This is a genomic window from Arthrobacter sp. 18067 (assembly GCF_902706295.1).
GTDB lineage: Bacteria > Actinomycetota > Actinomycetes > Actinomycetales > Micrococcaceae > Arthrobacter.
In genome coordinates, this window is the sequence record NZ_CACSJJ010000028.1 from 1 (window position 1) to 57671 (window position 57671).

Annotated in this window: 35 protein-coding genes (1 of these 35 running past the window's edge); 21 read left to right on the top strand and 14 right to left on the bottom strand. The window is 64.2% G+C overall.

The window, feature by feature from the left end:
- Window positions 1–350: 350 nt before the first annotated feature.
- On the top strand, window positions 351–1760 hold the full coding sequence (locus GVL04_RS21775) for an MFS transporter (protein ID WP_159708424.1): 1410 nt from the start codon (window positions 351–353) through the stop codon (window positions 1758–1760).
- A 68-nt stretch (window positions 1761–1828) separates the two neighbouring features.
- Here GVL04_RS21775 and GVL04_RS21780 read toward each other — a convergent pair whose 3' ends face one another.
- The 9 genes from GVL04_RS21780 to GVL04_RS21820 all read right to left on the bottom strand — a co-directional run bounded on the left by GVL04_RS21780 (window position 1829) and on the right by GVL04_RS21820 (window position 13719).
- Window positions 1829–3643 (bottom strand): biotin carboxylase N-terminal domain-containing protein, encoded by a 1815-nt coding sequence (locus tag GVL04_RS21780; protein WP_159708426.1) that lies wholly within the window; start codon window positions 3641–3643, stop codon window positions 1829–1831.
- A 118-nt stretch (window positions 3644–3761) separates the two neighbouring features.
- Window positions 3762–4421, bottom strand: a complete 660-nt coding sequence (locus tag GVL04_RS21785; protein WP_159708428.1) for a nucleoside triphosphate pyrophosphatase — start codon at window positions 4419–4421, stop codon at window positions 3762–3764.
- Window positions 4422–4571: 150 nt separating this feature from the next.
- Window positions 4572–7097, bottom strand: coding sequence for an MMPL family transporter (locus GVL04_RS21790; protein WP_159708430.1), 2526 nt, complete (start codon window positions 7095–7097; stop codon window positions 4572–4574).
- Window position 7098: 1 nt separating this feature from the next.
- The gene (locus tag GVL04_RS21795; RefSeq protein ID WP_159708432.1) at window positions 7099–7821 is read right to left on the bottom strand and encodes a TetR family transcriptional regulator; all 723 of its coding nucleotides are present in this window, start codon (window positions 7819–7821) and stop codon (window positions 7099–7101) included.
- A gap of 144 nt (window positions 7822–7965) precedes the next feature.
- Window positions 7966–8424 (bottom strand): YbjQ family protein, encoded by a 459-nt coding sequence (locus tag GVL04_RS21800; RefSeq protein WP_159708434.1) that lies wholly within the window; start codon window positions 8422–8424, stop codon window positions 7966–7968.
- A gap of 92 nt (window positions 8425–8516) precedes the next feature.
- Entirely contained in the window at window positions 8517–9950 is a 1434-nt protein-coding gene (locus GVL04_RS21805; protein ID WP_159708436.1) for a dicarboxylate/amino acid:cation symporter, read from the bottom strand.
- Between the two features lie 194 nt (window positions 9951–10144).
- Window positions 10145–11827 carry a DUF885 domain-containing protein gene (locus tag GVL04_RS21810; RefSeq protein WP_159708438.1) on the bottom strand — a complete coding sequence of 561 codons (1683 nt, stop codon included), beginning with the start codon at window positions 11825–11827 and terminating at the stop codon, window positions 10145–10147.
- Between the two features lie 66 nt (window positions 11828–11893).
- Window positions 11894–12139, bottom strand: a complete 246-nt coding sequence (locus GVL04_RS21815; protein ID WP_159708440.1) for an acyl-CoA carboxylase epsilon subunit — start codon at window positions 12137–12139, stop codon at window positions 11894–11896.
- A complete protein-coding gene (locus tag GVL04_RS21820) occupies window positions 12136–13719 on the bottom strand; it encodes an acyl-CoA carboxylase subunit beta (protein ID WP_105693983.1) in 1584 nt (527 codons plus the stop codon). The genes GVL04_RS21815 and GVL04_RS21820 overlap by 4 nt, the downstream gene beginning before the upstream one ends.
- A 203-nt stretch (window positions 13720–13922) precedes the next feature.
- On the opposite strand from GVL04_RS21820, the gene GVL04_RS21825 reads away from it, so the two are divergent.
- The 19 genes from GVL04_RS21825 to GVL04_RS21915 all read left to right on the top strand — a co-directional run bounded on the left by GVL04_RS21825 (window position 13923) and on the right by GVL04_RS21915 (window position 51774).
- Complete coding sequence (locus GVL04_RS21825) at window positions 13923–14801, top strand: NAD(P)-dependent oxidoreductase (RefSeq protein ID WP_159708442.1); 879 nt, start codon at window positions 13923–13925, stop codon at window positions 14799–14801.
- A 94-nt stretch (window positions 14802–14895) separates the two neighbouring features.
- On the top strand, window positions 14896–15822 hold the full coding sequence (locus tag GVL04_RS21830; RefSeq protein WP_159708444.1) for a biotin--[acetyl-CoA-carboxylase] ligase: 927 nt from the start codon (window positions 14896–14898) through the stop codon (window positions 15820–15822).
- On the top strand, window positions 15815–16408 hold the full coding sequence (locus tag GVL04_RS21835) for a PH domain-containing protein (RefSeq protein ID WP_159708446.1): 594 nt from the start codon (window positions 15815–15817) through the stop codon (window positions 16406–16408). Before GVL04_RS21830 ends, GVL04_RS21835 begins: the two co-directional genes overlap by 8 nt.
- A complete protein-coding gene (locus tag GVL04_RS21840) occupies window positions 16398–17576 on the top strand; it encodes an adenylate/guanylate cyclase domain-containing protein (RefSeq protein WP_159708448.1) in 1179 nt (392 codons plus the stop codon). Before GVL04_RS21835 ends, GVL04_RS21840 begins: the two co-directional genes overlap by 11 nt.
- 338 nt (window positions 17577–17914) lie before the next feature.
- Entirely contained in the window at window positions 17915–24031 is a 6117-nt protein-coding gene (locus tag GVL04_RS21845; RefSeq protein WP_159708450.1) for an Ig-like domain-containing protein, read from the top strand.
- 157 nt (window positions 24032–24188) lie between these two features.
- Window positions 24189–30377 (top strand): Ig-like domain-containing protein, encoded by a 6189-nt coding sequence (locus GVL04_RS21850; RefSeq protein ID WP_159708452.1) that lies wholly within the window; start codon window positions 24189–24191, stop codon window positions 30375–30377.
- A 72-nt stretch (window positions 30378–30449) separates the two neighbouring features.
- A complete protein-coding gene (locus GVL04_RS21855; RefSeq protein WP_159708454.1) occupies window positions 30450–31421 on the top strand; it encodes a MoxR family ATPase in 972 nt (323 codons plus the stop codon).
- A 52-nt stretch (window positions 31422–31473) separates the two neighbouring features.
- Window positions 31474–32877: a DUF58 domain-containing protein gene (locus GVL04_RS21860; protein WP_159708456.1), complete on the top strand. Its 1404-nt coding sequence runs from the start codon at window positions 31474–31476 to the stop codon at window positions 32875–32877.
- The gene (locus GVL04_RS21865; RefSeq protein ID WP_159708458.1) at window positions 32874–35354 is read left to right on the top strand and encodes a transglutaminase family protein; all 2481 of its coding nucleotides are present in this window, start codon (window positions 32874–32876) and stop codon (window positions 35352–35354) included. Before GVL04_RS21860 ends, GVL04_RS21865 begins: the two co-directional genes overlap by 4 nt.
- Window positions 35344–36933: an RDD family protein gene (locus GVL04_RS21870; protein WP_159708460.1), complete on the top strand. Its 1590-nt coding sequence runs from the start codon at window positions 35344–35346 to the stop codon at window positions 36931–36933. The genes GVL04_RS21865 and GVL04_RS21870 overlap by 11 nt, the downstream gene beginning before the upstream one ends.
- The gene (locus tag GVL04_RS21875; protein WP_159708462.1) at window positions 36930–37865 is read left to right on the top strand and encodes a PP2C family serine/threonine-protein phosphatase; all 936 of its coding nucleotides are present in this window, start codon (window positions 36930–36932) and stop codon (window positions 37863–37865) included. The genes GVL04_RS21870 and GVL04_RS21875 overlap by 4 nt, the downstream gene beginning before the upstream one ends.
- A complete protein-coding gene (locus tag GVL04_RS21880) occupies window positions 37852–39786 on the top strand; it encodes an FHA domain-containing protein (RefSeq protein WP_159708464.1) in 1935 nt (644 codons plus the stop codon). The genes GVL04_RS21875 and GVL04_RS21880 overlap by 14 nt, the downstream gene beginning before the upstream one ends.
- Entirely contained in the window at window positions 39783–41501 is a 1719-nt protein-coding gene (locus GVL04_RS21885) for a serine/threonine-protein kinase (protein ID WP_159708466.1), read from the top strand. The genes GVL04_RS21880 and GVL04_RS21885 overlap by 4 nt, the downstream gene beginning before the upstream one ends.
- A 46-nt stretch (window positions 41502–41547) precedes the next feature.
- Window positions 41548–42252 carry a hypothetical protein gene (locus GVL04_RS21890; protein ID WP_159708468.1) on the top strand — a complete coding sequence of 235 codons (705 nt, stop codon included), beginning with the start codon at window positions 41548–41550 and terminating at the stop codon, window positions 42250–42252.
- Window positions 42249–46703 carry an FtsK/SpoIIIE domain-containing protein gene (locus tag GVL04_RS21895; protein ID WP_159708470.1) on the top strand — a complete coding sequence of 1485 codons (4455 nt, stop codon included), beginning with the start codon at window positions 42249–42251 and terminating at the stop codon, window positions 46701–46703. The genes GVL04_RS21890 and GVL04_RS21895 overlap by 4 nt, the downstream gene beginning before the upstream one ends.
- A gap of 88 nt (window positions 46704–46791) precedes the next feature.
- Complete coding sequence (locus GVL04_RS21900) at window positions 46792–47388, top strand: hypothetical protein (protein ID WP_159708472.1); 597 nt, start codon at window positions 46792–46794, stop codon at window positions 47386–47388.
- 42 nt (window positions 47389–47430) lie between these two features.
- On the top strand, window positions 47431–49719 hold the full coding sequence (gene ligA, locus GVL04_RS21905) for an NAD-dependent DNA ligase LigA (RefSeq protein WP_159708474.1): 2289 nt from the start codon (window positions 47431–47433) through the stop codon (window positions 49717–49719).
- Window positions 49716–50540 carry an inositol monophosphatase family protein gene (locus GVL04_RS21910; protein WP_159708476.1) on the top strand — a complete coding sequence of 275 codons (825 nt, stop codon included), beginning with the start codon at window positions 49716–49718 and terminating at the stop codon, window positions 50538–50540. Before ligA ends, GVL04_RS21910 begins: the two co-directional genes overlap by 4 nt.
- Window positions 50541–50565: 25 nt before the next feature.
- A complete protein-coding gene (locus GVL04_RS21915) occupies window positions 50566–51774 on the top strand; it encodes an AAA family ATPase (RefSeq protein WP_159708478.1) in 1209 nt (402 codons plus the stop codon).
- A 19-nt stretch (window positions 51775–51793) separates the two neighbouring features.
- On the opposite strand, the gene GVL04_RS21920 is transcribed toward GVL04_RS21915, so the two are convergent.
- The 5 genes from GVL04_RS21920 to GVL04_RS21940 are packed head-to-tail and all read right to left on the bottom strand — an operon-like array spanning window position 51794 to window position 56942.
- On the bottom strand, window positions 51794–52828 hold the full coding sequence (locus GVL04_RS21920; RefSeq protein WP_159708480.1) for an aldo/keto reductase: 1035 nt from the start codon (window positions 52826–52828) through the stop codon (window positions 51794–51796).
- Window positions 52828–54195, bottom strand: a complete 1368-nt coding sequence (locus tag GVL04_RS21925) for an LLM class flavin-dependent oxidoreductase (protein WP_159708482.1) — start codon at window positions 54193–54195, stop codon at window positions 52828–52830. The genes GVL04_RS21920 and GVL04_RS21925 overlap by 1 nt, the downstream gene beginning before the upstream one ends.
- Window positions 54196–54226: 31 nt before the next feature.
- Window positions 54227–54940, bottom strand: a complete 714-nt coding sequence (locus GVL04_RS21930) for an ABC transporter ATP-binding protein (protein WP_159708484.1) — start codon at window positions 54938–54940, stop codon at window positions 54227–54229.
- Window positions 54916–55830, bottom strand: coding sequence for an ABC transporter permease (locus GVL04_RS21935; RefSeq protein ID WP_159708486.1), 915 nt, complete (start codon window positions 55828–55830; stop codon window positions 54916–54918). Before GVL04_RS21935 ends, GVL04_RS21930 begins: the two co-directional genes overlap by 25 nt.
- Before the next feature lie 2 nt (window positions 55831–55832).
- Entirely contained in the window at window positions 55833–56942 is a 1110-nt protein-coding gene (locus GVL04_RS21940) for an ABC transporter substrate-binding protein (protein ID WP_159708488.1), read from the bottom strand.
- A gap of 460 nt (window positions 56943–57402) precedes the next feature.
- Between GVL04_RS21940 and GVL04_RS21945 the strand changes: the two genes are divergently transcribed.
- On the top strand, window positions 57403–57671 hold the 5' portion of the coding sequence (locus GVL04_RS21945) for a GNAT family N-acetyltransferase (protein ID WP_159708490.1). The gene runs 244 nt beyond the window's last position; only the first 269 of its 513 coding nucleotides appear in the window; its start codon is at window positions 57403–57405; its stop codon lies off the right edge, out of view.

The following is a 57671-nucleotide window of genomic DNA, read 5'->3' on the forward strand; positions in this document are numbered from 1 at the left end:
GCGGTGGCAGTGGACTGGGCGGGGGCCAGTTCTTCTGCGGAGCGGTCAACAGTCACGGAGTGGCTCCTTGGTGGGGGACGTTGTTATTCCAAGGTAGGTTTCGCGCATTTCGTGGACGGGCGCCGTTTGTAAACGTGCTGTGACATTTCCCTATCGGAGGGGTCACCGGCGCGTGAGGCCATGGTGAGGTAATGTGGCCCGGACCACAGGATGAGATTTTCCTGTACGTCCGCATGTTGGACTTTGTTGTCCAGTCAATGGACAGCCGGAACTATTATTGAACTCTCGAATAATCCTTCGCCGGGTAGGCTCCTGGGGCATCGGCCGGCGTGAACGAAAGCTGCTAATACATGTCTTCCACCGCACCATCCAAGGAAGGCGAGTCCACTAAACCAGTGAACTCGCGGGGCAAGGTGATCTTCGCGAGCCTGATCGGCACGACGATCGAGTTCTACGACTTCTATGCCTATGCCACCGCGTCGGTACTCGTCTTCCCGAAGCTCTTCTTCCCCGACGCCACAGACATCAATGCTCTCCTTAGTGCGTTTGCCATCTTCGGTGTTGCCTTCTTCGCGCGTCCCATCGGTGCCGTGGTCTTCGGCCACTTCGGTGACAAGATCGGCCGCAAGGGCACCCTGGTTGCTTCGCTGCTGACCATGGGTATTGCCACGTTCCTCATTGGACTCCTGCCCACGGCATCCATGCCGGGATGGGCAATCCTGGCCCCGATCATGCTGGTCATCCTGCGCTTCTTCCAGGGCCTCGCCTTGGGTGGAGAGTGGTCCGGTGCGGCCTTGCTGGCCACCGAAAATGCTCCCGAGGGCAAGCGGGCCATCTACGGCACCTTCCCGCAGTTGGGTGCTCCCATCGGTTTCATCATCGCCAACGTGATCTTCATCTGGATGAACGTGGCCCTGAGTGCCGAAGAATTCCTGGCCTGGGGTTGGCGTGTTCCGTTCATCCTGAGCGCCGTGCTGGTGATCGTGGGACTGTACGTGCGCCTGAAGCTGGTGGAGAGCGCATCCTTTACCAAGGTGATCGAGCAGGACAAGGTCCAAAAGCTGCCCCTCGCCGCTACGCTCAAGAGCCACTGGCGCCCCGTGGTGGCAGGCACCTTCATCATGTTTGCTACCTACGTGCTCTTCTACATCATGACGACGTTCACGCTGTCCTACGGCACCAAACCCACCTTGGCCGGCGCGCAGGCCGCAGCCGAAAAGGCAGGCAAGCCCATGACCGCGGACCAGATCGCGGCGTTCATCCCGGGTCTGGGCATCACCCGGTCCGACTTCCTGTGGATGCTGATCATCGGCGTCGTCTTCTTCGGCATCTTCACTGTGGTCTCCGGACCGCTCGCCGAGAAGTGGGGCCGCCGCAAGTTCCTCCTGGGTGTCACCGCCGGTATCTTCGTGTTCGGTGCGCTCTGGTTCACCATGTTTGGTCCCGGCCAGGCAGCGGCGATGGTTGGCCTCATTGTGGGCTTCACGCTCATGGGCCTGACCTTCGGTCCCATGGCAGCCATCCTTCCGGAGCTGTTCCCGGCGAACGTCCGCTACACAGGTTCTGCCGTTGCGTACAACCTGTCGTCCATGATCGGAGCGGCCCCCGCATCGTTCGTCGCCATCGCGCTCTGGTCGGCCGCGAACGGCAGCACCTGGCTGGTGGGTGTCTACATGGCCGTCGCCGCGGTGATCACGTTCATTGCCCTCTGGCTGACCCGTGAAACCAAGGACATGGACTACGAAAACAACGTGTCCTAAGTAGCCCAATAACGACGGCGGCTCCGCACCAATGGTGCGGAGCCGCCGTCGTTAAGGGGTACTTTGCGTTAGTCCTCGATGGTGGCGATGACTGCGCCGGCGGCGACGGTCTCACCTGCCTTGGCAGCAAGGCCTCGGACGGTACCTGCCTTGTGGGCGGTGAGGGGCTGTTCCATCTTCATGGCCTCCAGGACTACGATCAGGTCGCCCTCGGCCACAACGTCGCCTTCAGAAGCTGCCACCTTGACGATGGTGCCCTGCATCGGGGAGGTCAGTGCGTTGCCGCCAGCTGCAGCCGCCGTGGCGCCGGCCGAGCGGGAACGCTTCTTGGACTTTCCGCCCTTGGCACCTGAGCCGCTGGAGACTGCGGCGACGCTGCCACCCAGGCCCGACGGCAGGACGACCTCAAGGCGCTTGCCGCCAACCTCGACGACGACGCGCTGGCGCTCACCGGCGTCGGGCGTTTCGGCACCGGCAGCGCTGGCCGACCATGCCGGAATGCTGTTGACGAACTCGGTTTCAATCCAGCGGGTGTGAACCTTGAACGGTCCTTCAGCGGGGGCGAAATCGGGGTCGGTGACCACGGCGAGGTCGAACGGGATGACGGTGGGGATACCCTCAACCACCATCTCTTCCAAGGCGCGGCGTGAACGCTGAAGGGCTTGCTCGCGGGAAGCGCCGGTGACAATCAGCTTGGAGAGCATGGAATCGAAGTTGCCGCTGATGACGTCACCCTGCTCGACGCCGGAGTCGATCCGGATGCCGGGCCCCGTCGGGTTCTTCAAGGTGCTGATGGTGCCCGGAGCTGGCATGAAGTTGCGGCCCGGATCTTCGCCGGTAATGCGGAATTCGAAGGAGTGGCCGCGGACCTCGGGGTCGTCGTAGCCGAGTGCTTCGCCGCGGGCGATCCGGAACTGCTCGCGGACGAGGTCGATGCCCGTGACTTCCTCGGAGACACAGTGCTCCACTTGGAGGCGGGTGTTGACCTCAAGGAAGGAGATGGTGCCGTCCTGGCCCACCAGGAACTCGCACGTTCCAGCGCCGAGGTAGTTGGCTTCCTTCAGGATGGCCTTGGAGGACTCGTAAAGCCTCTTGACCTGCTCTTCGCTCAGGTAGGGAGCCGGGGCTTCCTCAACGAGCTTCTGGTTGCGGCGCTGCAGTGAGCAGTCGCGGGTGGAGACCACCACGACGTTGCCGAACGCGTCGGCAAGGCACTGGGTTTCAACGTGGCGCGGAGCATCGAGGAAGCGTTCGATGAAGCACTCGCCGCGGCCGAAGGCTGCCGTGGCTTCGCGGACCGCGGATTCGAAGAGCTCAGGTATTTCGTCCATGGTACGGGCGACCTTGATGCCGCGTCCGCCACCACCGAATGCTGCCTTGATGGCAACGGGGAGGCCGAATTCTTCGGCAAACTTCAGGATTTCGTCTGCGGATTCCACCGGATCAGCCGTGCCGGGGACCAGGGGAGCGCCTACCTTTTCGGCGATGTGGCGGGCCTGGACCTTGTCGCCCAAGGCTGAGATGGCCTCGGGGGACGGGCCGATCCAGGTGATGCCGGCGTCGATGACCTTGGCCGCGAACTCGGCGTTCTCCGCCAGGAAGCCGTAGCCGGGGTGGATGGCGTCCGCGCCGGACTGCTTGGCGACGTCGATGATCTTGTCCATCACCAGGTACGACTCGGCGGCGGTGTTGCCGCCCAAAGCGTAGGCTTCGTCGGCGAGGCGGACATGGAGGGCATCACGGTCGGGGTCGGCGTAAACGGCTACGGAGGCAATGCCTTCGTCCCGGGCGGCTCGGATGATGCGGACCGCGATTTCGCCGCGGTTGGCAATCAAGACCTTGGTAAGAGGGCTGGAAATGGGCTGCGCCGGGTTAGCTGACAAGTTGTTGACTCCTTCTGTCCTTCAGGGAGCCTAGCGCGATTGTGAGGGTTCCGCCCATATTGATGGGGGATTCCGTGTGTGAGGCGATGTTCCTTTGTAGGGTTGCTACAAATGGCGTCTACTGCTCGTCGTTGTCCCAGAGTTCGGTGATTCCCACGTTCGCGTGGACCAGCAGGTCCCGCAGCGTAGAGATGGAAAGCCCGACGACGGCGTGCGGGTCGCCGTCGACCTTGCGGATGAAGGCCCCACCCAGGCCGTCGATAGTGAAGGAGCCGGCGCAGTGGAGTGGCTCTCCCGTGGCGATGTAGGCGTCGATCTCGCCGGGGCTCATCTTGGCGAAGTGCACCTCGGCGCTGGATACGGCTCCTACCGTTGCGCCGGTGCCCTCGGGGGTCTCGTCCTCGTCGGCGTCGGCAGCTGTATCCCGGCAATCAACCAACCAGTGTCCGGTGTGCAGCACTCCCTGCGAGCCACTCATCCGCAGCATCCGCTCCCGTGCGACCTCCGCCGTGTAGGGCTTGCCATGGGACTCGCCGTCGAACTCGAAGACGGAGTCGCAACCGATGACCAGGGCGCCCTCGGCCTCGGGGAGCGCGGCGACGGCCTCGGCTTTGGCACGGGCAAGGAGCAGCGCGGTGTCGTGCGCGTCCGTCACGCCGTACTTGGCCTGCACCGCGTCCTCGTCCACATCCGAGACCAGGACGTCATGCTGGATCCCGGCTTCCGTGAGCAGCTTGGTGCGGGCGGGGGACTGGGAGGCAAGAATCAATCGGGTCACGCTTCCCAGCCTAATACGACGCTCTCTCACCTCTAGCCTGCTTAAGCCGATCGCTCGCTCACCTCCCACCTCTTAAACCCCAACGCTCTCTCACTTGCGTCAAGCAAGTGAGAGAGCGTTGGGGTGTTCGGGCCATGAGGTGAGAGAAGGTTAGTGGACCAGTTCCTCGGTCCCGGCCTTCTGACGGTCGCTGCGGTTCAGCTTGGCGCCCTCGACATCCACATCCGGCAGGATGCGCGCCAGCCACTTGGGCAGCCACCAGGCCTTCTCGCCCAGAAGGTACATCACGGCGGGAACGATGGTCATGCGGACTACGAAAGCATCAATGAGTACACCGAACGCCATCGCGAAGCCGAGCGGCCGGACCATGGTGAGGTGGCTGAAGATGAAGCCGGAGAAGACGCTGACCATGATGATCGCGGCCGCGGTGACTACTGCTGCGGCGTGGCTGAACCCCGAACGGACGGCATGTTTGGCGGACTCACCGTGCATGAAGGATTCCCTCATGCCGGACGTGATGAACACCTGGTAGTCCATTGCGAGGCCAAACAACACGCCAATCAGGATGATGGGCAGGAAGCTGAGGACAGCGCCCGGGTTGGCGACGTCGAAGATCCCTCCAAGCCAGCCCCATTGGTACACGGCAACCACGGCACCGAAGGCAGCAGCCAGCGAGAGAAGGAAGCCACCCGTGGCGAGCAACGGCACCACGATCGAGCGGAACACCAACAGCAACAGCAGGAGGGAGAGTCCTACGACGATCGCCAGGTAGGGCGGCAATGCGGCGCCCAGTTTGTTGGAGACATCGATGTTGCCTGCGGTTTGGCCAGTCAGGCCGATGGTCACGTCCAGGTCCTCGTGAATTGCGGAGCCCTTGTCGCGGAGGTCGGCTACCACCTGCACGGTGCCGGCGCTGGCGGGCCCTTCCTTCGGGATGACCTGGAAGACAGCAGTGCGGCGATCTTCGCTCAGGGCCACCGGCACGGCGGCGATGACGTTCTCCACGCTGCGGAGCTGGTCGGCCACGTCGAACTGGTTGTTCTTGGCATCGTTTTCGCTGAGGCCCTCGGGGAATTCACCGACGACGACGATCGGTCCGGTGACGCCTTCACCGAAGCTGCTCCGGGTGAGGTCGTAAGCTTTGAAAGCTTGTGAATCCACGGGCTCGGATCCGCCGTCGGGCAGTGCCAGCCGCAGCTGGGAAGCGGGCAACGCCAAGGCGCCCAGCAGGACCACACTGGCAATAAGTGCAACCCAAGGATGGCGCGTCACCATGCCGCCCCAGCCGCCGCTGCTGCGCTTTTCTTCGAGCTCGCGGTCGGCAGCTTCGTGGCCGGGCTCAGCGTTGTGCTTGGCGGCCTTGGCCCACGCACGCTTGGAAATCAGCCTTCGGCCGATCAGCGCCAGGACGGCGGGCGTCAGGGTCAAAGCCACGACGACGGCGACTGCAACCGTCGCTGCTGCGGCAACACCCATCACGGCGAGGAAGGGGAGTCCCGGGACAACGAGTGCTGCCAAAGCGATGATGACGGTGAGACCGGCGAAGAGTACTGCGTTCCCGGAGGTGCCCGTGGCCAACGCCGCAGACTCTTCAGCGTCCATGCCCGCCAGGAGCTGGGTCCGGTGGCGGTTGACGATGAAGAGCGAGTAATCAATGCCGACCGCGAGGCCCAGCATCAGGGCGAGCATGGGGGAAATGGAGCTCATGTCGATCACGCTGGTGAGCGCGAACGTGCCGCCGACGCCAACGGCGACGCCGATGAGGGCCATGAGGAGCGGCAAGCCTGCTGCAATGAGAGTGCCAAGCATCAGGATCAGGACCAGGGCAGCAACGGCGACACCCACGATCTCGGCAATGCCGAAGATCTCCGAGACATCCTCGGTGATTTCCTTGCTGGCGTAGGCGGTGACACCTGCGGACGAGACACCGTGGACGATCTCCTGGACTTGCTCGCGCACCGCCGGGTCAACGGCGTTGATGGAGGTCTTGAACTGGACCTGTGCAATCGCGGCCTTGTTGTCGCTGGACACGAAGCGCATGCCCTCAGAGGCCTCGAGCTGGCGCTTGCCGAGGGCCAGCGCAGCAGCGCCGTCCGCAGCTTCCTTGGTTCCGGCGTCGAGCTTTTCCTGACCCGCGGCAAGCTCGGCGCGCTGGGGAGCCAGTTGTGCTTCAATTTGCGCGGGCGTCATGCCTGCGGCTGCCATCTGCTGCTCAGCGCCGGCGAGCTGCGCTTGACCTGCAGTGAGTTGCGCCCGGGCTGCATCCAGTTGGGCCTGGCCTTGGGAGGCCTTGGTTTCACCGGCAGCGATGTCGCTGGCGGCGTTGTCCAGTTGCGCCTGGGTGGTGAACGGGTTCACCGTTCCCTGCACGTCAGGCATGGCCTCGAGCTTGGTGAGCGCAGCGGCAACTGCGTCCGTCTTGGCTTGGTCAAAACCGGCGTCCCCGGCGTCGAAGACCACGCTGGCCGAGCCACCCGAGGAATCGGGCAGGGCTTCCTTGAGCTTGTCCGCCATCCGCTGCGTTTCAGTGCCCGGAATGGTGAAGTTGTTGGACATGGTGCCGTGGAAAGCTGCGGCCGAGCCGCCCACTGCCACCATGACGGCCAGCCAGATGGAGATGACCAGCCAGCGGCGCCGATACGAGAATTTGCCGAGCCTGTAGAGGAACGAAGCCATGTCAGAACCGATCTGTGGTGGTTGGAACGGAGGGTGAGGCTGTTGCCGGTGTGGAGACAGCGTCCGACGGCGGTGCGAAGCCGGCGCCAAGGAGGCCCATCGCATCGATGAGGTGCTGGCGAAGGACCGCCAGGGATTCCGCGGAGAGGTCTGGCCCGCGTTCGGCGAACCATACGGTCATGGCGGCCTTGCCGCAGGAGATCACTGAACCGGCCAAGGCATGCAGGTACAGCTCGCTGATGCCGGTGCCGAGCCTGCCGCGTGCTGCGTCAATGATTTGCTCTGTGCAGTGTTCCCAGGCTTCCAGCTCGGAGCGGGCGAGCGAACGGTTGTCCTGCGTCAGGCTGAACAACTCGGCCATGGGTGCCACGGACATTGGATCTGCCAGCGCCATGAGGGCTGCCTGCGCGGATTCAAGGATCGACTCGTCGGCAGGGCGCAGCCGGAACTGCTCCAGCGCGTGGTCCATGAAGCCGTCGGCAACGGATGCCAGGGCGGCCTCGAGGCTGGGGAAGTAGTTGAAAAAGGTCCGCCGTGAGACACCCGCGCTGGCGGCGATGTCCTCCACGGTGAAATTGCCGGAACCATTGCTGCGCAACAGGTCCAGGGCTGCGGAGGCGATGGAGCTGCGGGTGGCCGCCTTATTGAGCTCGCGTCGCGAAGGGGCGGGCTCTGCAAGGGTAGGCGACTCCGCAGTGGCTTCCTGGCTACTGGTTTGGGTCACATACTTACACTAAGTGCAAGTTTGCACTCTGCGCAATTTGAGCGTTCCCCGAGTGCGAAGAGTCCCGCCCTCGATCGCTCCGCTCACCGTTGGACGGGAGTGGAGCGGTCAAGGCCGGGACTCGGGCTGGGTGAAACTGTTTGGTTAGAACTGGGTGGGAGGAGCCGGTGGCGTGGGCTGCTGCGGCTGGCCCGGCTGTGCGGGCTGGGCTGGTTGCGCAGGCTGCTGGGCGGCTGTCTTGGTCAGATAAACAGACTGTCCCGTGGCCCCAGGCTCACCCTCACCCAGCGGCAGGACGTACACGGCGGTTCCGTAGGCACAGACCTCCGTCCAGTTGGTGCCCATCTCGGACGTGTCGAAGCGCATGGCGACGATGGCATTGGCCCCACGCTGCTGCGCTTCATTGACCATGCGTGCCATGACTTCCTGGCGGCTTTCGTAGAGTGCCTTGGTCATTTCGGGCAGCTCGCCGCCGCCGAGGGAACGGAAGCCGGCCAGCATTTGCGAGCCGATATCGCGTGAGCGGACCGTGAGGCCCATGACTTCGCCGAAGACGGCGTCGATCCGGTGGCCCGGGATTTCATTGGAAGTGACGATCAACATGGACCGAGCCTATCCAGCTTTGGCCCCTTAAACCGGGAAATCCCCCGGGGAGAACTCCCCGGGGGATTTGCGCCGTGCAAAGCAGGTGGCCGCTAGGCCTTCGAATCGGCCAACTCGCGCTGGTCGGCTTCAGCTGCTGCCTTGTCCGCTGCGTACTCATCGGCGAACACAGCACCGTTGCGGGGTGCGTTGTACAGTGACTCGTCCAGGATGCCCTGACGCTTCGCAACGATTGCGGGGACCAATGCCTGGCCAGCCACGTTGACGGCGGTGCGGCCCATGTCCAGGATGGGGTCGATCGCCAGCAGGAGGCCGACGCCGGCAAGCGGCAGTCCCAGCGTGGACAGGGTCAGCGTCAGCATGACGACGGCGCCGGTAGTACCTGCCGTGGCAGCGGAACCAAGGACGGAGACCAGCACGATGAGCAGGTACTGGCTGAAGTCCAGGTTGATACCGAAGAACTGGGCCACGAAGATTGCTGCGATGGCCGGGTAGATCGCTGCGCAGCCATCCATCTTGGTGGTGGCGCCCAGCGGCACTGCGAAGGAGGCGTAGCCGGAGGGGACGCCAAGGTTTCGCTCAGTGACACGCTGCGTGAGCGGCAGGGTGCCAATGGAAGAGCGGGAAACGAAGGCCAGTTGCACGGCCGGCCACACGCCGGAGAAGTACTGCTTGACGGACAGGCCATGCACGCGGACCAGGATCGGGTAGAGGACGAAGAGCACCAAGGCCAGGCCGATGTAGATGGCGGCAGTGAACTTGCCCAAGGAGCCAATGGTGTCCCAACCGTAGATCGCAACAGCGTTGCCGATCAGGCCGATGGTACCCAGCGGGGCGATGCGGATGATCCACCACAGGACCTTCTGGATGACGGCAAGCGCGGAAGCGTTGAACGTCAGGAATGCTTCGGCTTGCTTGCCCACCTTGAGGGCAGCAATGCCGACGGCGATGGCCACCACCAGGATCTGGAGCACGTTGAAGCTGACGGAGGTGCTGACCGTCGTCGCAGCGCTGGCGCTTTCGGTGACGGTGGAGCTGGCGCCGAGGCCGAGGAAGTTCTTGGGGAACAGGCCGATGAGGAAGGCCCACCAGTCACCGGTCTTGCCGGCGTACTCAGCCTTCTGGGTGATGCCGGTGGCCGCGCCCGGCTGCAGGAGAACGCCCAGGCCAATGCCGATCAGGACCGACACCAGCGAGGTGATGGCGAACCAGAGCAGCGTGTTCCATGCCAGGCGCGCGGCGTTGGACACCTGGCGCAGGTTGGCGATGGAGCTCACCACGGCGGTGAAAATCAAAGGAACGACGGCGGTCTGCAGCAAGGAGACGTAGCTGGAGCCGATGGTCTGGAGAGTTGCGCCAAGGCCGTTGGGGGCCGTCTTGGTGCTGCCAGTGTACTTGGCGATCAAGCCAAGGACGAGGCCGATGATGAGGGCTGCGATGATCTGGACGCCGAAGGAACCAGCCCACTTGGGGAGCCGGAAGCCGGTCTTTCCAGCTGAAGTGGAGGTGTTGTTTGAGGTGCTCACCGGAACACGTTAGGTGTACGGCAAATAACATAGCGAACGGACGTTGAGAAATGTTACGTACCCATGAAGTTATTCCCGCCCAGGATGTGGCGTGCGTCTCGGCGGGCCGGCTTGAGACGGGACATCCTCTGCGTGCTGTTCCTTCGTCGCTTTGACGCACGCTGCGGGATGCCCCGTCTCAGGCCGTTCTCGACTTAGCCCAGCAACGCCCGGCGCAGCACGTCCAAACCTACGGAACCGATGTTCAGCCCCTTGCTGTGGAAGGACTTCAAATCGAAGTCTTCGCGGGATTCGAGCTCCGTGCGGATCTGCTCCCAGAGGCGCTGGCCCACCTTGTAGGACGGGGCCTGGCCCGGCCAGCCGAGGTAGCGGGTGAACTCGAATTGAAGCTGGCCTTCGCTGATGTCGAGGTTGGCTTTGAGGAAGTCGAAGCCCTTCTCGGGAGTCCAGTTGCCGGTGCCCCAGCGTTCGGGGACGGGCAGTTCCAAGTGGACGCCGATGTCGAACACCACGCGTGCCGCCCGCATGCGCTGGCCGTCCAGCATGCCCATGTGGTCGCCGGGATCTTTGAGGTAACCCAGTTCCAGCATGAGCTGCTCAGCGTAGAGAGCCCAGCCTTCGCCATGGCCTGAGACCCAGCAGACGTTGCGGCGCCAGTTGTTCAGGAGTTCGCGCCGATAGGTTGCCGTGCCGACCTGGAGGTGGTGGCCGGGGACGCCTTCGTGGAACACAGTGGTGGTTTCGGACCAGGTGGTGAAGGTGTCCTCGCCGGCCGGTACGGACCACCACATGCGGCCAGGACGGGTGAAGTCGTCCGAGGGCCCGGTGTAGTAGATGCCGCCCTCGTCGGTGGGGGCGATCATGCATTCGAGGGTCTTCATGACGTCGGGGACCTCGAAGTGGACATCTGCGAGTTCTGACACCGCGCGGTCCGAGAGCTCCTGCATCCAGGCCTTGAGCGCGTCGGTGCCCTTGATTTGGCGGGCGGGATCGTTATTGAGAATGCTCTTGGCTTCCTCGATCGATGCGCCGGCCCTGATCTGCCCGGCCACCTTCTCCTGCTCGCCGATGAGCCGTTCGAGTTCCTGGACGCCCCAGGCGTACGTTTCTTCAAGGTCAACTTCGGCGCCGATGAAGGAGCGGGAGGCCAAGGCGTAGCGTTCGCGGCCCACTGCGTCTTTTTCCGGGGCCACGGGCAGCAGCTCGTCCCTCAGGAAGTCGCCCAGTGAACCGTACGCTTGGCGCGCTGCCGCGGTCCCGGCGTCGAGCGTTGATTGAAGGCCCTCAGGCAGCGGCGCGTCATCAATCGTGGCATTGGCTGCCATCTTGGCGAAGAAGCCGTCCTCCGCCGCGTACCGGCCGGTCTGCTCTATGACGATCCGAACCTGTCGGGCGGCGGCTACCTTGCCTTCTTCCTTGGCGGTGCGGAGGGATGCGATGTAGCCCTCGATCGCGCCGGGAACGTTGGCGGCGCGGCCTGCGATGTGCTCCCAGTGTTCAACGGTGTCCGTGGGCATGAGGTCGAAGATGGCACGGATGTCCTGGGCGGGGGAGGCGATGTTGTTCAGGTCGGCGGCGTCCCAGCCGGACTCGTGGATCTCCAGCTCCAGGCCAAGCCGCTCGCGCATGGCGTCCAGAGTGACGGCATCGACGTCATCGGAGGGTTCAAGGCCTGCCAGGGCATCCAATGCCAACCGTGCGGCCTGTGCATGCGCCACGGCGCCGGCAGGCGAGTAGTCCTGGTATTCGGTTTCGTGTCCCGGCAATCCCAGCGTGGTGGCGAAGCTGGGATTGAGTTCGATCAGCTTTTCTGTGTACGCGTCAGCGACGGCATCGATGGCGGACTTCGGGCGTACAGGAGTGTTTGCAGTAGTCACCCACAGAGCCTAGCCGCGACACCGCTTACGTGAAAGGGTTGTTGAACTTTTCTACGCGCGAGGGAACTAACCCCGACTGCGCTTCCACGCACCCGGACCCGGCGTGGGATCCAGACGCAGTTGCTGGCGACGCACCCAGTGCCGAACATTCGGTTTGGACAAGGCTTCTTCCTGCCGGACTCCGAGTGAAACCACGACGGCGGCAAGCGCCGCGAGCTCTTCGGCTGTCGGTTCGCCCTTGACCACCGAGAACATTGGCGCGGCGGTTGCCTGATCCGGTGCCTCGTCGGCGCGGTGCTTTGGCGCGCTCACAGCGGGATGTTTCCGTGCTTCTTGGTGGGCAGGCTCGCGCGCTTGTCCCGGAGGGCGCGGAGGCCGCGGATGATCTGGAGGCGCGTGTCGGACGGAGCGATGACTGCGTCCACGTAGCCCAGCTGGGCTGCCTGGTAGGGGTTGAGGAGTTCTTCCTCGTAGCCCTGGATGATTTCGGCGCGCTTTGCTTCGACGTCGCCGCCCGCTTCTGCAACAGCGGCGAGGTCGCGACGGTAAAGGATGTTGACGGCACCCTGGGCACCCATGACGCCGATCTGGGCGGTCGGCCAGGCGAGGTTCAGGTCTGCGCCCAACTTCTTGGAACCCATCACGATGTACGCACCACCATAGGCCTTGCGGGTGATGACGGTGAGCTTGGGAACGGTTGCTTCGGCGTAGGCGTAGAGGAGCTTGGCGCCGCGGCGGATGATGCCCTGGAACTCCTGGTCCTTGCCCGGAAGGAAGCCGGGGACGTCAACCAAGGTGATGATGGGGACGTTGAAAGCGTCGCAGTGGCGGACAAAGCGCGCAGCCTTCTCGGAAGCCGAGATGTCCAAGGTTCCCGCGAACTGCATGGGCTGGTTTGCCACGATGCCCACGGTGTGTCCTTCGACGCGGCCGTAGCCGATCATGACGTTGGGGGCGTACAGCGACTGCATTTCCAGGAAGTGGGCGTCATCCACAATCTGCTCGATAACCTTGCGCATGTCATACGGCTGGTTGGCGGAATCCGGGATCAGTCCGTCCAGCGCGAGGTCGTCGTCGTTGAGTTCCAGTTCCTGGTCGTGTTCCACGACGGGAGCCTCGGACAGGTTGTTCGACGGAAGGAAGTCCAGGAGTTCGCGGACGAATTCGATTGCGTCGGCTTCGTCGGAAGCAAGGTAGGTGGAGGTGCCGGTGGTGGCGTTATGCTGCCGGGCGCCACCGAGCGTTTCCATGTCCACGTCTTCGCCGGTGACGGTCTTGATGACGTCCGGTCCGGTGATGAACATGTGGGAGGTCTTGTCCACCATGACCACGTAGTCGGTCAGGGCGGGGGAGTAGGCGGCACCACCGGCGCACGGGCCCATGATGAGGGAGATCTGCGGGACTACGCCGGAAGCGTGCACGTTGTTGCGGAAGATGTCCGCGAACATGGCCAGCGAGGCGACACCCTCCTGGATGCGCGCGCCGCCGCCGTCGTTGATGCCGACAACCGGGCAGCCATTGCGCAGGGCGAATTCCTGGACCTTGACGATCTTCTCGCCGTTGACCTGGCTCAGCGAGCCACCGTAGACGCTGAAATCCTGGCTGTAAATGGCGATCAGGCGGCCATCCACGGTTCCGTATCCGGAGACAACTCCATCGCCGAGGGGCTTCTTCTTTTCCATGCCGAAGGCTGTGGAGCGGTGGACGGCCAAGGCGTCGAACTCGACGAACGAGCCCGGATCAACCAGGAGGTCGATGCGTTCGCGGGCGGTGTTCTTACCGCGGGCATGCTGCTTTTCAATCGCTTCCGGGCCGGAAGGCTGTTCTGCACGGGCCTGGCGGTCGCGGAAGTCGGCAATCTTTCCCGCTGTCGTTGTCAGATCGTGGCTCATCAAGTGTCTCCGGCTCTGTAGCTGATTTTCGCTGGCACAGTTCGTTCACGGTTAAGTAGCTTCCGTACAAAGAACAGGCCCCGATGGCCAGTCTAGTGACGCCTTTGCCGCGAACCGCTGTAGAAACCCTACAATTTTCCGCGTCCATGCCAAAGCCATTGCTATGTTACCCGTCAGTAACATAGTTGGGCTAGAGTGTCCCCATGACTTCAAGCAACGACGCTTCCCGCGCACTTTCGCAGGCAGAGACTCCCTACGTGGCTACCGGTTCACTCAAGGGCAGGACCATCCTCATGTCCGGTGGCAGCCGTGGCATCGGATTGGCGATCGCCACCCGCGCAGCCCGTGACGGCGCCAACATCGTGATCATGGCCAAGACCGGCGACCCCCACCCCAAACTGGAGGGAACTGTCTTCACCGCAGCGGAACAGCTGGTCGCCGCCGGCGGACAAGCACTGCCGCTGGTGGGGGACGTCCGCGACGACGACGACGTTGCTGCCGCGGTGGCCGCCGCCGTCGAGCGTTTCGGTGGAATCGACGTCGTCGTTAACAACGCCTCTGCGATCGACCTCTCCCGCACCGACGCCGTAGACATGAAACGCTATGACCTCATGCAGGACATCAACGTCCGTGGCACGTTCCTGCTGTCCAAGCTGGCGCTGCCGGCCTTGCGGGAGTCCGACCACGGGCACATCCTCACCCTGTCCCCGCCCCTCAACCTGGACCCCAAGTGGGCCGGCATGCACCTGGCCTACACCATGGCCAAGTACGGGATGAGCCTGACCACCCTGGGCCTCGCCGAAGAATTGAAGGACGACGGCGTGTCGGTCAACTCGCTCTGGCCGTGCACCCTGATTGATACTGCTGCGATCCGGAATATGCCGGGCGGGCAGCAAATCGTGCAGGCGGCCCGTGGCCCGGAGATCATGGCCGATGCGGCGCACGCAGTGCTCACTGGCACAGGCGCAACCGGGAATTTCTTCACCGACGAGGAAGTCCTTCGGGCGGCTGGCGTATCGGACTTTGCGCCGTACAGCCTCGGCGCAGCCGAGGACCGCCTGGTTCCGGACATCTTCCTCTGAGTCGATTTCCAGGGTGCATTTCTCTGGGCGGATTCCCAGACGCTTTTCGGGACAGAGGCCATCCCGGAGCGCCGCAACTGGATAGGATTCAGCTATGGATGCCGAACAGCCAGTCAGCAGCGAACCACAGGTCCCGTCCCGTTCCCCCTTGGACCGTGAGGCGCTGGATCGTGAGGCGCTGCTTCAGCCGGACTTCCTGTCGGCCACGGGCATCTCCCAATTGAACATTGTCGCGTCCACGGGCTCCACCAACCAGGACCTGGTGCGCGCCGTCACGGTTGAACCCAAAAAGTGGGCCGACCTTGCTGTGTTGACCGCCGAACACCAGACGGCTGCACGCGGACGGTTGGACCGGCATTGGGAATCACCCGAGCGCTCCGCAGTGTCCGTGTCCATGGTCTTGCGTCCCGTAACGGCCGAAGGCATGCCCGTTCCCACGCAGAGCTACTCCTGGCTTTCCCTGCTTGCGGCTGTTGCCCTGCGCGAGGCGTTGCAGGAAACCGCAGGGGTTACAGCTGAGATCAAGTGGCCCAACGACGTCCTGGTCAAGGGGCGCAAGATCGCCGGAATCCTGGCGCAGATGACGCCCCTGGGTGACGGCTCGGTTCCTGCCGTGATCCTCGGCGTGGGTCTCAACGTGACCCTGGCGGAAGATGAGCTGCCGGTTCCAACAGCAACGTCTCTCGTGTTGGAAGGGTCCACGACGACGGACCGCACCGCGCTGCTGAAGAGCTACCTTTCGCGTTTTGCCCGGCTTTACCGCAGCTTCTGCAATTCCGAAGGAGACCCTGCCGCAGGTTTGGCCGGAGGGCCATCGCTGCACAAACGGGTTGAGTCCGCCATGGTGACCTTGGGTCGCGAAGTGCGCGCGCACTTGCCCGGTGATCACGAACTCGTGGGGCATGCCTCGCGCCTCGATGAGCACGGCTCGTTGCTGGTGGTGGACCATGGCGGCAGGGAGCACGTCGTAACGGCCGGGGATGTGGTGCACCTGCGCGCTACCGAAAGCGGTTATGCGTAAAGAGCTGCTTCCGGGGGAGCAGGTCATCACCATCACGCGACAACAGTCCCGTTCCCTCTTCTTTCCCATCCTGGCCTTCGTACTCGCTCCGGCCCTGACCGGCTATGCATGCGCCTGGATTGTGAAGGGCAATGCCCAGCGGGTGGCTCCATTCATTACAGTGGAATGGACTCCTTGGCTGATGGGCATCTGTGTGGTGCTGGCGGCGTGGTTGTTGATTGGCTACAGCCTCAAGCGTGCGTTGCGCTGGCGTTCCATCAGGTACATCCTGACGAGCAGGCGGATACTTGCCAAATTCGGAATGTTTCGACGTCGCGATTGGCAGGTCTCGCTGATGGCGGTCCGCAATGTGGGCGTTCATCAGAGCATGCTCCAACGGGCATTGCACTCCGGGAATATATCCTTGGATACCGGGCACTCCGGGACAGCCGTTTTGGCGGACGTTCCCGAGGTTGGAAAATTCCGGGGCTTCATTCTTGACGCGATGGACGAACTCCCGCAAGGTGAGGTTTTTGAGGGCCAAGTATTGACGGACTATGACCAGTTGCCATGGGAGCTGAGAGAAGGTGGAAGAGATGAGCGTTGAGGATCAGCAGTCCGGCGAGGACTTGGACCAGGAGTTCGACGCCGTCCCCGAACCTTCCGTGGATGAGGATACGGATGCCGGGCCTGCTCCGGTACCGGTGCAGACGGGTCCGCCCACCGGGGTGATGTCCGCCGAACGCCTTGCTATTAAGGCGCTGGAGTCGAAGCTGCTCGGCGGCGAACGCAAGCTCCGCCGTCGTGAAGTCGCGGCCGGCGCAGGCGTATCCATTCTGTCGGCACGAAAAATTTGGCGTGCCCTGGGGTTCCCGAACTTCGGCGACGAAGACGTTGCCTTTACGGAGCGGGACCAGGCAGCGCTGTCCACCATCCTGGACCTCGTCAGGGCAGGGATCCTTACTGAGGAAGCTGCCATCTCTGTCACCCGTTCCATCGGGCAGATGACGGACCGCATGGTGGTCTGGCAGATCGAAGCCCTGGTTGAGGACATGGTGTCCGAGCAGGGGATTCCGGATGCGGTGGCCCGTAAGCAACTCGTGGGTCAGTTGCCCGCCTTGGTGGATTCCCTGGAAGAGATCCTCGTCTACTCCTACCGCCGCCAGCTCAATGCGGGCGTCCAGCGTCTCGCCGTTAGGGCTGAGGCAGGGCTGCAGGCGAGTGAGGAAGGCCGCGAGGGCGACGAGGATGACTCCCCGTTGCCCCTGGCGCGCGCCGTGGGCTTCGCCGACCTCGTCTCCTACACCAGCCTCTCGCGCCGCATGAACGAAAAGACGCTGGCCCAATTGGTGCAGCGCTTTGAGAACAAATGTGCCGAAATCATTTCCGTGGGTGGCGGCCGCCTGGTCAAGACTGTAGGCGACGAAGTCCTTTACATCGCGGAAACGCCTGCGGCCGGGGCTGAGATTTCCCTGGCACTGGCACAAGCTTTCACCGAGGACGAGATCCTTCCGCAGTGCCGCGTTTCCATGGTCTGGGGCCGCATCCTGTCCAGGTTGGGCGACATCTACGGACCCACCGTGAACCTCGCCGCCCGGCTCACCACCTTGGCCCAGCCCGGTACCGTCCTGGTTGATGCCATGACCGCCGCTGCCCTGGGACAGGATGACCGCTTCGTCCTGGTGCCTCAGAAGTCCGAAAACGTGCGTGGCTTCGGCGAGATCCATCCTGTGATGCTGGCTCGCGGCCGCGGTAAAGGCCTGGTGCTGGACTAGGAGCCGGAACCTTCCCGTCCTGCCCGACGCTCTCTCACCTCTGGTCACGTTCTGCCCGACGCTCTCTCACCTCTGGTCACGTTCTGCCCGACGCTCTCTCACTTTCATCAGAAAAGTGAGAGAGCGCCGCTGTTTTGGGGGCGTTTTGTGAGAGGGGATCGAGGGCGGTGAACCGGGGCGCCGAAAGGGGTGTAAGCGCGGGTGCCGTACGGGGACGCCGGCCGCGACTTAGCTAATCGATGGATTAACCCGGTAGGCTGTGCGTTGATTGTGTCGTGTTTCGCCGTGGGGGTCGGCGCCGGCTGCTTCGTACTGCCTGAACTGTGGGGGATTGTGGGATGGCTCTGCCTGATGGGTCCGGCAAACGCCGTGCCGTAAACCGCCGGCGTAAGGTCATCGCAGCAACTGCCTTCACTGCGGCAGCAGCTGTCCTGGTGACTGGCGCCATTCTTTACCCGGGCTTCAAGACCACCGAAGTGGACCTCAACGACGGCGGCGTCTGGGTGGTCAGCAAGACCAAGAATGCTGCCGGGCGCCTCAACTATCCTTCGAAGTCCTTGGATGGCGCCGTAACCCCCGCCAGCACCAACTTCGACATCCTCCAGCAGGCCGGCGACATCTTCATTGATGATTCGGATGGCGGGACCATCAACTCTGTCAGCGCCGCCAACATGCGCCTCGGTGGCGACCAAAAACTTCCCGGCTCCGCAAAAGTGAGCTTCGGAAACAAAGTCCTGGCCGTCACTGACCGGTCCAAGGGCAAGGTCTGGGCCGTTTCGCCCACCTCCATTGGTGGTTTCAGTGACGAATCGGAGCCTTTGTTCGAACAGTCCCCGGGTGTCGCGTCCGTGGTGGGTGTGGATGACACCATCCACACCCTGGACCCAAAAACGGGCACACTGACGGCAACCAAGGTGGACGTCGACGGTAAGGCCGTGGATTCACAGGTCCGGAAAGACGACGCATTGAAGGCCGACGGCGAAGTCCAGTTGGCCGCGGTGGGCGACAAAGCAGTGGTGCTCAATGAAACCAGCGGCGACATCGTGCTGCCCGGCGGCAGCAAGGTGCACCTGGACGATGCCCGGGATGCCAAGCTGCAGCAGAGCGGTCCGGCCGCCGATTTTATTGCCATTGCCACACCGAAGGCACTGCTCCTGCAACCCCTGGACGGCGGGACTGCCAAGACTGTCCAAGCGGACGGCCAAGGCATTCCGGCTGCGCCTGTCCATCTGGGATCCTGCACGTACGCCGCGTGGTCCGGTGCCAACAAGTACGTCCGCGATTGCACCAACGAGGCAGACAACAGGCGGTCCGACGTTCCCAAGGCGAGTGCATCGCCGTCGTACGTTTTCCGTGTCAACCGCGATCTCGTGGTGCTGAACGACGTCAACTCCGGCAACGTCTGGATGGTCAACCAGAACATGCAGCTGGTCAACAACTGGGACGATGTCATCCCGCCCCAGCAGACCTCGGACGACGCCGAAAAGGACTCCGCGGACGAAGTCCAGCAGACAGTGCTTCCGGACCGCAGCAAACCGAACACAGTGCCGGTCGCCAAACCCGACGCGTTCGGCGTCAGGGCGGGCAAGACCACCGTTCTGCCCGTCCTGGACAACGACGCCGATGCCGACGGCGATGTCCTCACGGTCAGCACCAGCGAACCATTGAAGTCCGGCGCTTTGTCTGCCGTCTACGGTGGCACCGGCTTCCAGATCGCTGTTCCGGCAGGAACCACGGGTTCGGAAACGTTCAAGTATTCGGTCGACGACGGCCGGGGCGGCACAGGGGCCGCGGACGTTGACCTGCGCATCGTGCCCGCAGAGGAAAACAACGCGCCGCAGCCCAAGCCCAACCGGAACAACGCTTTGGTGGTCCAGTCAGGAAAGATCGCCAGCCAGTTTGTCCTCACCGATTGGCTGGACCCCGACGGCGATGACATCTTCGCCGTCGCCGTCTCCAGCAGCGATCCCGCGGACCAGGTCCGGATCAGGCCGGACGGCTTGCTCACCTTCCAGGACTCAGGGGCGGGCCCGGGCCGTAAAACACTGACCGTGAGTGTCTCGGACGGGTCACTGACCACCCAAGGGCAGATCAGCGTTGACGTTCGTGCTCCCGGTGCGCTGCCGCCCATCGCGAATGCCGACCACGTGGTTGCGGTGGCGGGCCAGGACACGGTGATCGCCCCGCTCAAGAATGACACCGACCCCCAGGGCGGCACCTTGCGGCTGGCGCAAGCGCAGCCGGATGCGCAGTCGACCGCGGTGGTCGGGCCGGACCAGCAGACGTTTACTTTCAACTCGGAGTCAATGGGTCCCCACTACGTGACGTATATGGTGACCAACGGACCGGCGAGTGCGCAGCAACTGGTGCGCGTCGACGTCGTGTCCGGGAACAGCGACGGCGCGCCGGTGGCTGTCCGCGACATCGCCCTCCTGCCCAGTGGCGGCAGCACCGTGGTTGATGTCCTGGGCAATGACTCGGACCCCAGCGGAGGCGTCTTGGTGGTCCAGTCGGTCACCGCGGCTGACGGGCTTCCTGTTTCCGTTGCAGTGCTGGACCACTCGGTGGTCAAGATCACCGACATCCGGGCCCAAGGCCAGCTCTCCCTGAAATACACCATCTCCAATGGCAAGGCGTCGGCAACGGGGGACATCTCAGTACAGGTTGTTCCAGCGCCTACCAAACTTCAGGCGCCGCAGGCCAAGCCGGACGAGGTATCCGTGCGTGCCGGTGATGTGGTGACCATTCCGGTCCTGGACAACGACACTGATCCCAACGGCGGAGAGTTGACGCTTGACCCCGTCCTGGCGCAGCAGCCGGACGAAGCTGCCGGCAGAATCTTCGTTGCCGGGAACACGCTGCGGTATATCGCCGGCGAGGAGCCCACCACTGTTTATGCGATCTACAAGGTCAGCAATGCCTCGGGCCAGACGGACTCGCAGCAAGTCACCATCCGGATCCGCGCCCGCGACGACGCAACGAATACCCGGCCGGAGCCCCGGAACCTGACGGCCAGGGTGGTTGCAGGGATGACGGTGAAGATTCCGGTCCCCTTGGACGGCATCGACGCCGATGGCGACTCTGTGCAGCTCATCGGTATCGACAAAGCTCCCGAACTGGGGACAGCGATCCTTCGTGACGGATACCTGGAGTTCACGGCTGGCGGCACGTCGGCCGGCACGGACACCTTCAGCTACCGCGTGCGGGATCGTATTGGTGCGGAGAACACCGGCACGGTGATCGTCGGGATTGCGCCCGCCGAAGCCGATAACCAGAAACCCATCGCCGTGGACGACGTCATTGATGTCCGGCCCGGCCGCCGGGTTGCAGTTAATGCCCTGAAGAACGACTCAGACCCCGACGGCGATCCCATAGCTTTGGTATCGACGTTCGAGGCCAAACCGGAGCTCCAGGTTGAAGCTGCCGCGGGCAAGGTAGTTCTGACGGCCCCCGGTGTCGCCGGCACGGAAAGCATCAGCTACCGGATCCAGGACGATAAGAAGGCCGAAGCGTCCGCTGTCATCCGCGTTCAGACCAGCCCGACTGCGCCGCTGCACGCTCCTGTGGCAGTGGATGACCGGATCACGCTCGCTGAGACGCTGGGTAAGACTGCCGTGGACGTTCCGGTGTTGAAGAACGACTCCGATCCCGACGGCGTGGCTGAAGACCTCACCATCTCCCTGCCGGACGGAAACCCGAACGCCCGCGTGGGGACAGCCGGCAACGTGGTGGTGACGCTGCTGCCACAGGACCAGTTGATTCCTTACACGGTGACGGATATCGATGGTCAGTCGGCTACCGCCGTCATGTGGATTCCTGGCCAGGGACTCCAGTACCCGACACTCTCCAAAACCGATGTCGTGGAGGTCACTGCGGGGGAGGAGATCACCTTGGCCCTGCAGGACTACGTGAAAGTCCGGGAAGGGCGCCAGCCTCGTATCACGGTCGCGGACAAGATCCGCGTCCTGGGCGGCGACTCCACGAATGTCATTGCCGGTGACGGTACCGCGCTGAGGTATGCAGCCCAGCCTGAGTATGTAGGTCCCGGCTCCATCACCTTCGAAGTGACCGATGGCAGTGGTCCGGACGACGCCGAGGGCTTGAAATCGACCCTGACCATCATGACCAAGGTGCTGCCGAACCCCAACGCCAATCACGCCCCCACCTTCAGCGGAGCTGCGATGGAAGCGCCCAAGGGGGACACTTCGGAACTGGACCTGGCCAACCTCGCCGCAGATGTTGATGAACAGGACCAAGGCAAACTCGCCTTCAGCCTGGACGGTGACCTGCCGGGCGGATTCGACGCGCGGGTGGAGGGCACTGTCCTGAAAATCACGCCCGGCGGTTCGCTCAACCCGGGAGCCCGCGGAACGGTGCCGCTGAAGGTCACCGACGGCCGCTCGGAGCCCGTGAAAGCAGCCGTCACAGTTTCGGTGGTCTCGTCCAACCGTCCGAAACCGGCAGCCAACGACGACGTAGTGGACAAAGCCAACGCCGGTAAGTCCGAAACCATCAACGTGCTGGGCAACGACTTCAACCCCTTCAGCGAACCGTTGACCGTGGTGTCTGCCGTGGTTGAAACCGGATCCGCTTCGGGTGAGCCGGCCATTGGCGGTGACTCCATAACCGTGACGCCCGCCGATGGTTTCAAGGGGGTCCTCGTGGTCAGGTACACCATCAAGGACAAGACCGATGATCCCAGCCGGCAAGCAGTGGGTCGTGTGCGCATCACGGTGCGGGACAAGCCCGATGCCCCGTCGGCGCCGGTCGCTACCGACGTCCGCAGTAAGACGGCGGTACTCAAGTGGGCGCCGCCGTCGGACAATGGCGCAGCCATCACGAAATACACGGTGAAAGCGGCCGGATTCCAGCAGGAATGTCCCACCACTACCTGCACGCTGACTGGACTGACCAACAACGTCAAGTACGTCTTCACAGTGGTTGCCACCAACGAGGTCGGCGAATCCCAGCCGTCCGTTCCCTCCAACGAGATCACTCCGGACGAGAAGCCGTCGCCCCCGGACGTCCCCACTGTCAAAGCCGGCGACAAAGACCTGGCCATCACTTGGACCCCCGCCAAAACCGAGGGTTCCCCGGTGAAGCACTACAACCTGGAGATATCTCCGCCGCCGGCCAACGGAATTGCCGTCAAGAACGAGGTCACTGGCCTTAGCTACACGTGGCCCGGCCTGACCAACGGTGTGAAATACAAGGTCCGCGCGCAGGCCGTCAACGACCTCGGCCCATCCGACTGGGGGCTGTATTCCGCAGAGGATCACCCCGCCGGCATCCCCGGAACACCGGCACCCCCGAGCACCACGGTGGTGTCCGCCGTTGGTTCCCAGAACCAGCTCCGCGTCGACTGGGCTGAGCCGAACATCAACGGCGACCCCATCAAGAGCTATTACGTGTCCATGAGTGGCGGCAGCGGGTCCACCCAGACGCAGACCATTCCAGGGAACGTCCGGACAGCAACCTTCACGGTTGCTACCGACCAATCGGCGTACACGTTCACTGTTCAGGCTGAGAACAAAGCAGGCAAGAGCCTGGTCAGCGCGGCCTCAGCGCCGCGCAGGGCAACGGGAAAGCTGGGTACTGTTCAAAACGTCAGTGCCACGCCGGCCAATACCGGCGCGGCCGGTGGTCAGCTCACCATCAACTTCAGCGCCCTCGGCGATACCCAGCGCAACGGTTCCAAAGCCAACGAAGTCAGCTACACGTACTCTGCTGGCGGGCGCTCCGGTGCCATCCAGCCCGGGCAGACAGTAGGAGGCTTTGCCAACGGCCAGGCCACGAGTGTTACTGTCACGGCGCACTCCACGGTGGCGCCCAGTTCCGACGCCAGCCAAGCTGCAACCGCGACGCCGTTCGGCTCGCCCGGTACGCCGTCGGCGTCGGGTTCGAACGGCGCCGTGAACCAGAAATCGGTGACCTTCAACTGGTCTTCGCCAGGTACGGCCACCAACGACGTCAAGACGACGAAGATTCGCATCGACAACGGCGGCTGGGAGACAGTCGGAGCCTCGGGCAGCCGGACCATCAACACTGCCGGGTGGGAAGAGACGCACAGCATCGCCGTGCAGACCTTCAACTCGCTGGGAACCGGCGGCCCCGTGGCTTCTGCCAGCGCCAAGTCCGGACGCGAAGGTCAATGGACCACCACCATGAACCCTGGAGCGGTGGTACGTTCCTGCAGCTTTACAGCAGGCGGAGCCAACTATGATCCGAACAGGAAGACGTGTGACGGCCAAAGTAACAACACTCCGCCGTGGATGGCCTCCGCCGATCAAGGCGCCATTGTGGTGCGTTGTTACATTGACCAAACAGATAACTGGACCGGCATGCACCGCTGGTGGCGCATCGAATCCGGTTCCTACCGCAACGTGGGCCGGTACATCATCGCAGGTCACACCCACTTGGGAGACCCCGCAGGCATCGGAGCACCCCCGTGCTGACCACGACGAAACGCAGCAACGAGGCAGTTGTCCCCATCGCGCGCCCTCTAGTTAAGGCCGTAGGCTGTCAAAGCCAATGGATAGCCCGGTCTCGGGTTTCCTTGGCGGGCCGTTTGGTGCGTGGGATAGTCTTAGGGACTGAAAATTCCGCCGCCGTATGGGGGTACTGCGGAATGTACGGCTGCCGGCATGTGCCGGTTGGCCAGGAAGTCGCTGGGGAGCGGCTGTATATCAAGGGAATTTTGGGGCTGTGAGAAATTTCTTCGGCAAGTTGGGGCTGACAAGGCGTCAAAACAAAAAGTTCATAGCGGGAACGGCTGCCACCGCGGCGGGCGCGTTGTTGATCACCGGGGCTGTACTTTACCCGGGCTTCAAGACCACCGAGGTGGACTTGAACGACGGCGGCGTCTGGGTTGTGAGCAAAACCAAGAACGCCGTGGGTCGGTTGAACTACCCGTCGCGCGTTCTTGACGGGGCCGTGACTCCGGCAACCACCACCTTTGATGTCCTGCAGCACGACGGCAACGTCTTTGTCGACGACGAATCCGGTTCCACCATCAACCAGGTCTCTTCCGCGAACCTGAAGCTCGGCGGCGATAAGCAACTCCCGTCGTCGTCGCAAGTCAGTTATGGCTCCACCGTCCTCTCGGTGACCGATCCCGCCCGTGGCAAGGTATGGGCGTTGTCTCCCTCCACCGTTAACGGTTTCGATGAAGAAGGAACCGAACCGGTCCTGACAGGGGACCAAGGCTTGGTGTCCGCAGTGGGCGCCGATAACCGCATCTACACAGCGGATCCTGGCAAGGGTGAAATCACTGTGACCACGGTGGACGCCAATGGCGAGCGGGCAGACTCGCAGGTCACCACAGTGGACGAGCTTAAAGGCGCCGGCGACCTTCAGATAGCCGTAGTGGGGGACAAACCCGTCGTTCTTGATGCCGGGTCCGGGAACCTGTTCCTGCCCGGTGGCCGCAAGCTCCAACTGCAGGACGCCCGCGAAGCGAAGCTCCAGCAGAGTAGCGAGGACAGCGGATTTGTTGCCATCGCCACCCGCAAAGCCCTCCTGAAGCAGCCCTTGGACGGATCCACCGCGGCAACAGTCAATGCCGACGGCGAAGGCGTCCCCGCAGCACCTGTGCAGGTGAGCAAGTGCGTTCACGCTGCCTGGTCCGGCGCCAACAAGTATGTTCGCGACTGCGAAAATGACGCGGACGACAAGAAGAACGACGTCCCCAAAGCCAGTGCCTCGCCCAGTTACGTCTTCCGCGTTAACCGCGACCTCGTGGTCCTCAACGACGTGAACTCGGGAAGTGTGTGGCTCGTCAACCAGAACATGCAGCTCGTCAACAACTGGGACGATGTTGTTCCTCCGAAGAACCAGTCCGATGACCAGGACCAGGAGTCCGCGGACAACAACACCATCAACGTCCTTCCGGACCGCACCAAGCCCAACCGTGCGCCCGAAACCAAACCGGACGAGTTCGGTGTCCGTCCGGGCCGGACGTCCATCCTCAGCATCCTGGACAATGATTCAGACCCCGACGGCGATGTCCTCACCGCGTCGGTTGGGGCCAATGGGCCCAAAGCAGGGGCGCTGGAGAACATCTACGGTGGCTCAGCGTTCCAGATCAAGGTTCCGGCAGATGCCAAGCCCGGCACGGAAGTCTTCGATTACAGCGCCTCCGACGGTCGTGGCTTGTCAGCCGGGGGCAAGGTAACCCTTCGCGTGGTGGCGCCCGAAGAGAACAAGCCGCCCTTCTTCAAGCGCGGCGAGCCCACCACCATGCTGGTGGAACAAGGTAAGTCCGTCAGCCAGAACATCCTGACGGACTGGATGGATCCCGACGGTGACGACCTTGTCCTCCTCGATGCGAAGTCGGACAACGACCAGGACCAGGTGAAGGTCCGCCGCGACGGCCTCCTGACGTATCAGGATTCCGGTGCAGCGCCGGGCAAGAAGAACGTCACCATCACCGTGTGGGACGGCCGGGCAACCACCACAGGCCGCGTTGTGGTCAACGTCCAGCCGCCGGGCGCCCTCGCGCCAGTGGTGAATGCCGATCACGTCACGGCAGTAGTGGGCCAGGACCTGGTGATCGCACCGCTGAAGAACGACGTTGACCCCAACGGGGGCGCCCTCCGTGTCGCCCACGTCGAAGCCGCAGGGCCAGCAGAGCTGGGTCCAGTGACCGACGGCGGTACGTTCACCTTCCGGAGCACCACTCCTGGTCCGGTGTACTTGACGTACATCGCCAGCAATGGTCCGCAAAGCAGCCAAGGCCTGATCCGCGTTGACGTGGAGTCCGGCAAGGACTCGGGAGCCCCTGTCGCCGTCCATGACGTCGCGCTCCTGCCCGTTGGGGGAAGCGTGCTGGTGGATCCACTCGCCAACGACTCCGATCCGTCCGGCGGCGTACTGGTGCTCCAGTCCGTTACCGTCCCTGATGGGTCCTCGGCCTCGGTCAGCGTGATCGACCACAGCGTCCTGCGCGTCACTGACGTGCTGGGCGCAAAGGAACCGTTCGTGTTCAGCTACACGATGTCCAACGGTCGCGCCTCAGCCACGGGCACCGTGGGCGTCGTCCCGGTGCCGGCCCCCGCCGTCGTCGAGGCTCCCCAGCCGAAACCCGACGAAGTCAACGTGCGCGTCAACGACGTCGTCACTATTCCGGTCCTGGACAATGACACGCACCCGCAGGGCGAGGAACTGTCGGTGGATCCGGTGCTTGCACAGAGCATCCCGGAGGAAGACGGCAAGGCGTTCATCTCCGAAAAGACCCTGCGATTCATCGCGGGGCCAACTCCCAAGACTGTACGTGCCATCTACAACGCGGTGGACCCGCAGGGGCAGAAGAGCGCGGCAGCCGTCACCATTCACATCCTGCCCCTGGAAGGCGCCCAGAACTCGCGCCCGCAACCGCAGAACCTCACGGCACGCGTCGTGGCAGGCGGCAGCGTCCGGATCCCGGTGCCGCTCGACGGCATCGATCCCGACGGCGACTCCGTCCAGCTCACGGGCATCGACAGCACGCCGACCATGGGAACCGCGACGGCGGGCAGCAGCTTCATTGATTTCGTCGCCGCTGGTGACGGTGCCGGTACGGATACGTTCCGGTACAAGGTGATCGATCGCCAAGGTGCGGTCAACACCGGAACGGTGACAGTCGGCGTCGCTCCTCGTGGCGACGACAACCAGAAGCCTGCTCCCGTGGACGACGAGGTCAAAGTCCGCCCGGGGCGCCAGATCGCTGTAGACGCAACGGCCAACGACACCGATCCCGATGGTGACATCATCCGCATCCTGACGGACAGCATCGAGGCCGATGCGGGAATCGAAGCCACGGTCAGTAAAACCAGCGGCCGCGTCCTGGTGACGGCACCTGCCGCCGAGGGAACCGTCAACGTTCGCTACTCCGTGGCCGATGACCGGGATGCGGTGGGCAACGCCAGCATCAGGGTGATCGTCAAGAACGACATCCCGCTTCAGGCACCGATTGCGCGTGATGACCGCGTGACGTCGGCGCAGACGCTCGGCAAGACCGCCGTGGATGTTCCGGTCCTCAAGAACGACGAAGATCCTGACGGCGTGGGGGAGAACCTCAAGGTCAGTACGGGTTTGGAGACGGCACGTCCGGGCTCCGAAGGCAACGTGATTGTTGAACTCACCGAGCAGCCGCAGCTTGTGCCGTACACCGTTGAGGATGTGGATGGCCAGAAGTCCACGGCCATCATCTGGGTTCCGGGCATCGGCCAGCAGGTTCCCACGCTCGCCAAGGACGAAGTGGTGGAGCTTGTCTCCGGCCAGTCCGTCACTGTGAATCTCGCGGAATGGGTCAAGGTTCGTGACGGGCGTTCACCCCGTCTGACCCAGACCGACCGCATCAAGCTCATCGGCGCTGACGGCAGCGATGCTGTTGCCAACGGCGGAACGGCGATCAAGTACACCGCTGGAGCGGAGTACGTTGGTCCGGGTTCCATCAGCTTTGAAGTCACTGACGGTACCGGTCCGGACGACCCGAACGGCCTGAAATCGACGCTGAGCATTCGCACCAAGGTGCTGCCGGACCCGAACAAGAACAACCCTCCGGTGCTCCTGGGCAGCGACCTGGACGTTCCAAAGGGCGACTCGGCCAGCCTGGACTTGGGCAAGCTCACGTCCGATCCCGACTCCGACGACGTCCAGAACATGAAGTACGAACTGGTGGGCGGTGCTCCCGGCGGCTTCAGGGTGAATGTCGATGGCACCACCCTGAAGGTCTCTGCCGAGGATTCGGTGCAAATTGGCCAGGGTGGAACTGTCCAGGTGAAGGCCAAGGATCCGCGGGGACTTGAAGCGCTGGCAACGTACAAGCTCTCGCTGACGGCTTCCAACAGGCCCAAGGCGGTAGCCAACGACGACGTTGAACCGGATGCCCAGTCCGGGAAGCCTGTCACGGTCAACGCGCTGGCCAACGACTCCAACCCGTTCCCTGACACTCCGTTGAAGATTGTCTCGGCGGTCACCGAAACGGGCCAGGGCACAGCAGAGGCCAGCGGCGGGAACGTCACCGTCACGCCTTCGGCGGGCTTCACCGGAACCATGGTCGTTGCCTACACGGTGGAAGACAAGACGGGGGAGCTGTCGCGCTACGCGACGGCCCGTATCCGCCTCACGGTCAAGGACAAGCCGGCCGCGCCTACGACGCCACTCGCCCAGAGCGTGGGGGACCAGACGGCCTTGCTGACCTGGAACGCCCCCGCTGACCGTGGTTCGCCCATCACCAAGTACACCGTGTATGGCGAGAACGGCTTCAAGCAGGATTGCCCCGCCAACACCTGTACTTTGACTGGCCTGACCAACAACGTGAAGTACCACTTTGCGGTCACAGCCACCAACGCCATCAACGAGTCCGAACGCTCGCCGGTGTCCGCCGAGGTCCGTCCGGACGTCAAGCCGGATACCCCGATTGCACCCACACTGAAGTTTGGTGACAAGCAACTGTCCGTGGCCTGGGTTCCCCCGGCCAGCAAGGGCTCGCCCATCAAGTCCTACGATCTTGAGATCTCGCCGGCTCCGGCCGGGCAGAATCCCCAGATCCAAAACCTCACAGGCAACAGCCACGTGTGGACCGGACTGACCAACGGCGTGGCCTACAAGGTCCGCGTCCTGGCCCGGAACGACGCCAAGGAACCGTCCGAGTGGAGCCCCTACTCTGCGGCGGAAACTCCCGCTGGTGTGCCGGCGACGCCTGCCGCGCCTTCGGTGTCCGGCGCTGGGTCGGTTGGCGACCAAAGCCAACTCCAGGTCAGCTGGGCCGCGCCGAACAACAACGGCGACGCCGTGTCCGCCTACACGTTGACCACGTACCGGGGCGGGGCCGTAGTGACCACGCAGTCGGTGGGGGCGACCTCGCAAAACGTCACGGTTGCCAACAGCGAAGCTGATTACACCTTTACTGTCTCGGCGACGAACAAGGCCGGCGTCAGCGGTGTCAGCCAACAGTCAGCGGCTATCCGTGCGGCAGGAAAGCCCGGCATCGTAGCTGCGCCCACGGCAGCACTGGTGGAGACCAACGCGGCCGGTGGCAAGATCCGCGTGGCCTTCAACCCGCTGTCACAGAAGGAACGCAACGGGGCCAACGCCAACGAGATCAGCTACCGGTATGCCCTGACGTCCGGCGCCAGCAGCGGACCGATCCCCGCCGGGGGCGGCGTTATTGCGGCACCGAACGGCCAGGACACGGCCGTGGTGGTGTGGGCAGTATCCTCACGAAACCCCACACCCGGCGACAGGAGTGCCGCATCAAACACCGTGAACCCCTATGGGCTTGCGGCGGCGCCGACTGTTACCGGCAGCAAGAGCAGCGGCGTCGGCGATAAGACGGTGTCCTGGACGTGGAATCAGCCCAGCGGCAACGGCCGGCCGGTTACCGGCTACCAGTACAGCCTTGACGGAGGCGGATGGACTGACACCGGGCAACGGAGCTTCTCCACGAGCGTGGGGTTCAGCGAAACCCACACCCTGAGAGTCCGCGCCATCAGCGGTGGCCAGGCCGGCAACGTCGGAAGCGACACGTCCCGCAGCGGATCTGCGCCTCCGCCCCCGGACCCGCCGGCAGGCGAGGTCAGGGCTCACAACAACACATGCCCTGGCCAGCCGGGAAGGACAGATACCTACAACCCCAGCGGTCCGTCCTGCGGCGTTGGCTGGGTCTCAAGTTCGGAGGGGTGGTTGAACGTTAACTGCACCAAGGACATCTACAACAACGGCACGCCTTGGTACCGCGTCACCCAGGGCAGCCACCCGGGTTGGTATGTCAAGTCCACCACTGTGGATCTCCGCGGAACCAGGCCGGGCGGTTGCTAGCCTGCTCCGGCCAGCACCAGCAAACAACATCACGTCAAACCCCAACCGATACATAAGGAACAGGATCAACCCATGACCATGACAAACGAGCAGGCCGCGTGGTTTGCAGAAACGTTCGAGAAGCTCGTGGCCAACGTGGGCAAGGCGGTGCTCGGCAAGGAGCACGTCATCCGGCTGACCTTCACGGCGATGCTGGCCGAGGGCCACATCCTGTTTGAAGATGCGCCGGGCACGGGTAAGACCTCGCTGGCCCGAGCCTTGGCCGCAACGGTTCAGGGTTCGCACAACCGCATCCAGTTCACGCCCGACCTCCTGCCGTCCGACGTCACAGGTGTGACCATCTACGACCAGAAGACCCAGAAGTTCGAGTTCCACAAGGGCCCGGTTTTCAACAACATCGTCCTGGCCGATGAAATCAACCGTGCCTCGCCGAAGACCCAGTCCGCGTTGTTGGAAGTCATGGAAGAATCCCGCGTGACCGTGGATGGAACCACGTACGAGGCAGGCCGCCCGTTCATGGTGCTGGCAACCCAGAACCCGATTGAGCAGGCTGGCACATACCGCCTGCCGGAAGCACAGTTGGACCGCTTCCTGATCAAGACGTCCATCGGCTACCCGGACCACGCCTCCACCGTGCGTTTGCTGGGTGGGGCGAACCTGAAGGACCGGTCCAAGGAGCTCACCCCGCTCATCACCACGCAGGCCGTAGCCGACATGGCGGACCTCGCAGCCACCACGCATGTGGACACTGCAGTCCTTGAGTACATTTCGCGCCTGTGCGAGGAGACCCGCAACGCGGCCGAGACCCGCCTCGGCGTTTCGGTGCGTGGCGCACTGGCCATGGTCCGCGCTGCGAAGGTGTGGGCGGCAGGGCAGGGCCGGAACTTCGTGCTTCCGGATGACATCAAGGAACTTGCGCCGGTGGTGTGGACGCACCGTTTGGTGATGGATCCCGAGGCGGAATTCTCCGGTGCAACGCCTGAGGTTGTCCTCACCCGCGTTCTCGCCGACGTCGCCGCCCCGCAGCAACGCGCCACCGCGTAGCCCGCCACCGCATAAGCCAGTCCTGCACCCCAGCTCAAACAAAGGCCTCCACATGTCCTCCAGCACACCCCTGACCAGGGCTGCTGACTCGTTCAAGCGCGCTAAGGCGGCAGTGAACGGTAAGATTCGCGGCGCCCGCACGTCCGGCAACGCACCAGGCAGCCGCCCTGGCCGCGCCGGGAAAACGGGAAAGTCCAGCGGACTCCACCCGGCCGCCGTGTGGGCCGAAGCCGCGGGAACAGCCGGCGAATTCCTCTCACCGGCATGGAACAAGGCCCGCGCTGTGTGGCTGAAGTTCGTATGGCCCGTCCTGTCCGTGGTGAGCCTGCTGGGCTGGGTGGTCCTGGCCGCTGCGATCGGTCTCTGGTGGGCCGGGCAGGCCTGGGGTTGGCAAGAGGCCAAGTCCGCGGCCATGGTTGCCTTCCTCCTGTTCGTCCTGGCCATCGCGTTCATTGTGGGCCGCTCGGCGTACGGTGTGGTGTTGGACCTTGCCCGGACCCGCGTGGCTGTGGGCGACGACGCAGTGGGCAGCATCGCAGTGTCCAACGTGTCTACCAGGCCACTGCTGCCCGCATCACTGGAACTCCCGGTGGGAGCCAACACCGCCGTGTTCCATCTGCCGCGCATGAAGCCGGCCCAGGTGCACGAGGACCTGTTCACCATCCCCACGGCCCGGCGTGCTGTGATCGTGGTGGGCCCGGTCCGCTCAGTACGTGCCGACCCCCTCCACCTTCTCCGCCGACGTGTGATGTGGACGGAGCCCGTGGACCTGTACGTCCATCCCCGAACGGTGTCGCTGGGAAGCTCGGCAGCAGGCTTCATCCGCGACCTCGAAGGCATGCCCACCACCGAGCTTTCCAGCGCCGACGTGTCCTTCCACGCCCTTCGCGACTATGTTCCAGGGGACGATCGCCGCCATATCCACTGGAAGACCACAGCGCGCACCAACAAGCTCATGGTCCGCCAGTTCGAAGAAACCCGCCGCGCGCACCTCGCCATTGCGCTGTCCATCAACACCGACGAATACGACTCCGAACCGGAGTTTGAAATGGCCATCTCCGTGGCCGCATCCATCGGGCGCCAGGCCATCAGTGAACAGCGCGACCTCGATGTCCTGACCCAAAAAGGACCGCTACGCTGCGAAACCGGCCGCAACCTGCTGGACGACGCCACCCGGATTGTCGGTGCGCCGATGCGGAAGACCGCCGTCGACCTCGCGCGGAACCTGTCCGACGCCGTCCCGAACGCCTCCGTGGTCTTCTTCGTCGTGGGCAGCCACGTGACAGCAACCCAGCTCCGTACCTGTGCCGCCTCCGTGCCTCCCGGGGTGCGCAGCCTGGCGGTGCGCGTACAACCCGGCGCGGCGCCGTCGAGGGCCAACATCGCGGACCTGACGGTCCTCACCGTTGGTGACCTCGACGATCTGGCCATTGTTCTTCGAAAGGCGGCAGCATGAGCACGGCGCCGAACCTACGCGTGCGTCCCCGCGCCGCCAAGCCCAGCCGCCGTTCCACCGGCGGATCGATCTTTGCCGACGGTCGTCCGTTATGGCACTTCGCGGTTGACTGCGGCGCGCTGGTGGTGCTGCTGTTCCTGGGTGTCCTCGGCTTCAGCCTGAGCTTCGGGGGAGACCCGCACTACTTGATCGCCGGTCTGGGCGGCGTGCTGCTGGGGCTGGGCATTGCTGTCCTGAACGCGCACCTTCGCTTGGGGTTGTTGATCACTGCCGCCCTGGCTTTCGGCGCCTACATGCTGTTCGGTTCCGCCTTGGCTGTGCCGGACTCGGCAGTCTTCGGCGTCCTGCCCAGTCTCGATTCGCTGCGGACCCTGCTGTTGGGCGTCGTGTTTTCCTGGAAGGACATGCTGACTGTCGGCGTACCCGTGGGGACGGCCAACGGCATGCTGATTGTGCCGTTCCTCAGTTCACTGCTCACAGCACTTGCCGCCGGCTTGCTGACGTGGCGCCTGAAGAGCCCCTACTGGCCGTTGCTTCCCGTTCTGGTCCTGTTTGTCACGGGTATCGCGTTCAGCACCAACGCCGGTTTCCTCAACGTCGAACGCGGCGTCTCGTTGACCATTGTCTCGATCGTCTGGGCGACTTTCCGTCGGGACGTGCTCCGCCAGCGGAGCACCAAGACCGTGTCGGCCAACCGGCCGGATTCCGACGCCGGTGCAGCCCGCCGCGGCCAACTCCGCCGCCTGGGAACTGCTGCAGCCGTGATCGCCGTCGCTGTCGGCGTCACCGCCATTGCGTCTCCGCTGGTCAGTGCCAGCGATGACCGGAAGGTGCTGCGCAACACGATCGTCCCGCCCTTCGATCCCCGCGACTACATCACCCCCTTGGCCAGTTTCCGGAACTTCGTCAAGGACGAGAAGGACAGCACGCTGTTCACGGTTAAGGGCTTGCCCAAGGACGCCCGCGTGCGCCTTGCCGCGCTGGATGCCTTCAACGGCCTGAACTACACCATGGACCCCAACAGCTCCGGCAACTTCAGCAAGGTAGGCGATGCCCGCTCGCTGAACACGCTGGCTGACACCGGGAGTCCGGTGAAGGGCACCAACTACGCTCTGGACATCACCATCGAGGACTACCAGGGCTACTTTGTTCCCGGCGGACGGCACACCACCGGAATGAGCTTCGCCGATACCTCAGGTGCTGCGTCCGGCCTCTATTTCAACGCGGGGACCGACACAGCAGTGACCACCAAAGGCCTGGCCAAGGGCGACAACTACACGGTTCAGGTCTCTGACCCGGGGACCCTGGAGCACGGCCAGTTGACGCAGTACGACTTTGCGAAGCTGACGCTGCCGGAAGCCGAGGAAGTACCCCCGATCGTCGCCTCGCAGGCCAACGAGCTTTCGGCTGATGCGCCCACCGCCATTGACCGCGTCCGGCAAATTGAGGCGCACTTCCAAAAGAGCGGTGCGTTCAGCAATGGCTTGGTAACAGAGGGACAGCTTCCCAGCCTCCCCGGGCACAGCGCTGCCCGCGTCCGCAATATGCTCTCCGCCAAGCAGATGCTCGGTGACGACGAGCAATATGCCGTGTCCATGTCACTCATGCTTCGTCACTTGGGGATTCCGTCCCGCGTGGTGATGGGTTTCTATCCGGACCCCAAAAGCCCTGAAAACGGTGCCGGCGACGTCAAGATCACCGGTAAGGACGTGCACGCCTGGGTTGAGGTAGCTTTCGACCGCGTGGGTTGGGTTTCCTTTGATCCCACCCCGCCCAAGGACAACGTGCCCATTCCTCCGGACCCCGAGAACAAGTCCAAGCCCAAGCCGCAGGTGCTGCAGCCACCGCCCCCGCCGCAGGAACCCGCGGACTTGCCGCCGGATTCCACGCCGGATGCCTTGGATGCGGACGAAAAGAAGAACAACCCTTGGCTGTTCTGGGGTCCGTTGCTGGCAGCCATCGGTGTTGCGCTGATTCCGTTGGGGATCCTCGCCTTGCCGCTGCTGCTCATCATCTTGTTGAAAGCACGACGCCGGAAGGCACGTTTCCGTGACGGCCACCCCGCCCAGCGGGTCGGGGGCGGTTGGAACGAAGTGATCAGCCTCGCGACCGACATGGGTGCTTCGATCGATACGAAGTCCACGCGGCGCGAATCGGCCACGGTCCTGGCGGACGCCTTCCCGACTGCCGGCAGCACCACCACGATGCTTGCCCACCGCGCCGACGCGGCTGTATTCGGTGCCGGCCAGCCGAGCGAGGACGAGGTCAAGGAGTACTGGGAGATTGTGGATTCGTCGCTGACCGACATCACGGGAAGCGTCGGATTCTGGAAACGGCAGCAGGCACGGTTCTCGCCGCGGTCCTTGTTGTCCGACGGCCGGGCTGCCCTGCGCCGCCGGAACCAGGCACCCACGGATCCCACGGTCCGCCGCCGCTTTACCTTGCCCTTCAAGAAGGACACCACGGATGAACAATGAGGCCGAACTTTGCCCGGCCTGCAGGCACGCGGTCCGTCCGGGGGCAGCGTTCTGCACCCAATGTGGATCCCCGCTGAACAATCGCGGAGCCCGCAAGGAAGGGAACATCAACCACGCCCGGAAGGCTGCGTTGGAGTTCGCCACCCGGCAGGGCCTGCCCAATCCCGGTAGTATCTCGGTAGTGTCGGCGCCGGCGTCGCCTACGCTGCCGGTGCATCCGGGAATGACCACCACGCCGGACGGAATGCCGGGGCCAGGGGGAGGGACCACTATGACAACCAAGCTCGACTTGGTGCCCGCGTCTGCCGGGAAGCGCCTTGGCGCCGCCGTACTGGACTGGTTGGGCCCCATCGCGGTCCTGGCCACCACCTTCGCCATCGGAATTGCGGGCATCACCCAAACCCGCAGGAACGGCTTCATTGTCTATGACACGGGCCTTCTGGTCCTCCTGGGGAGCATTGGCCTGGGCGTGACGGTGGTGTACACCTTCGTGTTGCTCGCTCTCGAGGCCAAGTCCGGCAACACCATTGGCAACCAGCTCATGGGCATCCGGAGTTCAGACGCTGACGGATATGCTCCCGGCGCCGGCGCCGTTTTTGTCCGTGGCATCATCACTGGCGGGGTCCTGCTCCTCGGCGGGATTGCCTCGGTCATTCTTTCCGCCCTTGGCTTGATCGCCCTTGTCCTGTGGATCGGGCTGCCGCTGATGCTCCTGGGCGTTGTCTGGGCCATCCTCGTGGTGGTCTCCAATGCCTGGGATAAGAACGGCAAGTTGCGCGGCTGGCAGGACAAAGCCGCGAAGTCCTTGGTGTTCGACGTCAACGCGGGACGCAATCCTGTTGCCACCGGCGGTATCCAAGGGCCATACAGTTTCGCGCCCGTGGATCTTCCACCGGTGCAGGCTGTGGCGTCTCCGGTTCCTTCCGGCGCTTCGCCCGCGGCCACTCCTTCCGGCGCCGGGCAGGCCGTGCCCGCCCACGTCACGCCGGTGGTTGGCACGCCGCAGCCCTCGCACGATCCCAACCAGTGGCGCCCACCGACAGGACCCCGGCCGACGCCGGTTGAACCGCAGCAGGCCCCTGTGACACAGCAGCCTATGACACAGCAGCCTGCGGCCAGGGCCCAGCAGCCCGCGGCCATGATTCCGCCACCTGCTGCTGTGATTCCGCCGGCGGCCACCGTGGCTCCTGCCCATCCCGACGACGACGTGGAGCGCACCCAAATGCGTCCGGGAACCACACGCGCACAGGCCGTTCTCCGCATCCAGGTCGATGACGGCCAGGATGTCCAGCTCGGCGGGTCAGTCCTTCTCGGACGGAACCCGGCGCCGCAGCCCGGCGAAGCCGTGGAGCAACTATTGCCCGTCTCCGATCCCGGCCGGTCCATCTCCAAGACCCACCTGCATCTTCGGGTCGACGGCGACGCCGTCTGGGTCACTGACCGCAACTCCACCAACGGCAGCGCCGTCACCACGCCCGACGGCCTTCAGACAAGGCTCCATCCGGGCCAGGCAGTCCTGGTCCGCCCCGGTTCCACCGTTCACTTTGGGGACCGTTCCTTCCACCTAGGACAAGCATGAATTCACAGCCGGCCACCCCTGCCAACGCCGAAGCCGGTGCCGCCGTTGGCGCGACACCCCTTGGCCTGAGCTACGGGTACGGGACGGACCGTGGCCTGCGCCGCGAGCTGAACGAGGATTCGTTCATCGCCTCGGACCCTGTCTTTGCGGTGGCCGACGGCATGGGCGGCCACGAGGCCGGCGAAATTGCCAGTGGTATGTGTGTCCGGACTTTGGGCAGTGCCCCGGAGCTTGCTGCGGGCGTACGAACCGCTTCAGCGGCGGACTTGCAGTCATGCCTGTTGAAGGCTGACGCCGCCATCCGAAAGGCCACGGGAGCCCGTGCGGGAACTACGTTGTCCGGTGTGGTGGTGGTTGAGCAGATGGGCCTGCCTTACTGGCTGGTGATGAACATCGGCGATTCACGCACCTACCGTCTCAGCCAAGGCGAGTTCACCCAGGTCAGCGTGGACCACTCGGAGGTGCAGGAGTTGGTGGATTCCGGCGACATCACCGCCGAACAGGCCGCCGTTCATCCCCGCCGCCACGTGGTCACCCGCGCCTTGGGCACGGGTGACGAAACCGAGGCGGATTTTTGGTTGCTTCCCATCCAGGAAGGCGATCGGATGATGGTGTGCTCGGATGGCCTCAACGGCGAGTTGGGCGATGACCACATGTTCCGCGTCCTCAGCACAGTGGCCCATCCGCAGGACGCCGTTGACGCACTGATCCAGGCCGCACTCCGCAGCGGCGGCCGGGATAACGTCACCGTGATTGTGGTTGACGCAAAGAACGTCCTGAACGACGCCGGCATCGCCACCACCGCGCCTCGCCCGGAGGCGGAGACCGAAGTTGAAGAAGACACACTGCCGCGGGCCTGGGTTAACGGCACCGATGCCCTTGGCGCAGATCACCCCAAAGGTCAGGAGGAAGGCATAGATGGCAAGCAGTAACCGCCTTTCGCCAGTCCGTTACCTGCAGGGCGAGTGGTTTGGTGTTGTCCGCAACGGAACCGTGGTGCTCTTGGGGCCGGACACGCCCCACGCCCTGATTGACGCCGTCTGGGAGCTGCTGGCGTCCGCGCCCGAGGCCCACGAGGTCCTCCATGAGGTGACGGAGGCCTTCGGTGTTTCGCTGAGCCGCATCCCTCCATTCGGGATCATCGATTCCAAAGACGCACTCCGGGTGTTCCTCCGTGGTGATCTCGAATTGCTGGTCCAGTTGGCATCGGGCCCGGAACAGCTCACTGGTCGTGACGTCACCACCTGGACCGAACGTCGCCTCGCCGGCGTTACGTCTTACAGCCTCCGCATTGGTGGGAGTTCCGCTCCCGAAGCGCCGGTGGGCACCGTCCCGTTGAGCAGCCTTCCGCTGACCGAGGGGGTGGTGCTGCTGTCAGTACTCGACGTTGCTCCCATGGGGCTTGGAAGCGACGCCGTTCCGGCGGTCCCTGTCACTGCCGCCATCGTTCCAGAACAGGAGCCTGCACCAGCACAGGAGCCTGCACCAGAACAGGAGCCTGCACCAGCACAGGACCCGGCACCCGACCAGGAAGTCCAGCACGCCGCTTCGGACAGGGTTTCCGACGAAACCATGATCGGCTACACCGAGGCAGACCTCGGGTTGACCATCGCACCCGGCCACTTGGGGCTTGCGGCGGAACTGCCTGCGGTAGATGAACCTGCCGATGACGCCGCCGCCGATGAATCCGCTGCGGAAGAAGATCTCTCATCTGGCGAGCTGTCCTTCGCCGAAGAACCGTCCTCGGCAGACGAAGTTGCCCCGGTGGATCCCGCCTCGCAGGGCGAACCGGACACAGAACGCGTCCCTGTGCAGGAACCCGAGGCGCAGGAAGACTCCGAAGAGTCCGGGGCTCCCGTGCACACCAGTACCACCGATCCCATGGTCCCCGCGCTGGAAAACACCACCAACTACGACCATTTATGGGACAAGACGGTGATGCGCAACATTGAAGACGCCGCTGTCAGGGTAGAAGACGAATCCGATGACCACGATGCTCCGGTGTCCAAAGCGCCGGGTGCTCCGGCGCCCGCTGCGCCTGCCCTGGAAACACCGATTCAGGAACCACCGGTTCATAAGTCGCCTGCTTCTGAACCAGCAGTGCAGACCCCCGCTGCTGTTCATGGCAGTGGGTTGATTGAGTCCGTGCCGTGGCTGCGCAGCGGCGCGGCCGCGCCAGTAGCAGCCAGCCTCCAGCCGGCGGTTCCGTCCGGACATGTTGCCGGGCCGGCGCCGCAGATGCCGTCCGGCTGGCCGCCGGCGCCTCCCCAAACCCCGTCCGTGGATGAGGACTCAGACCACGACGGCCAGACCATCATGAAAAGCAGCCTCCCCAGTAGCGACGAGGAATCTGCCAAAGCTGCCACGGCATCAGCACAGTCGCCCGCTCCCAACGGGCCGAGCGTTTTGGCAAGGGTGTGCTCCCAAGGGCATGCAAACCCGCCCACGTACCCGCAGTGCTCGGTGTGCGGCACCGCCCTGGCCGGCGATGCTGAGCAGGTCCCGCGTCCGCGCCTTGGCCGCATGCGCCTCTCTACCGGAGAGCTGATTGATCTTGACCAGTCGTTGATCATCGGCCGGCAGCCCTCCGTTTCCCGTGTCCAAGGCGGCACCATGCCCAAGTTGGTGCAGGTGGAGAGTCCCGGAGGGGACATTTCCCGCTCCCACGTGGAGGTCAGGTTGGAGGGTTGGCACGTCATGCTGTGCGACCTGAAGGCAACCAACGGAACAGTGTTGATCAGGGAAGGCCAGGCACCCCGCCGGCTGGCCCAAAACGAAATGGCCATCCTGCTGGACGGCGACATCGCCGAACTGGGTGACGATATTTCATTGCGTTTCGAGGAGATTCTTTGAGTTCCAAGAGGCCCCCCGCGCCGCCTCCACCCATTCCGGGGTTCCAGTACGTCAGCCTGCTCGGCTCCGGTGGTTTCTCGGACGTGTACCTGTACGAACAAGACAGGCCCCGCCGTAAAGTAGCCGTCAAGGTGCTGCTCTCAGACCTGAAGACCGAAGGCGCCCGCCGACGCTTCGAGTCCGAGGCCAACCTGATGGCCCAGTTGTCGTCGCATCCTTATATCGTGACGATCTTCGAGGCCGAGATCACGGAGAACGGTCACTCCTACCTCGCCATGGAGTACTGCTCCAGGCCAAGCCTCGATGTCCGGTACCGCCGTCAGCGCTTCAGCGTGGACGAGGTCCTGGCGGTCGGCATCCAGGTGGCGTCCGCCGTCGAGACCGCACACCGGGCCGGGATCGTCCACCGGGACATCAAGCCTGCCAACATTCTTGTCACTGACTACAACCGGCCCGCCCTGACGGACTTTGGTATCTCCGGCACCATCGGCGCGGACACCGAGGACGACGCCGGCATGTCCATTCCATGGTCGCCGCCTGAGCAATTCCGTGGTGGCGCGGTGGACGGCGTTCCCGTGGACATCTGGGCGCTGGGCGCCACCCTCTACACGCTCCTGGCCGGCCGTTCTCCGTTCGTTCTGCCAGGACAGGACAATTCCCAGCGCGAACTGATTTCGCGCATCACCAACTCATCCCTTCCCAGGCTTGGCCGCGCTGACGTGCCCGAGTCGCTGGAACTCGTCCTGGCCACGGCCATGGCGAAGTCTCCGGAGTCCCGTTATTCGTCAGCGCATGCTTTCGCGCTGGCGCTGCAGCGCATCCAGACAGAGCTGAACCTGTCAGTAACGCCCTTCGAAGTGCTTGAAGAACCCGGTCACGCCGATGAGCATCCGGATGACAACTTCGAGGAAACCCGGGTCCGGAGCATCGCGGCGATCGACCCCGATGGGTCCGGTACGGCCACTACCGGTTCGGCCCCCACCTTCCCGGCCCGGACGTTTCCCTCCACCGTTCCGGGCACCACATCGACACCGACGCAGCCCGCCCGGACGACGCAGCCTGCCCAGCCGTCGCAGCCCGCCCCGCCGCTGTTCGACGCGCCGCCCCAAGGACCGTACTTTGCCCCGGCCGGCCCGGCTCCCGTAGAACAGGACACGGGGGAGTCCACCGTTCTGCGCGGCTGGCAATCCACCACAGCACAGGACGACTCCGGCGCTACGGTCAGGCGCTCCAATGCTCCCGCCTCGCAGGATTCGCAGGATGGCGCTCCCGCCGACCACAGCAAGCGCAACCTCTGGCTTGCGGCAACGGGGGCGGCGGTGCTGGTAGTTGCTATTGTGGTTGGCGTGGTCCTGGGTGCGCAGGCGCAGCCCAAGGTGGCCCCGACGGAGACGTCCAGCAAGCCGCCGGCCGACGCTTTGAGCGACGGCAGCGTTCCCGATGTGCAGGGGCTCCACCCTGAGGTAGAGTCCGGCGGTGGCGGTCCAGCGCTTATCTTTTTCCGGTGGGACTACGTAGAGCTCAAGCCAGGTGACACTTTCAAATGGCGCACCAAGTCTGCAAAGTCCGAGGGCCCTTATGAGTCGACGCTTGCCAGTTATGCGCTGCTTTCCGGCACCTCGGAGAGGCCGGTTTGTGTGCAGGTCATCATCGTGCGCGCCGACGGCTCCGCGTCACCGGGCGGGCCGGATTCCATCGCCTGCTTGGACGAGTAGTGGGTCACATGCGATTTACTTACCGCCGACCAAGGAGGCACAGATCATGGGGGATCTAGCAATAGATTTCTGTGGGGAATGGTACGAACCATCCGACGAGGACATCTTCGACATTGGCCGTGAAGGTGACTTGGAGGTGGACGACAACCCATACCTGCACCGACGCTTCCTGCAGATTGCCCGCTACGACGGAATGTGGTGGCTCAGCAACGTGGGCAGCATGCTGTCGGCCACCATTGCGGACGGTTCCGGCGGGATGCAGGCCTGGCTTGCGCCCGGTGCGCGGATCCCGCTGGTGTTCAGCCATACCAACGTCATTTTCACTGCCGGTCCCACTACCTACGAGTTCGCTGTCCATTTGAAGACTCCCTCCTTCAGGCATGAGGCCCGCGACGAGGACCAAGCGGGGGACACCACCATCGGCCCCGTGGTGTTCACCGACTCGCAGAAGGCGCTCATCGTTGCCTTGGCTGAACCCATGCTGCGACGCGAAGGAACGGGCTTCAGCGCCATTCCATCCTCTGCGGAGGCTGCGAAGCGGCTCGGCTGGGCGTTGACGCGCTTCAACCGCAAGCTGGACAACGTGTGCGACAAACTGGACCGCGTCGGCGTCGTTGGGCTGCGAGGTGGTGCAGGGAAACTCGCCACGAATCGCCGCGCGCGCTTGGTGGAGCATGCCGTGACATCGCACCTGGTGACCCCGGCAGACCTGCACCTCCTTGAAAAAATGACTGGAGTCGACGAAGGATGAAGTTTCGCCTGACCTTGCGGCGTGACCCTGCGGAAGCAAAGGACCTCGCCGTGACGGTGGATGGTCGTGCCACCGTTGCTGACATCGCCACGGAACTCTGGGCCGCTGACCCCGTACGCAAGGGGACCGAACCGCCGTCGAACCTGTCCATCAGCGTGGACGAAGCGTTCGTTGGCGGAGGCCTGTCCGGACATGTCCTGCGGCCCACCGACAACCTGCTCGAGTCCGGGCTGCGGCCCGGTTCCAAGGTTTCGCTCGCGCAGGTGAGCGAACAGTTCGCCTCGAACGGCCACGCCGCCGGCACCAACAGGGGACCGGCCGCGGCGACGTTGCGCGTAATGTCAGGGCCCGACGTCGGACGCGAATTTTCGCTGCCTTTCGGCACCAGTTACATCGGCCGGGACAGGGACGCCGACATCCGGCTGTCCGACCCGCTGACGTCCAAGCGCCATGCGCGCGTGACGGTGGGCGAAACCGTGGAGATCGTGGATACGAACTCCGCCAACGGCCTCCTGATGGACGGCCTGCCCGTCACGCGGGCAACGCTGCAATCCTCGGACACGGTGACCCTGGGCGATACCACTGTGGGAGTGGTTGCCTTGTCGCGGAACCACTCCGGCGGCCCGTCGTCGCCGTTGGTGGACTTCAACCGTTCGCCACGCGTGCTGCCGAGGTTCGAGTCTCCCAAACGGGTGCCGCCGGCCGGTCCCAAGCGACCTGAGCACCAGCCGTTCCCGTACATCATGCTGGTGGCGCCGCTGCTGATGGGCGGCGTGCTCTTCGCCGTGACCCAAAACCTGCTCTCCGTCCTCTTCATGGCCATGATGCCGCTGTTCATTGTGGGCCATTATGTGGACCACAAGATGCAGAGCAAGCGCCAGGCGAAGGAAGGCCACAAGCAGTTCAAAGCTTCCATGCTGGCGTTCCGCGAGGACATTGACCGGCAGCAGAACATCGAGCGGGCCGTCAGGCTCCAGGAAGCACCTTCGGTGAGCGACACCGTGGACGCGATCTACAAGCTTGGCCCGCTCCTGTGGACCAACCGTCCCGAGCACCAGCACTTCCTGGGTGTCCGGTTCGGGTTGGGCTCCGCACCGTCGCGGATCCCCTTCGACGAGCCTGGCGCCAACGAGACCGAACCCCAATACATGAGGGAAATCCAGGACTGCCTGCGGGAGGTACGCGTCATTGGCGGCGTACCGATCGTGTCGCAGTTGCGGACCTCGGGTTCGTTCGGCGTGGCAGGGGACCGCAATGTGGTGGACGACGTCGCCAGGGGCATGGTGCTCCAGTTGGTAGGCCTCCACTCGCCGGCCGAGGTTGTCCTGACATCGTTGACCTCTGCCCGTTCCCGCGAACGCTGGGACTGGTTGCAGTGGCTCCCGCACGTCGGTTCAGGCCACAGTCCACTGTCCGGCGACCACCTCGCCGCGGGCCCCGGAGCCGGTGCCGCGTTGCTGTCCCGCCTCGAAAACCTCGTGGAAGAGCGCGAATCCATGGCGAAGGAACCGGGCCCGCAGCCGCGGCCCGGGCTCAAGGACGAGCACGAAGAAATCCCCGGCCCTGTGGTTCCAGCTGTCCTGGTGATCGTTGAAGACGATGCTCCTGTGGACCGCGGACGCCTCACGCGCCTGGTGGAACGCGGACCCGACTACGGGGTTCACGTTATGTGGGTGGCCGCCAACGTTCAGTCCCTCCCGGCGGCCTGCCGCGACTTCCTTTCCGTCGACGGCGACCACGGCACCACCACCGGTCAGGTCCGACTGGGCCGCCACACCTACCCGGTGAGCTGCGAAAGCCTCGATGCGGACCTTGCCACGCAACTGGCTCGCATGATGTCGCCGCTGGTGGACGTCGGAAACCCGCTCGACGACGACTCCGACCTCCCGCGGGCCGTCTCCTATGCCACGTTGATCGGCAAGGAGTTGATGGACAACCCGCAGGCTGTGGCCGAGCGCTGGCAGGAGAACAACTCCGTCCACGCCACAGCAGTACCCAACCGCAAGGACAGCGGCAGCCTCCGTGCCTTGGTGGGTTGCAAGGGCGTGGAGCCGTTCTACCTGGATCTGAAGAACGAAGGACCGCACGCGTTGGTGGGCGGAACCACTGGTGCCGGCAAGTCCGAGTTCCTCCAGTCCTGGGTGATGGGCATGGCCGCGGCGTACAGCCCGGACCGGGTCAGCTTCCTGTTCGTGGACTACAAGGGCGGCGCGGCGTTCGCTGACTGCCTGCACCTGCCGCACACCGTGGGCTTGGTGACGGACTTGTCCCCGCACCTGGTCCGCCGGGCACTGACCTCACTGCGCGCAGAACTCCACTACCGTGAACGGCTCCTGAACCGTAAAAAGGCCAAAGACCTGCTGGCGCTCCAGCGTGAAGCCGATCCTGAGGCGCCGCCCTACCTGATCATCATCGTGGACGAATTTGCGGCCTTGGCTACCGAGGTTCCCGAGTTCGTCGACGGCGTGGTGGACGTCGCCGCCCGAGGCCGATCGCTGGGCCTGCACCTGATCCTGGCCACCCAGCGCCCCGCCGGTGTCATCAAGGACAACCTGCGCGCCAACACCAACCTCCGCGTCGCGCTCCGGATGGCCGATGAAGTGGACGCAACCGACATCCTGGGAGTTCCCACCGCAGCCTACTTTGACCCCTCCATTCCGGGCCGTGGCGCGGCGAAGACCGGCCCCGGGCGCATTCAGGGGTTCCAGACCGGATACGCCGGTGGCTGGACCACTGATAAGCCACAGCGCCCCCGGATCGACATCGTGGAGATGGCCTTCGGCTCCGGCCCCACCTGGGAACCGCCGCTGGTGGCCCAGGTGGAGGAAGAGCCGGCGGGACCGAACGACATTGCTCGGATGACCGGAAACATCATTCGCGCCGCCGATGTCCTCTCCATCGAGCCTCCCCGGAAGCCGTGGCTCAATGAGCTCGCGACGACGTACGACTTCTCCAAGCTCCCCAACCCGCGGACGGACGAGCGACTCCTGCTGGGTGTCGCCGACGATCCCGCGCACCAGGACCAGCCCACCGTGTTCTATGAACCGGACAAGGACGGCAACATGGCCGTTTACGGTACGGGTGGATCCGGGAAGTCGGCGGCGTTGCGCAGCATCGCCATCGCCGCGGCGGTCACGCCCCGCGGTGGTCCCGTGCACGTCTATGGCATCGACTGCGGTTCATCAGGCCTGAAAATGCTGGACGGCCTTCCGCACGTTGGCGAAATCATCAACGGCGACGACGTGGAACGCGTGGGCCGCCTGCTGCGCTGGCTCAAGGAAGTAGCCGACGACCGGGCAGCCCGGTTCGCGGAGGTACGTGCCTCCACGATCGTCGAATACCGGCAACTGGCCAACCGGCCGGACGAGAAGCGGATCTTCATCCTGGTGGACGGCATGTCCTCCTTCCGGGAAGGGTACGAGTACAGCAAGCTGTCCGCGCTGTGGGATATCTTCCTGACCCTGGCCACGGACGGCCGTCCCCTGGGCATCCACCTGGTAGTGAGCGGTGACCGCACCAACTCCGTTCCGGCGTCGCTCCTTGCTTCGATCCAGAAGCGGTTGGTCCTGCGCCTCAGCTCCGAAGACGACTACATGACCCTCGACGTCCCCAAAGATGTCCTCAACGCCGCTTCGCCTCCCGGGCGCGGTTTGCTGGATGGTCTCGAAGTCCAGTTGGCCGTGCTGGGCGGCAACTCGAACCTTGCCCTGCAGGCACGCGAAGTGGCCAAGCTCAGCCAGGCGATGCTCAGGCAGGGACTCGAGCAGGCACCGCAGATCCAGCGGCTTCCGGAACTGGTGGACCTGGACATCCTGCCCGCCGGCGCTCCGGACAACCCCGTCATTGGTGTCGACGACGAGACGCTGGGTTCGGCGGCCATCGCCGCCAAGGGGTCCCTCCTCCTGGCCGGCCCTCCGGGTGCCGGACGCACGGTCGCCTTGGTGACACTGGCTTACGCCCTGCGGCGCTCCAACCCGCGGACGGACCTCATCTACATCGGCTCGCGGCGCTCAGCGGTTGCCTCCCTGAACATCTGGAGCCGCTCGCTCGTGGGGCCGGACGAGGTCTCGGACGTCGTGGACGACCTGATCGACAAGGCCTCGGACAACCCTGGCAGCATGGCCATCTTCATCGAGGGCCTGACGGAGTTCACGGACACGCTGGCAGAATCCGGTGTCGGGCGCCTCGTCACGGCGGCCATCAAGGCCGACCAGTGGGTTGTGGGCGAGTCCGAAACGTCCACGTGGTCCCAGGCATGGTCCCTGGCGCAGCCGTTCAAATCCGGACGCCGCGGACTGCTGCTCAACCCTGGAGACGTGGAGGGCGACAGCCTCCTCAACACCTCCTTGGGCCGCATCAGCACAGACTTCATTCCGGGTCGCGGATACATCGTGGGACGTGGAAAGGTACGCAAGCTGCAGATCGCGATGCCACCGGAAAACCGAAGCTAGGATTTGCGGCGGCGCGGGGGGATATAGGAGGATTTCTCGAAACACCCCCAAACCGGGACGCCCCAACGCCCCAACTGAGGTTACCTTCATGCGACACTCCGTTGTCCCTGCCGTTCTATTGGCCGCCGGCCTGCTGCTGGCGCCCGCCGCCGCTGCGCAAGCTGCTCCCTGCGACAGGAATTTTTCCTGTGCTCCCAGCGAGGGGGCCGACGACCCGTTGCCGACCCAGCCCGCACTGGCACCGGAAGCAGACAAGAAACCGACGCCCAAACCGGAACCGACCCGCGTGCGGGAAACCCAGATAGCGCCTGCACCGGCGCCAACGGTGGAGGCACCGCGCCCAGTGGTGACCCAGGCCCCGGCGAAGGTGGCGCCCCAACCGGCCAGTCCGGCGTCGAGCCCGTCCGAAGCAGCGCCGACCCCCGAGGCCACCGTGGCGTCAGCGACGCCGTCGGCTACTCCGAGCGCCAGTGCCACCTCAGCCAGCCCAAGTCCGTCGAAGTCCTCCAACTGGAACACCCCGGTGGACAAGGGCCAGGAAACGCAGGCAGCTGTGCTGGCATCCAACTCCATCGAGGGACCCAACATGCTGGGCCTGTTCGGCATTCTGGGCGGCGTCCTGATTGTGGGCCTGGGTGGCCTGGCGTTCGCGCTGTGGAGCAAGAACCGGCTCTCGTCGCACTAGCCGCACCGCAATAATGTCGTTGGCTTGCGGCAAGATAGACCTGTGAGCACACCAGAAACTGCGAATCCGGTAGAAACCACAGGTGAAGAGGCGGCTGCCGCCGTCGTGGAAGCAGAGGGCACTCCTCCTTCGGAGTCGTTGCGCGATGAGTACGAGCAACTCGCCGACCTCGTCCGCAAGTACCGGTATGCCTATTACCAGGAAGACTCACCCACGGTATCCGATACCGAATTTGATGAACTGTACCGGCGTCTGGAGGAGCTGGAAGCACTTCACCCGGAACTTGTCTCGAATGACTCTCCCACGCAGGAAGTCGGTGGTGAAGTCTCCTCGGCGTTCGCTGCAGTGGAGCACTTGCAGCGGATGTACAGCCTGGATGACGTCTTTTCATTGGACGAGCTCGAGGCCTGGGTCCGGAAGGCGGAAGCATCCGTGGCGAAGCTCGGAGATTCGGTACCGCCCATCGCCTGGCTGACCGAGTTGAAGATCGACGGCCTTGCCGTGAACCTGCTCTACCGGGACGGCAAACTGGTCCGCGCGGCCACCCGCGGCGATGGCACCACCGGCGAAGACATCACCCACAACGTCCTGACCATCAAAGAGATCCCCAGGGAACTCAGCGGGTCCGGATACCCGTCGGAAGTGGAAATCCGGGGCGAAGTCTTCATCCCCTCCAAGGCATTCGTTGAGTTCAACGAGACCCTCGTGGCCGCGGGCAAAGCCCCACTCGCCAACCCCCGCAATGCAGCCGCCGGTTCCTTGCGGCAGAAGGACCCGGCAGAAACTGCCAAGCGGCCGTTGAGCATGTACGTTCACGGCATCGGCGCCCGCGAAGGACTTGAGGCCAAGAGCCAGTCCGAAACGTACAAGCTCCTGGAGGCATGGGGGCTGCCGACCAGCCCGTATCTCAAGGTCCTGGAGTCCTTTGAAGAGGTCCTTGGGTTCATCGCGCACTACGGTGAGCACCGGCACGACCTCGCACATGAGATCGATGGCATCGTGGTCAAGATCGACGACTTCGCCACCCAGCGCGCCCTTGGCTACACCTCCCGGGTCCCCAGATGGGCTGCTGCGTACAAGTACCCGCCGGAAGAAGTCCACACCAAGCTCCTGGACATCGCAGTCAACGTTGGCCGCACCGGCCGCGTGACTCCTTTCGGATTGATGGAGCCCGTGAAGGTGGCAGGCTCCACGGTGGGCATGGCTACGCTGCACAACCAGGACGTGGTCAAGGCCAAGGGTGTCATGATCGGCGACATCGTGATCCTCCGGAAAGCCGGCGATGTCATCCCCGAAATCGTGGGCCCCGTGCTGGCATTGCGCGACAAGCAGGACCCGCCGGTCCGGGAATTTGTGATGCCCACCGAATGCCCTTCCTGCGGCACCCCGCTGGCGCCGGCCAAGGAAGGCGATGTGGACATCCGATGCCCCAACGCGAAGTCGTGCCCGTCGCAACTGCGTGAGCGCGTGTTCCACCTCGCGGGCCGTGGCGCTTTCGATATTGAAGCTTTGGGTTGGGAAGCAGCCATTGCTCTCACACAGCCCGCCGAGCCTGAGACGCCACCGCTGACCAGCGAGGCGGGACTCTTCAGCCTCACGCGCCAGGACCTGGCTGACGTCCTGATCCGCAGGGAGAAGCGTTCCAAAGGCGTGGGTACGGGTGAGTACGAACTTGTTCCGTACTTCTACACCAAGGGCACGGCAAAGTCCCCGTCCAAGCCAACGGCAACCACGGAGAAACTGTTTGGGGAGTTGGACAAAGCCAAGAAGCAGCCTCTCTGGCGTGTTCTGGTAGCGCTCTCCATCAGGCACGTGGGACCAACGGCTTCGCGGGCATTGGCCACGGCTTTCGGGAGCATGGATGCCATCCGCAACGCCACGGAAGACCAGATGGCCCACGTTGATGGAGTTGGCCCCACCATTGCGGTCGCCCTCAAAGAGTGGTTCGCCGTGGACTGGCACAACGAGATCGTGGACAGCTGGGCTGCCGCCGGTGTGCGGATGGAGGACGAGCGGGACACCTCCATGCCCCGGACCCTGGAAGGCCTGACCATCGTTGTCACCGGTACTTTGCCCACCTACAGCCGCGACGAAGCCAAGGAAGCCATCATCATCCGTGGCGGGAAGGCGTCAGGCTCTGTTTCCAAGAAGACCAGCTACCTGGTGGCCGGCGAGAGCGCCGGAACCAAGCTGGACAAGGCAGAGCAGCTCGGAGTTCCCGTCCTGGATGAGGACGGATTCCGTGAACTCCTTGCCAACGGGCCCGCAAAGGCTGAGGCGGACACCGACGCAGCAGCTGAAGCAGACGCTGCCGAGGCGGTCTCCGAATGACGGACGTGACGGAGCTGTTGGCCGTAGCTAAACGTGCGGCTGCGGCTGGGGCTGCAGTGCTTGCGCAGAGGTCCGTTGGCGGCACGGGCGGCGATGGGCTGGAAACCACCAACAAGGGCGAGGCCGGAGACTGGGTCACGGCCTTTGATGTCGCAGCGGAAAACGCGGTCCGCGAAGCCATCCTTGCAGAGCGTCCACATGACACCATCACGGGGGAGGAGCACGGCACCACGAGGCCCGAACAGGCTTCAGGGTACCGATGGTCCATCGACCCCCTGGATGGCACCACCAACTTCATCCGCAACATCGTCTACTACGCCACCTCGGTTGCGGTGGCGGATTCCGACGGCGTCTGGTTGGCCGGCGTCGTTCACGCGCCAGCGCTGGGGCGCGTCTATTCGGCGGCCCGCGGCCAGGGAGCATGGTTGGAGGCGGCCGGAGAGACCGCACAGCTGGCGGGTCCCGTTCCTGGGCGCAAGGGACTCATCCTGGCCACGGGATTCAGCTACGATCCCGCTACCCGCGCAGATCAGTCAGCTGGGCTCGCTGAGCTCATGGACGGTTTTGCTGACGTTCGACGCCTGGGATCGGCTGCCCTTGATCTCTGTCTGGTGGCCGACGGAACGTTTGACGCCTACGGCGAACGTGGCCTGAACGAGCACGATTTCTCCGCCGGTGCATTGATCGCCGAAGAGGCAGGGTGTTGGGTGCGCCGGCCCCGCCTGGCGAGTCCGCTGGACGGAGGTCCCAGCACCGAGGACCGCCTGGCTGCCTGGATGTGTGCCGGGGCCTTGGAACTCTCCGGCAAATTCCCTCTGTGACCATCAGTTCCGTAACCATCAGCCCGTGATCAAAACACTCGCCATCGCCAATTACCGGTCCATCCGGGACCTCGCTATTGAGCTGCACGGCCTGGATATCGTGACAGGGGCCAACGGCAGTGGCAAGTCCTCGCTGTACCGCGCGCTAAGGCTGTTGGCCGAGTGTGCCGGGGGAGATTCCGGAAACGTGGTGGGCTCTTTGGCCCGGGATGGCGGTTTGGCCTCCACACTGTGGGCTGGGCCGGAGTCCATCAGCGAGGCCATGCGCCGTGGTGAAGTCCCTGTCCAGGGAACTGTCCGTCGGGAGTCCGTGAACCTGAAACTGGGTTACTCCGGTGACGACTTCGGATACTTGGTGGATCTGGGCATGCCAGTGTCCAGTGGCGCCGGATTTGACCAGGAAACCGGCCGTTCCCGCCCGTCGGCGTTCAGCCTGGATCCAGAGATCAAGCGGGAGCAGGTCTTCTCAGGGCCCGTAGCGAGGCCAGGTTCGCTGTTGGTGGACCGCAAGGGAAGCCTGGCCAAGTTGCGGGGACCCGATGGCGGGTGGACGGAGTTGTCCCGGCGGCTGGACACCTTCCAGAGCATGCTGACGGAAGTGTCGGACCAGGACCGGGCGCCTGAGGTGCTGCGGGTCCGGGATTCGGTACGTTCGTGGCGCTTCTATGACCACTTCCGAACAGATGCCGAGGCGCCGGCGCGTCAAGCACAACTCGGGACACGCACACCCGTGCTGCACCACAGCGGCAAGGACCTCGCGGCCGCTCTCCAGACGCTGCGGGAAGTGGGCTTCGAACGGCAGTTGGATGCCGCCGTCGATCATGCTTTTCCCGGGAGCCGGCTGGAGATCGCGGTCAGCGACGGCCGTTTCAGTGTTGAGTTGCGGCAGCCTGGCATGCTGCGGCCCATGAAAGCGGCCGAACTCTCGGACGGGACACTGCGGTTCCTCCTACTGACAGCTGCGTTGCTGACCCCGCGCCCACCCGAGTTGATGGTCCTCAACGAACCCGAGACGAGCCTGCACGTTGACCTGATGCCGGCACTGGCCGGACTGATTGTCCAAGCCAGTGCCAACAGCCAGATGATCGTGGTGACGCACTCGGAGGCGCTGCTCAAGGCGCTGCGGGAGAGTGGAGCCGCGCATGAGCATGAGCTCTACAAGGACCTCGGCGAGACCAGGATCAAAGGTCTCGGCTCGTTGGAAGGTCCGTTGTGGAGCTGGCCCAAACGCTGAAACACGCCCCGCTGGGACGCTACCGAGAGGAACGGCGACGCCGGGCCGGGTCAGTCAGCCACACCGGCTCATACCCTGCATCAGCGGTGTTCAGGGTGGTCCCCGGCGGTACGATCTCATCGATCCTGTCCAGGACATCGGGGGACAGGGTGAGCTTGTCCGCCCCGATGGCTGCCTCCAGGTGTGCCAGCGTACGCGGCCCGATGATCGCCGAGGTCACTGCCGGGTGTTCCAGCACGAAGGCCAGGGCGAGATGGATCAGTGACAGCCCCGCTTGCTCGGCCAGTTCGGTCAACTCGAGGACGGCCTTCGTCTTCAGGGCGTTCTCAGGCAGGTTCGGATCGTGCCGGGCTGGCTGGCGTCCCGCGCGGCTCGACGGAAGATGACCGCCGTCGGACTTGATCCTGCCGGATAACCAGCCTCCGGCGAGTGGGCTCCACGGAAGTACCCCGAGCCCGTGCTGCTGTGCCAGCGGCAGCACCTCACGTTCAGCGCCGCGGGCAATGATGGAGTACGGCGGCTGTTCGGTGACCGGTCTTTCACGGTGGCGTTCGCGTGCCACGTATTGGGCTTCGACGATCTGGCCGGGCAGGAACGTCGACGTACCGATATAGCGGATCTTGCCTTGGGTGACGAGGTCGCTGAGGGCACCCAACGTCTCGTCGATATCCGTGTCGGGTTCGGGCCGGTGGACTTGGTACAGGTCGATCCAGTCTGTTTGCAGCCGGCGCAGGCTGTCCTCGACTTCACGGATGATCCAGCGGCGCGAATTGCCGGCCTGGTTCACGTCGTCGCCGAGGCGCCCGTGGACTTTGGTGGCCAGGACAACCTGGTCGCGCCGACCCTGAAGGGCCTTGCCCACGATCTCTTCGGACTCGCCCTGGGAGTACACGTCGGCCGTGTCCACCAGATTGATGCCGGCGTCCAGCGCCCGGTGGATGATGCGGATGCTGTCGTCATGGTCAGGGTTGCCGATGGCCCCGAACATCATGGTTCCCAGGGTCAACTGGCTGACCTTGACCCCGGTGCGCCCGAGGTTCCGGTACTCCGTCATTAGAACGCCGAACCGATGGACGCGAGCTGCTGCGCGGCGGATCCGGCAAACCGGTTCACGGGACGGGCAAGTCCGTAGTGCCCGCGAAGCGTGGAGGCGGTGTACTCCGTGCGGAACAGTCCGCGTTGCTGGAGGATCGGCACCACCTGGTCCACGAAGATTTCCAGTCCCGAAGGGAGGACCGGCGGCATGATGTTGAAGCCATCTGCGGCGCCGGCAAAGAACCAGTCCTGGATGGCGTCGGCAACCTGCTCGGGTGTTCCGGAGAAGGTGCGGTGCCCGCGTCCTCCGCCCAGGCGGCCGATCAGCTGGCGAACAGTGAGTTGCTCCCGGCGGGCCAGCTCCACGATCAGCGTGTAGCGGCTCTTGGCACCCTCGATATCGTCCTCGGAGGGAAGGTCCGCAGGCAGCTGGCGGTCCAGCGGGAGGTCTTCGGGCTTCAAGCGCAGTGTCTTGGCCAACTGTTCCCGGGCGTATTCAGGTTTGATGAGTTCGTCGAGTTCCCGCTCAAGCTTGAGCGCTTCGGCTTCCGTGGAACCGATCACCGGGACGATGCCGGGCAGGATCTTGATGCCTTCCGGGTCGCGGCCCACGGCTGCTGTACGTGCCTTCAGGTCTGAATAGAAAGCCTGCGCGTCGGCCAAGGTCTGGTGCGCGGTGAAGACGGCTTCGGCGTACTGCGCCGCCAGCTTCTTGCCGTCCTCCGAAGAGCCGGCCTGCACGATCAGCGGGTGGCCCTGGGGTGAGCGGGGGACATTGAGGGGGCCACGAACGCGGAAGTGCTTGCCCTCGTGCTCTATGGCCCGGATCTTGTTGTCGTCGCCCCAAACGCCCTCGGCCTTGTCCGCGAGGACGGCGTCATCGTCCCAGCTGTCCCAGAGCTTCTGCGCGACCTCGATGAACTCGGCTGCCCGCTCGTAGCGGACGGCGTGGGCGGGCTGGTCATCGACGCCGAAGTTGCGTGCGGCGTCCGGTCCCGCCGTCGTGACGACGTTCCAACCGGCGCGGCCGCCGCTGACCCAGTCCACCGACGCGAAGCGGCGCGCGAGGTTGAAAGGATCGTTGTAGGTGGTGGAGGCGGTGGCGATCAGGCCGATCTTCTGCGTTGCCGCAGCGATTGCGGTCAGCAGTACCGTGGGCTCCAGCTTGCCGGCGGGCCGGCGGCCCACCTCGCCGAAGAGGACAGGGGAGTCCGCGAAGAAAATGGAGTCCAGCTTTCCGCGTTCGGCAGTGCGGGCCAGGTGTTGGTAGTGCTCCACTTTGGTGGAGGACAGCGGGTCGCTTTCCGGCAGTCGCCACGAGGCTTCGTGGTGGCCTGTGCTCATGAGGAAGGCGTTCAGGTGGAGGTGGCGCTGTGGTTCAGTCATGGGGTTTCTCCTTGTTTCGAAATATGAGGGTTCAAGCAGCAGCGTGGACGCCGAGGGCTTCGAGCAGTTCGCCCCTCAGCGAGGAATGGTCGACGGCGGACCCGGCCTTGCGCTCCAGTGCGACGCGGCCGTCCTGGAGGACAATGACTCGGTCGGCCAGGGTGATGGCCTCGTCCACGTCGTGGGTGACGAGCAGGACAGCCGGCCGGTGTGCGGCCACGAGGTCCTTCAGGAGCGCATGCATCTTCAGGCGGGTGAGGGCATCGAGGGCCCCGAAGGGTTCGTCGGCCAAGAGAAGCTTGGGTTCACGAACCAGCGACCTCGCCAGTGCGACGCGTTGTTGCTCCCCGCCGGACAGCTCATGAGGCCACGCTTTTTCGCGGCCGGAGAGTCCCACCTCGGCGAGTGCGCGGCGGCCGCGGGCATCGGCGTCGTGGTCCCGGAGGCCCAAGGTGACGTTGCCCAGGACGGTGTCCCACGGCAGCAGCCGTGAGTCCTGGAAAACCACCGAGACCTGCTCCGGGACTTTCACCACGCCGCTGCCGCGGACATCGTGGTCCAGCCCGGCGAGGGCGCGGAGCAACGTACTCTTGCCGCAGCCGCTGGGACCCAGGAGCGCGACGAACTCACCCGGCGCGATATCAAGGTCGACGCCGTTCAAGACGCCTTTAGGGCCGAAACTGCGGATGAGATTGCGGACCGAGACCTCGGAGGACGGGCCTAGCCCGCCAGCGTTCGTTGCCACGACAATGCCTTTCGTTCCAGGAGCCGGACGGCTGCATCGGAGAGGAGGCCCAGGACGCCATAAACCGCAAGGCCCAGGACGATGATGTTGGTTTGGCCGTAGGTGCGGGCGAGCTCCATCATGTAGCCGATGCCACTGGTGGAGTTGATCTGTTCCACCACCACCAATGAGACCCAGGCACCCGTGACGGCGAAACGGAGCCCCAGGAAGAATCCCGGCAACGCTCCCGGCAGTACCACGCGGCGTAGGAACCCTGCCCGGCTGAGGCCAAGGGATTGTGCAAGCTCCACGTACCGAAGGTCGATGCCCCGCAAACCGGCATGTGTTTGTAGGTAGATGGGGACGAACACGCCCAGGGTGATGGTGAGGACCTTCATGGTTTCGTCGATGCCGAACCAGAGGATCAGGAGCGGGATCAGGGCGAGGCCGGGAATGGCGCGTTTGATTTGTACAGGACCATCGATCAGGGATTCGCCCACGCGGCTCAGCCCCGACAGCACCGCAAGCACGGCACCCACCACGATGCCGAAGAACAGCCCCAAGCCGGCGCGCTGGGCCGAGATCGCCAGGTTCTCCTGCAGCCGTCCGTCGGCGATCAACTCGCCCGCCGTGGACACCACGGTCCACGGCTCGGACAGGATCCGGGGATCCAAGAGGCCTGTCGCGGAGGCAACCACCCACAACAGGATCAGTGCGGCAGGGCCCACCACACCGGCAAAACGGCGACGCTTCCCAGGTCCCAGGCGACGGCTCGTCGGGCGGACATCGGGACGGCTGGTTAAAGCCGGGTCGAGATGAGGTTCGACGACGACACCCTGGTGAGTGCCGGCGTCGCCCTTTGGCCGGGGAGCGGCGATGGTGGCCGACCGCCGTGCAGCAGTGGTGGTCATGGCTAGGCTCCCTTCCCTGCCGCGGCGTACGCCGTGCCGCCGATGGCCTCAAAGCGGAGGTCATACAGCTTGGCGGCGTCCAGCTTTGGTTTCTTCTGCTCCCTTGAGAGGAGGTCGATGGTCTGCTGGTGCCGGGCAATCGCGTCGGTCCACGTCGTCGGAAGGTCGCGCTCGCCGGCGGCATCGATCAGGTATTGTCCATCCTCGGCGGAGAGTCCTTGGTTCTTGATGTAGTAGCCCTCCAGCCATTCCTTGGGATGGTCCTGGATCCATCGCTGGGCTTGGCCCCAAAGCTCGACGTATTCCGCCAGCGCGGCCGCTTTGGCCGGGTCGTCCAGCACTTTCGCCGGAGCGTAGAGGTGCCCGGGGTCATCCCGAAGGCCATGCCGGAGCGTGGTTCCGCCGTCGGGGCCATACTTGGCCAGATACCGCTTGATCTGGACACCACCGAGCGGGGCGGCATCCACCTGCTTGCTGGAGAGGGCCGTGGAGTAGGTGTCCCCGGTGCTGGGTAGTTCCACCAGCTTCACGTCGCTCTGCTGGAGTCCTGCCTTTTCGAGGATCCGCAGCACCAGGGCACCCTGCGCCTGGCCGGGGCTGTACGCGATCTTCTTGCCACGCAGGCCTTGAAGGTCGGTGATGCCGGCGTCCGGGGCGACGCCCAGTTCGTACAGCGGGTGGTTCACAGCGTCCTGACGGTAGACGCTGGCGACGATACGGACATCCAATCCGGTCCACGTGGCATGGATCGGGGGGATGTCGGCCACTGAGCCCACGTCCAGGGCGTTGGCCCGGAACGCTTCGGTGGTGGCGGGGCCGCCGGAGATGTTGGCGAATTTCACCGGGAAACTGAGCTTCTTGTCCAGTCCGGAGAGTTCCAGCGCTACCTGCACCGTGGGGTCGCCGACCACCAGGGTGGTGCCATCGGGGACACTGGTTGCCAACGGCGCAGTGACTTGGGCGGCCTGCGTGGCTTCGCCGCCCGCGGTGGCTGCTCCGCCGCAGGCAGTGAGCAGTCCGAGGGCCGGAATTGCGAGAAGGGCGCCGAGGAAGTGTCGGCGGTTTGGCGCGGTTTTGGGGAGATTTTGGGCGCGAAGGGACGCGGGGGACATGTAAAGCCTTTCAGGTGCGTGAGTGTTCGCTGGTGGCCCGGAGCCAAGGGCATCCACGGGGCAGCGGTGTAGATCGCTTAGTTCTGAAGGCGGGGCGGACAGCAGGAGTGAGCCTGCGTGACGCGTGCACGGGGATCGGTCTGGGGCATCGTTCCTCCATTTCTGTATCCACGGGTTTTTGCGGCGGTGGCATGTGCCGTGTGGCAACTCAAGCACGCCCGCGACGCCCTGCGCCAGCGTTCCGACATGTGCCCGCAACAGCACGAAACCGGGGTTCACCCCAAGCAACGGAACTCCATCGGACGCCACGGGAGGCAACACAAAAGCAGCCCGCCGGTTGTCCATCTGATCAACGGAACGCGCTCAACCGCCGTCGTGCGCTCCGAACGTGACTGATAGTTCCATCACGGAAAGGGGCTTTTGGCACGGTGCGCAGGTGCGCCGCGACTACCATTGGTAGGTGCTTTCGCCGATTACCGTCCGTCCCGCCCTGCCCGAAGACTACGACGCCGTTGCCCGCATTACGCAGGAGTCCTACGTCACCGCGGGGTACTACGGCGACGCCGACCACCCGTACCTGCAGAAGCTCCAGGACGTGGCCGGCCGCGCGGAGCACGCTGAGATCCTGGTGGCGGAGCGCAACGGCGAAGTCATCGGATCTGTGACGGCAGCTCCTGCCGGTGGCGGCTTCTCGGACATTGGCCTCGAGGACGAGCTGGAACTCCGTAC

Coding starts and splice junctions, on each gene's coding strand:
- GVL04_RS21855 (WP_159708454.1), top strand. CDS start 30,450: ATGACCATGACAAACGAGCAGGCCGCGTGGTTTGCAGAAACGTTCGAG.
- GVL04_RS21825 (WP_159708442.1), top strand. CDS start 13,923: ATGACTTCAAGCAACGACGCTTCCCGCGCACTTTCGCAGGCAGAGACT.
- GVL04_RS21790 (WP_159708430.1), bottom strand. CDS start 7,097: ATGGCTTCGTTCCTCTACAGGCTCGGCAAATTCTCGTATCGGCGCCGC.
- GVL04_RS21940 (WP_159708488.1), bottom strand. CDS start 56,942: ATGTCCCCCGCGTCCCTTCGCGCCCAAAATCTCCCCAAAACCGCGCCA.
- GVL04_RS21920 (WP_159708480.1), bottom strand. CDS start 52,828: ATGACGGAGTACCGGAACCTCGGGCGCACCGGGGTCAAGGTCAGCCAG.
- GVL04_RS21870 (WP_159708460.1), top strand. CDS start 35,344: ATGAACAATGAGGCCGAACTTTGCCCGGCCTGCAGGCACGCGGTCCGT.
- GVL04_RS21830 (WP_159708444.1), top strand. CDS start 14,896: ATGGATGCCGAACAGCCAGTCAGCAGCGAACCACAGGTCCCGTCCCGT.
- GVL04_RS21835 (WP_159708446.1), top strand. CDS start 15,815: ATGCGTAAAGAGCTGCTTCCGGGGGAGCAGGTCATCACCATCACGCGA.
- GVL04_RS21890 (WP_159708468.1), top strand. CDS start 41,548: ATGGGGGATCTAGCAATAGATTTCTGTGGGGAATGGTACGAACCATCC.
- GVL04_RS21820 (WP_105693983.1), bottom strand. CDS start 13,719: ATGAGCCACGATCTGACAACGACAGCGGGAAAGATTGCCGACTTCCGC.
- GVL04_RS21900 (WP_159708472.1), top strand. CDS start 46,792: ATGCGACACTCCGTTGTCCCTGCCGTTCTATTGGCCGCCGGCCTGCTG.
- GVL04_RS21875 (WP_159708462.1), top strand. CDS start 36,930: ATGAATTCACAGCCGGCCACCCCTGCCAACGCCGAAGCCGGTGCCGCC.
- GVL04_RS21840 (WP_159708448.1), top strand. CDS start 16,398: ATGAGCGTTGAGGATCAGCAGTCCGGCGAGGACTTGGACCAGGAGTTC.
- GVL04_RS21880 (WP_159708464.1), top strand. CDS start 37,852: ATGGCAAGCAGTAACCGCCTTTCGCCAGTCCGTTACCTGCAGGGCGAG.
- GVL04_RS21850 (WP_159708452.1), top strand. CDS start 24,189: ATGGGGGTACTGCGGAATGTACGGCTGCCGGCATGTGCCGGTTGGCCA.
- GVL04_RS21935 (WP_159708486.1), bottom strand. CDS start 55,830: ATGACCACCACTGCTGCACGGCGGTCGGCCACCATCGCCGCTCCCCGG.
- GVL04_RS21895 (WP_159708470.1), top strand. CDS start 42,249: ATGAAGTTTCGCCTGACCTTGCGGCGTGACCCTGCGGAAGCAAAGGAC.
- GVL04_RS21860 (WP_159708456.1), top strand. CDS start 31,474: ATGTCCTCCAGCACACCCCTGACCAGGGCTGCTGACTCGTTCAAGCGC.
- GVL04_RS21910 (WP_159708476.1), top strand. CDS start 49,716: ATGACGGACGTGACGGAGCTGTTGGCCGTAGCTAAACGTGCGGCTGCG.
- GVL04_RS21865 (WP_159708458.1), top strand. CDS start 32,874: ATGAGCACGGCGCCGAACCTACGCGTGCGTCCCCGCGCCGCCAAGCCC.
- GVL04_RS21775 (WP_159708424.1), top strand. CDS start 351: ATGTCTTCCACCGCACCATCCAAGGAAGGCGAGTCCACTAAACCAGTG.
- GVL04_RS21800 (WP_159708434.1), bottom strand. CDS start 8,424: ATGTTGATCGTCACTTCCAATGAAATCCCGGGCCACCGGATCGACGCC.
- GVL04_RS21925 (WP_159708482.1), bottom strand. CDS start 54,195: ATGACTGAACCACAGCGCCACCTCCACCTGAACGCCTTCCTCATGAGC.
- GVL04_RS21845 (WP_159708450.1), top strand. CDS start 17,915: ATGGCTCTGCCTGATGGGTCCGGCAAACGCCGTGCCGTAAACCGCCGG.